Source organism: Actinokineospora sp. NPDC051303 (genome assembly GCF_055586285.1).
On the sequence record NZ_JBVJIN010000041.1, the window covers coordinates 1 to 52,717 of the forward strand.

Here is a 52,717-nt window from a genome sequence, read left to right on the forward strand (position 1 = left end):
CATCCGCGCCGTCCTCCGCAGCAGGGGCTGCGACCTGGTCCACCTCACCGGCAACCCGCGAGCCCAGTTCGTCTGCCTCACCCACGAGACCACCGCCCACAGCACCGGCGACCACCCGCCCACCACCGGCGGCCTGCTCCGCTGGCACACCCACACCTGCCGAACCCCCTAAAACGTTCCCCCACAACCAATTCCCTCCGACTTCGTCGCATCCCCGGAAAGGACCACGCCCACAAATTCGCGCAAGCACACACCTGTCTCGGGTGCGGGCACCACCTCCCACGACCCACACGCGCACGCGCGGGAGATCGCCGACACCGCCGCCGCCGCATGGAACCGCGGCCACGGCAGCGACGAGGACATCGACGTCGCCCTGTCGGTGGTCGCGCTGCTCGCGTGCTGCCACACCGACGACGACACCACACTCGCGCTCCTCGAACAGACCATCCTCGGATACGACAACGCCCAATGGGCCCAATTCGCCCGTGGCGTGTGTGCGCTGTTCCTGGTGAACCGACCCGACATCAGCCGCGCCGCCGCGCCACTGATAATCCCCTGGCTCGGAGACGACCCCATCCACGGCGACCTGCTCACCACCAAGAACCTCGCTCACACCGCCATCCGGGCCGGGCAACTACGCCTCACCGCCACCCGGCGACGCTACGAGGTCGACCTGCTCGGCATCACCCTCACCGCCCTACGCACCACCACCGAGACGACCACGCCTGCGGGAACCGGCCCCACCACGCACCCGGTCGACCCGCCCCAGGAAGGCAACACGATCCGCGATCCCGCCGCCGGAACCGGCGAATCCCTCCGCAAGGTCGCCCAAGCCATGCGCGCCACCGGCCGCGACCCCGCCACCCTGACCTGGCTCGCCGCCGACACCGACCCCATCGCCATCGCCGCGCTCGCCGTCAACGCCCAGAACTGGGCACTCGGCCCCACCGTGATCCTCACCGCCGAAAACCCCCTCACCCACGACTGGGCCGACCACGCCACCACCCAACACGACCAGGACAACGCCCTCGCCGGAAACGAAGAACACTTCTGGGACGTCATGGAACACCTCGCCTACATCGAGATCACAGGCACCGACGACCCTGACGACACCCCCACCGCCCCCAGCCCGACCTGACACCACCCCGGCCCTGTCGCCGAACCAGGAAGCGGCGCCTGGCTGTCGCTGGCCGTTCGGTCCATTGGAAGACGCTCGCTGATTTACATGGCGTCGCCGTCACCACAGCCAGCACCCGACATCGAAAAAACGGCGGCGACCGCACCAGCTGCGTCGCCAGCCGCGTTCGCCATGGACAGCGCAGCCCGTCACCGCTGTCGAGCAGGAAACAGCTCCTATTCCGTAGTGACATGTCCATGTCCGACCTCATCACCCCCGGGCTGACGGCAATTGGACTAGATAAGACCGCGTCGAGTATATCGATTCCGCGACGGGCCGTTCTCCCACAATTCGTGCGCAGGGGTCGGTGTTGGCCGGATCGGTTTCACCCCGCCCGGCGGAAGCCGGGCGGGAATCTTCTTTTACTACACCGCAAGGAGGAACACCATGCGCTTGACATGCACACCTGTTCCGGACGGCACCGGGTGGCAGGTCCTGGCGACCAAGCAGACCACAACCTTCTACCGCCTCACCGTCGACCACGCCGACGTCGAGCACGGTCCGCAGGACCTCACCGCGTTGGCCGCCGCAACGCGCCCCCTCGATGCGGAGTTCGAGCGTCGGGGCGGCTGGACCCGCGCCTGGCTGGTCCTCAACACCGGCGGCCACGTGCACCGCACCACCGCCTGCCGCACCTGCTTCCCGTCCACCCGGTTCGCCTGGCTCACCCAGCTCTCCGGGCACGACGAGACCGAGATCGTCGAGCAGGCCGGCAAGACCGCGTGCACCGAGTGCTACCCCAGCGCGCCGATCGAGGTCCGCAACCGGCCCAGCCGGATCAAGACCCCCGAGCAACTCGCACGGGAAGCGGAGAAAGCCGAACACGCGAAGGCCAAAGCCGCCAAAGCGATCACCGCACCGGAAGGAACACCCCTGCGCACCAAGGCGTATGGGCAGATCGACACCGAGTTCACCGCCCGTCGCTCCTACGCGGACGCCTTGGCCTACGCCCGGCATCTGACCAGGGCAAGCATCGCCCACCACCGAGACACCATCGCCGAGTACCAAGAGGACGCCCGGCTCATCCTCGCCGCGCTGGCCGCGAAGCACAGCCGCACCGAGGACGACCTGCGCGCCGAACTCGCGCCCAAAGTCGAAGCCAGGTGGAAGCACGAATACAAGTAGCCGCACCAACTATCGCCTGTGTCTGGCTGGAACGCGTCCCCTGCCCACGCACCTACCGCTTCCCACGAAAGGACCCACCGATGATTCTGGTCGAAACACTGGAAGACCTGGTTCACCACTACCTCAAAGATCCCGCCCGGCCCGGCTCGGCCGTCGGCAAGGTCAACGCGCAAGACCTCGTCAGCCACGTCGTACAGCACCTCGCCGAACGCGGGGTCGACGTGGGATTTCAGGATGGCTCGCACCTCACCACATCAGGCAGCACGCGCCAGCGGCCGGAGCCCGAGCGGCACCGCCTTCCCCTAGTACTCCAGGAAAACGACGACGGGCACGTCCGCATCTACTGCGACGGCCGCGACTGCGTCTGGTCTTGGCCGCTCTACCAACAAGCGAGCGCGCAGACCAACAGCGACACGATCACCAACGCCGTCAATCACGCCATCCGGCGACACCGCCACACCTGACCACTCCGGCAACCAGCTACGCACATCGGCGCGATGTCCTCCCCAGCGCCAACTCGCCACGGGGAGGGCATCGCGCAGCATGTGCTGACACACATCCGAAGGACTCGATCGCCATGACTACCAAGGACATTCACGCGCCCGGCAACTGATCGCCGAGATCAACATCCCCACGGAACGCCCGCGCTGGACTTGGCGGGCTCCCGGTGACGCCACCCGATACCACGCCACGCTGATCAGCACAGCACCCAGCGCCACCATGGTCGGCGCCGTGCCCGGCGGCACCTTCCGCGCGCTGATGATCACGATCGGCCAACCGTGCAGCCACCTTCGAGCCGATGACGAACGAGGACCAACGGCCGACGATCCGAAAGCCAAGTGTGGCAACGGATCCGGGCCTCCTGCGTGCCGTACCACCTGGCCTACGACCAGGACATGACCCGACATGTTGACCGGACTACCAAGCGACACACCTGCGTTGGCGTCGGTGAGCGGGCAGCCCTCGGTAGGGGTTAGGCAGTCGAGTTGGAGGTGGTTCCTCTGCCGGTCCTTGTTCTCGGGTCAACCGCGAGCGGGACGGTCCTCCCGCGCTGTCGCGGATGATCGGGGTGGGATCAGCATCTGTGGCCGGGCGGGCGCAGGGTCCTTGGGCCGGGGCGCAGCACGCGCACCCGTCCTCGTCGGACTCCGCAGCGACGGGGATCTGTTGCACCGTGACCGTGGTGCGGTCTCGCCGAGGCGGAGCACAGCCCCTGCCCGCGGCTTGATGCGCCGTCCTGCATAAGTGCCTTACTCGACGAGCTGAGACACGAAGGGGGATCCGACCTTCCGCTGGGTGGTCGGGATTGCCTGCCCAACCAGCGCTGAGCACGAGCTTTCGCCGCGCCAGTCATTCTCGGTGGACGTCCTCACCGCGAGCGAAGTCAATGATTTCGTCGCGCACTCGTTTGAGGATTCCTGCGTTCTGACCCATGACAAGTGAGTCGTAGGTATGGGTCGCCTTCAGCATCGAGAATCTGCTGAGCAGCTCCTCGTCGGTCAGCTGAGCCAGCCATGCCGACACCTGTTCGCCGCTTGGGGAGCCGTCAGCCTGGCTGAGGACATCGACCAGGTCGAGCCGAACCGACGCGGCGCTGACCCGCTGTTTGTGGCGATCGGCAGCCGAGAACGTCGATCCCGCCGCGATCGCGCGGCGTTCGTCCTGATGACCGACTCCGGTGTCGTAGCGCGCCGGAAGCGCCGGCTCGGGCGGCTCCGCGCCCGTGATCAGGCGCGGCACCGCCTGGAGACGAACCCACTGAGAGATCTCATCGAGCTCCTGCATCAGCACCGGCCACCGGTCCGTGCCAGGCCGGTTGATCCCCACCGTCGGGAACAGAGTGATGGGGATCTTGGTGCCCATCGGAGTCTCCGCAATAATGTCACCGACACGCAGCGGTTTCTCTGGCTGCGGCGGCAGGTCATGAATCGAGCGAGGTCTCTGATCGTCGTGGTACATGGCGGCCAGTCGGACCGCCGTGATCGCGGGTGTTCGGTGCTTGGCATGGTTGGTATGGAGCACCAGCCGGGCCAGCGGGTGCATCTGCGGTTCTGCCGTCCGCTGGAAGGGCTGCAGACCGGCGACGCGCCGAAGTAGTTCGCTGCCCGCTTGGAGCGACTCGGGACCGTTGCGGACTCGCTTCTTCGTCCACTCCTCAAATTTCTCGTAGGTGTCCGACGCGGGCATCTCCACGAGCCTGGCCGCCTTCTCGTCGAGTGGCGCACCGTCCAAGAACTCGACCTCGGCGAACAACGCGTGCTCAAGCGCAGCTCGCAACGCCACCAGCGCGTCAGCCACGAGCAGCGGCACCTTGCGCGGGATCGGAGCCACGCGGTCCACCACGGTCCGACTGACCGGCCCAGCCGGAACCTCACACATGCCGAACACGCCCTCGGCGTGTGTCTGGTAGACGACGAGCAGATCGCTGATCTGCCCGATCAGCTCGTCAGCATGGGACAGTGTCGCGGCGACACCGAGATGACGCTGGGGAAGCCAGTCATGCGTCGAGTCCACCATTCAGCGATCGTACGTGGGCGCAGGTGATTCCAGAGCGCCCGCGTCGCGCAGACACAGCGTGTCGGCACCTCGACCTGTCGGCCATCGACGAGCCGCAGCGTCCGACGAGTCAATAAGGTGATCGGCTGCTGAGGAGCCAGCGAAGTTCGCCTCATCAAAGGGGCGTGTGGCCCGCGTTAAACAGCTGCGCGTAGGGGCGGCTCCGGGGGCCGGAGCCACCCGGACCACCCGGACCACCCGGACCACCCGGACCACCCGGACCACCCGGACCACCCGGACCACCCGGACCACCCGGACCACCCGGACCGACGATACGCGGATGATCGCGGATGTTGATCGACCGCGAGCTCTATCTGCCCGCGTCCTTGGACCGACGACCGTGAACGCGGCGCGGAGACCGGGATCGGCGAGGATATGGAGTTCGCGACCAACCCGCGCTGGCCCAACACATGCTGGCTCGGCTGCTGGAGGCGGGCAGGGATATCGGCTGGTTCACCGCAGACGAGGCCTACGGCGACAACCCCGGCCTGCGAACCTGGCTGAAAGACAACGACATCAACTGCGTGATGGCCGTCTCCTGCGATCACCGCTTCGTCACTTTGCAAGGTGCTGCGCGGGCGGACGAGTTGGCCCGCGCAGCACCGCGCAAGAGCTGGCAACGGCTGTCTGCCGGGGAGGACAGCAAGGGCGACCGGCTGTATGACTGGCTGCTGCTGGACCCCGGTGCGACGAGCACCTCACTCTCCGTCCCGTGCCGCTGGTCGAGCTTGTCCGGGTCGCCGAAAGTCGTTGGGTGTCGAGGAAACCTTCCAGTTCGCTAAGAACGAGGCCGGCATGGATCACTACCAGGTCCGCAAGTATCAGGCGTGGTACCGGCAGATCACGTTGTCGATGCTCGCCGCCGCGTTCCTGGGCGGCGTTCCCACCGCCGTCGGCCTCGCGCCAGCCGACCATCGGGCCACCGACTGGCTCGACCCGCGCGCCTTGTACCGCTGCCACAACCAAACCGTGCGACTCGAACTCCGCACCGGCAGCCACACAAACAGGCACCCACGCGACACCAGGCCACGCACAGCCTCAGCCTGACAGCCCGAAGTCGGACCCGACGCGGGCATCCGCCTCGCCGTCATTCCCACCTTCAGCGTCGCGTACGGGCCTTCGCGTGCGTGCGCGACGCGACAAACCCCTTGAAGACAGTAGTAAGGATCATGTCCGACGTCACCGTGCCCCCGATTCCCTTGTCACTACAGCACCTCGCGACCGTGGGCGAATTGGTCGTGCCCTGGATCACGCCCCGCACCGCCGACGGCCGATACCTCTTCGGCTCCGTCGACCGCGATCTAATGGGCCGCGCCTTGGTCAACCGGTGGTGCGGCGTGTGCGGCCGTCCGTTGGAGCACCGCGCCGTGCTGATGATGCGACTGTCCGACCTCCCGCGCCAATGCACAAGCGAGCCCGCGCTACACCCGTGGTGCGCCAATTACACCAGCGAGTCCTGCCCCATGATCGGCGGACGACTGGAGCACTACCGCTCATCCCTGCCGCGCCTGGACACCACCATGCTGCCGGCACCCGATGCGACAGCCCGCCAAGGCGCCGCTGCCGAACCGTGGGTTCGCCGTGTGGCTTGTCGGCTACCGCGTCATCACCGACCACGGCAACCTCGCCGCCTCCTACGCCGGTATGCGGCCCCTGCGTATTCGGCCCATCACCTGGCGCCTACCGAACATCTCCTGACCACCGCAGCCGACCCGCGCGGATCGACCGCAGCCCGATCTCCGCGACCGCGGGCACCCACAGCGGACCTTCGGAGCGCTGACCGGCAGTTTTGATGTCGCTCCGCAGACGCTGCGACGGGATCTATCCGACCCAGGAGGAGTTCTACACGGTCGCTCCCGCTCAGGCACAGGACAAGGAGCCCGACAGCTTCACCGACGCCTGGGCCGCCCACGCCGACGAGACGCTGGTCCGGCTGGAACGCCGCGTCGACATGGCCATCACCGTCGTGCCGGCGAGCCCTCGTCGACGGCCGAGGCCCACAGCAACGCGGCCTGAACCACTCACAGAAGTTTCTGATCTCTTGAAGGGATACCGCCATGTCTCGGTTCGACCTACACCCTGCGCACATCGACGGACTCGTCAACGCCGGACTGCAATTCGGCCTCATCGGCGTCTTCGACGATCCCACCCAAATCGGCCGGATGCTGCTTCGGCAGCACCGCCCCCACCGCGACGCCGAGCAGGAGAACAAAGAGCGGCCGGACTACGTCGCGACGGTGACCAACCGCGCGCTGCACCCGATCGCCGTGCTGTGCCTGCTGGACTGCTACGCCTACCAGACCAGCGGCACGATCGGCTGGCACACCAGCGAAGCGCACACCTGGACACAGCGCCTGCGCGAGACGGTGCTGACCCGGTTGCCCGCCGAAGCCAAAGCCACTGTGCGCCATGGCGCCGACTACGTCCCGGCCTACCGGCTTCTCGCGGCGTACACCGAGACACCGTGGGGCGTCACGGATCTCGACCAGATCCCTGAATTCGAGGACGGCGTCATCGAGGTCCCGGTCGTCCGGAAAGGGCTGCGCGCGGAGATCCTGACCGGCCCGATCCACTGCCCCAACCAGGGCCTGTCCTCCCGCGTCCGCTACGTCACGATCCTCGGCGTCGGGGAAGACCGGACGCTGCCCGCTTTCGCCCGGATCTCCGAACCCACCGACGACGCACCGGGTGTCTACCTGCTGTTCCAGCACGGCCGCTACGTCGCACGCCCAGCCGACGCTGCCCCCGGCAAGCGGTTCATGGCCTCCGGCGCCCACCTGCACACCAGCGACTCCCGCTGGCGCGAGCTGATCGGACACAGCCTGCCCATCCCGCTGCACGACCACACCGAGCCCTAGCCGGGCCCGTGAACCGCACCTGCCAAGCCCACTGCCCGAGCAAGCCTTACCACCATCGAGGAGTTGAACCGTGCCTTCACACGACGAACTGCGCGCCCGGCTGTTTCTCCTGCGCGCGGCCGAACCACCCGCACCCGCGGTTCACCACTACGTCGCCGTCCACGGCTCGGTTGACGCCGTCGCGCGGATCCGGCACGGCACCGCCCCCGCCGCCGTGCTCAACGAGGCCACCCGCCCTGACGCCCGGATCGACGACGACCTGCGGGCCCTCGACAGCGGCACGGCGCGGCTGCTCACGCCCGAAGACTACGACTGGCCGGACGGACGGCTGATCGGCCTGGCCGGCCTCGGCGTCCCGCTCGCGCTGTGGGTGCGCGGCAGCGGCTCCTTGGCCGAACTCACCGGCACCGCCGTCACCGTCACGGGCGCACGCGCCTCCTCTGCGTACGGAAACACGGTCGCCGCTGACCTCGGCTACGACCTCGCCCGCGCTGGGGTGACCATCGTCAGCGGCGGCGGCCTCGGCGTGGACGAACAAGCGCACCGCGGCGCACTGGCCGCCGACGGCCGGACGATCGTCGTGCTCGCCAACGGCATCGACCGGACCCATCCGCACCAGCACGCCCAGCTCTACCAGACCATCATCGAGCAGGACGGATCGCTGGTCAGCCAATACCCCATCGGCACGGTGCCAACCCGCATCCGGCTCCACGCGCGGTGCAGGCTGCTAGCCGCTCTCGCCGCGGCGACCGTCATCGTCGAAGCCGGGCCGCGCAGCGGTGCCCTCGCCGTCGCCCGAGCCGCTGGCGAACTCGGCCGCCGGGTCTACGGCGTACCGGGACCGATCCACTCCGTGACCTCGAACGGCGTCAACGAACTGCTGCGCACCGGCGCCGCCACCGTGGCCAGCTCAGTCGAGCACATCAACTACCAGGAAGGAGTGCGATGACCAGCCCCGACGCCTTCCAAACCGCCATAGCCGCCCTCGACCTGCCACCCGAGTGGCAGGTCGAGGTAACCATCCGTCCACGACGACGCAAGACCGGCATCCAGATCAACCCGGGAGGCAGTGTCACCGTGCTAATCCCGCCGACAACCGCCCCGGAACAGGTGGCGCGGTTTGTCGACAGTAAACGCGGCTGGATCACCGAGAAGGTCGACACCGCCACACGGCTGGCCCCGGATCACCCTGTCAAGGAATTCGTTGACGGCGAGGAGTTCGATCTGCTCGGCAGGCGCTACTGGCTCCACCTCATCGACGCCGCGCCCGCGGGCATCGAGCAGCTACCTGTGATCACGTCCGACGGCGTCCTGTCCGCGCGGAGACAGCGACCTGAGCTGGTCCGCCGGGCAGTGATCGGGCTGTACCAGCAGGTCGGGCTCGCCTGGCTGCGCCGCGAGGGACGCCAGTACGAACTGGATGACGCCATCACCGGCCTGAACTACGCAGTTCGCGATCTCGGACGGCGCCGCTGGGGCATCTACGAGGGACCACCGAAGCACACGACGACGCTGCACTGGGCCGTGTTCGGCCTGCCGATGCGGCTCATCGAGTACGCGCTCGTCCACGAACAGGCCCACGCCACCCAACCCGGTGGACGCCCACACGGCCGCGCATGGCAACAGCGGATGTACCTCTGGATGCCGGACTGGCAGCGGCGACAAACCGAACTCGCCGAAATCGGCCGCCACGCCTGGCTTGGCGACTGAAAACCGAGGTCATCACCGATACGCTGCCCGCAGTTGGCTGGGTCCTCGCGTTCGGGACGGCCGACTTCGGTCGTGCCCGACGTGAGGCCCCCTAAGATGTAGAGCTGAACTGTTGCCGTCTACAGTGTGATACAACATGTCGCTACCTCAGCTTGGCAACACGACCCGGGAAGAGGCAAGGAAGTGGACAAGGAACAGCACTTCGAGCTCCTCCGGGAGAGTGCGGCCAAGGTCAAGGAACTCCAGGAGCGACTCCAGCGCATCCGTGATCAAGAGGCGGCGCTACAAGCCCAGCGAGTCACAACGCTCGAAGAGCTCCGGAAGGCCCGTGACGCCCGGTTCGAACGCATGACTGCGGCGATCGACGACAAGATCCCGAAGGCGCAGGTCGCCCGCGCACTGGGCATGGACCGCACCAACTTGTACAAGCTGCTCGAAGGCAAGGACGCCGACGCGTGACCGCGTCGAGTGATCGTCCGCGCAATGCCAGCTCGCCCATGTCAGGATCGAGACATCCGCCCTCGTGCGAAGCCATGCCAACTTGCTCGGTCTGAACCGCCGCCGCACCGGAGTGCTAGAGCTGTACGTTCCGCACGAACATGAACAAACTTGATTCGCATGACCTGGCGTTTCCGTGCGGTGTGAGCGGCCTGGCCTCGGCTGGTCTCCGCACTACTTGAGCACTCGCTGCCCTGAATAGTGTGATCGGTCAGCGGCATGAGCGGATATTCGGGATCTGGCGAACGAGGTTGCTGTTGTGGGCGGTTCAGGGTGTGGGTCGATCCCGGTAACGTGATCAATGCGATGAGGGAGGCCGTGTGGCAGAGCCGCTAGCTGTGATTGTTGCGCAGTCCGCCGCGAAAGCTGTTGGCGGGCTTGTCGTACGAGCTTCGGCGCCGGTGTGGCGGGAGGCCTTGGCCCGGCTTCGGCCCGCGCCGCGAATTGTGCGTAGGTCGGCCGGGTGGGCCGAAACGAAGCAGGTGCGGGTTGCTCACAACGCCATCGCGAAGTATCTACAAAGCCGGGTATGTGGTGGCTTGTTGGAGATCCTGGCGGTGGTGGAGTCGGCTCCGGACGGAGCAGCCCGCGAGGCGGAGAAGGCGGAGTTGGCGGCGACATTCCGTCGTGAACTGGTGCGCAAGGTGGACTTGCCCAGCGAGCAGGTGGAGCGGCTCGCCGACGCGTTGTGGGCGGACCTCGGGGACTGCGTGCGCCTGCACGTGGCGGAGCTTCGGGCGGCCGACGCGTTCGACGTGCAGGATCTGGCGTACATCTCGCGGTTGGTCACGCCCACCGCGCCGCGAACGTCGTCGGCCCCGATGGCGCGGGTGGTTGTGGAGCGGGCCGTCGTATCGGCCGAAGACGAGCGGGTGCGACGGGCGCACGGCGCGGTGTCTGTGATAGGTCACGCCCAGCAGCAGCGGTACGGGAAGCTCGTCATGCCGCACTCGAGAGAGGACTACCTGGTCCCTCTTGAGCGGCTGTATGTGACCCGGTCACTGAGCACCACCGATAACGCAGAAGTCAGCGAGAGCGAGATCCCCGAACGCCGATACGTGGTCATCGGCAACCCCGGCGCGGGGAAGAGCACCCTCATCCGGCACCTGCTCTACCGTACGGCGGTCGACGAGGATGAGCCTTGTGCTCCGTTGGTGGTCGAACTCAAGGATCACCAGGTACCGAACGACTCGTTCGTCCGCGCGCTCACAACTCGGCTGCGGCTGCTTACGCAAGCTGAGTTGGACGACGAGATCGTCCGAGACATCCTTCTGCTCGGGTTGGCCGTTGTAGTGTTCGATGGCCTTGACGAGATCGTCGACATTGAGCACCGCAGATCGGTGGCCGAGGCGGTGCAGGCGTTCACTCACAGATACCCGCTGGTCAGGGTCGTCGTGACAGCGCGGGAAGAGGGATTTTTCACGGCTCGTTTGGATCCTGACCTCTTTCCGACATACCGGCTGCCGGACTTCTCCGAGAAACAGGTACGGCTCTACGTCGCCCGCTGGTTCGAGATCGCCGACCTGGCGATGGCGGGCGTTGATCACAACGTACTCGCCGAGCGTTTCCTAGCCGACAGCGCGCATGTCGCCGATCTGCGGACTAACCCGTTGATACTGTCACTGCTGTGCCTTATCTACCGACACGAGGGCTACATACCCGAGAACCGGCCTGAGGTATACGAAGAATGTGCCCACCTGCTGTTCGAGCGTTGGGACAAAGTACGGCGCGTCCCGACGCCGGTCAGCCGTGGCACCCAGACACGATACCTGGTCCAGGAGTTGGGTTACTACTTCTTCAACCGGGAAGCCAACCTCGGCGGCGAGACGGAGACTCGCCTACGGCAGATCATCACCGACTACTTCGAGCGCAACATCGTCGGCAACGTCGAATCGTCACGGCAGCAGGCCCAGGATTTCCTCGACTACTGCGCGGGCCGGGCGTGGCTGCTGACCCGACTGGGCACCTCCGAGCGCGGGGAGCGCCTGTTCGGGTTCACCCACCGCACGTTCATGGAATATTATGCCGCGCGTTACATCGTCCGCTACTGTCGGGACGCCAAGGCATTGGTCACGATGGTCACCCCACTGGTGCTGCGGGGAATCAGCGATGTCGTGCCGCAAATCGCGCTGCAGCAGTTCGAGGATAAGTCCGCGGGCGGTGCGGACGAGGCATTCAGCCTCCTGGTGTTCAACTCGACCGTGGGCGGTGCCGATCGGCGAAAGCTGCTGGAATTCGGGCTAAGGACGCTACGGTACCTGCGACCCTCCGCCCGGACGACGACCCGGATGTTCCGGGCCGCACTGACCGAGTTCGGTCGCACAGTCGACGACAGCCTCGCCGCGGTCCTGCTATCAACCCCACTCGACCTACACGACCTGATCATCGCAACCTGCAGACAAGTGCCGCGGGCCGAGGTGCCAGGCATCGAGCACGACGACGAGCTGCGCGTCGTCGACCCAGAGGCCTACACCAGAGCATCCCCGCAGGCCGACGAACTGGCACTCCGAGTTGGTGCCATCCTCATCGAGTCGTTGTTCCGGCACCCCGACGTCAAAGATAGCCCGCGGGACGTATCCCTGCGGCTCACAGAATCCAGGTTCCCGTTCGCTGATCTCGTGACCAGACACTATTCCGAGCTGATCCACCAGATCGAGCCGCCGGTGCTAGCCACCCTCAGCGAGCGCGGGCTCATCTCGATTCAAAAGTACACCCAGGTGGCAGGAGCGCGCATGTTGATCGAGACCGGGCAACTGAGTCGAGCACTCACCGCGTTCTTCCACCGTGAAACCGAACCGCCGACACTGCGGCCGATGCTGGCGACGCTGTACAGGGAAACCCACGCGCTAGCACAGCTGACCCCACAACTCACCGAGGACCTCATCGCATCGACCAGGCTCATATCGCCCGCCGGTGGACTACTGGGAGACAGCAACTTCACCCCCAGGGTGCTGAATCTGCACTTCCCCACGAGCGGTGACGCCGAGGACGGTCGAGGGCTGCGAATAATCTACCTCGCTACCCTGTGTGCCGCGTTCGACTTCGAGAATAGGAAGTTGTGGTACGCCGAGCGGTCGTGGCGGAATCTGATCACACTCATTCCGGGGATCGAGCCGCTGCTGTCCTCCGTCTCCCGCACAGCGTTCGCGAGCAATCAGCTCAGGGTCACCCGCGACCAGTTGGCGCCGCTCGTCATCGCCCAGGTCATTCAGTGGGACACGTATCAGCAGTGGCATCCACTATTTGCGCGGTGGGCGAAAGGAGACCCCGTCTTTAGCAGTATTGGCCGGTAGCTTGCGCATGTTCACGGGCTCAGACAGCCACACGCGCCTCCCACTCGGCCGAACTCGTCGATTCAAGGACCTCCTCGAACGTGCGCTCGTCGGCACGAGTGGGCGTTGGCTGGACGGTGGGCTGCGGCGGTCGAGGCACACGGAATTGTGTGCGGCTGAGGGGTTACGGGGTCGGCGGTATCTGGTCGATGAGGCGCCGCTGTGCGCTGTCGACATTGACGCCGAGCAGGCGAAGTTTCCGTTCGGCTTGGTCGCGGACCGCGGTGTCGAACAGGGGTTCGTACCAGGGCAGCAGAACCCACATCTCCACGCTCGCGTCGAGCCGGTTGAGTTGCTGCAGGCGCCACAGGCCGTAGGTGGGCTTCGGGTCCAGGCAGAGGCGTCGCGCGGCGTCGATCGGCCCGTGGTCGGCGAGCATTCGCCGGAACAGGGTGGCGTCGTATCCCAGTCGCGCGAGCTCCTCGACACCGCGCTGCATGTCCCCACTGAACTGTCGGGTCAACGCGGTCAGATCGCTTGAGTCACCCACGGGTGCTCCATCGCGTTCGGCGGCTACGTCGTAACAGTGCCTGCCGATCCCGATCACCCGGATGCAACCGGCAGCGAACAGCAGGCGAAACCAGGCTAGGAAGGTGGGTTAGGTGCCGGAGGCCATGTAGGCGGCGAGGATGTAGTTGGGGTGTCGGTCGAAGTTGGTGCGGGCTCGGTCGTAGCGCATGGTGGTTCTGGGGTCGGCGTGGCGGGCGGCGATGGACGTCGCGGAGGTCGACGCCAGCGTCGAGCATGGTGGTGACGAAGGTGTGGCGGAGCATGTGGGGGTGCATGCGGGGCAGCCGCACGACCGCAACCGCGGCAAGGCGGCAGAGCCGTCGGGTGGCGCAGTGGCGGTCCATGCGGTGTGCTCGCCGGTTGAGCAGGATCGCCCCGGTGGTGCGGTCGCCGACAGTCCTGTCGAGGGCCCGGCCGACGGCGGGCGGAAGCGGCACAAGAGCGACCTTGGTGCTTTTGCCGACCACGCGCAGGACTCGGTGGCCGTGTTCCTCACCGATGTCGGTCACATTGGAGCCGCAGGCTTCGCGAAGATCCGCAGCCCGAGCAGGCCGAGCATCGCGACGAGGGCGAAATCGAACGGGTTGGTGGAGTCGCGGGCGGCGGTCAGCAATGCCTCGAACTGCAGGTGCGACAAACCCAGTGTCGGTGACTCGTTCGCGACCACCGGTCGGCGAACGTAGTCCGCCGGTGAGTGCTCCAGCACGGAGTCGATGACACAGGTGCGGTAGAAACCGGTGACCACGGCCATCCGCCGCGACACCGTGGACGGCTTGAATCCGCGGATCTCCTGCATCCACCGCACATACCGCTCCACATCCGCACGTGCCATGCCCAGCGGGGCGAGCTGGTGCTCGCCGCACCAGGTCAGGTAGATCCGCAGGTCGGACTCGGTATGCGACCGCGAGGTGCCGGTGAACCGGGCCAGGTACGCCGAGCAGGCCAACCGCAACACGACGTCACCGTCGGGAAGTACTTCTGAAGTAGTCATGCCGATGACGGTGAACCCGACCCGCTTGCCCAGCGACCCTGCCGCGGCATGAGCGGTCGTTGACGGTGTGACGTGGTGTGGATCGGTTCGCCGCTTGTGGTCGGGTGTGCGGCCGTTGGGTTGATGTGTCGTGTTGTATGGGTCGAATCCGGGTTGGTGGGGGCTCGGGTAGTCAACGATGTCGTGCATGGAATCGTTGCAGGTGAGTAGTGCGGTGGTGGGGTTTCCGCGGGCGTCGCGTGTGCGGCGGGGGTCGGCGGTGGTTCTGTTGGTCGGCGCCGGGGTGAGTGTGGCGCCGGGGTGGTGGGCGCAGGTGGCGGTGTCGGCGGCGCGGTATGCCGGTCGGTTCTGGCCGGCGGTGGTCCTGACGCTGGTGGCCGTGGCGCTGCTGGTGGGTGGTCGGCGTCGGACGGCGACGATGACGCTCGGGCGTCGACCGCGTGCACCCCGGATCCCGCTGTCGTTCCACGTGGTGCTGCTGCTGGGTGCGGCCGTGGTGGTGACCGGTGTGGTGGGTCTGCTGCTGTGGGGTGTGGTGGGAGGGCCGGTCGTCGGTGTGCCCGGCCGGTCGCTGCCGCCTGGTGCGTCGACGGGGTGGGGTGTCGGGGACCGGCTCGACGCTGTGAAGGTGGTGCTGGCGGTCGTGGGCGGTGTCGGGGCGGTGGTGGCGTTGGCCGTCGCCTACCGGCGACAACGCCTCAACGAGGTGGAGGTCTACCGCGAGGATGCCAAGGTGCTGCTCGATCGCTTCGGCAAGGCCGCCGAGTTGCTGGGAGCGCCCGACGCCGCGGTCCGCACCGCCGGTGTCTACGCGCTCGCGGCCCTGGCCAATGACGCGCCCGAGGCACGCCAGGGCTGCATCGATGTGCTGTGCGCCTACCTGCGACAGCCCTACTCACCCGCGGGCGGCGTCGGGGTCGATCCCCTGCCCACCACGCACGACAGGGGCGACCTGGCGACCGTGGGCCGGGACCCGGTCCAAGAGCGGCAGGTCCGGCTCGTCGTCGTCCGGCTCATCCGGGACAACCTCCACCTGCCCGACGACGATCCGCGGACCTGGCGCGGCCACGACTTCGACTTCACCGGCGCCGTGTTCGACGGCGGCGACTTCGCCGGTGCGACGTTCACCGGCACCGTCACCTTCACCGATGCCACGATCATCGGGCAGTTGTCGTTCGACCGTGCGACATTCGCCGCTGGGACCGTCTCGTTCGACGGCGCCAGGTTCGCCGAAGGTGGTGTATCCCTCACCGGTGCCAGGTTCAGCGGGGGTGTCGTCGACCTGTCGAGGACCGATCCAGCACGACCACCCACGATCACCGAACCATGGCCGTCGGGAACCCCGACCCCCACCGGTCTGCAACTACCGCCGCCGCGGGACATGACACCACAGCAAGGATGAACCACGTCCGAACACGAGCACGCCCACGACAGAGCACACCGTCCGGTGGCCACCGCGCCCATCCTGCTGGGCAGGTCCACTCAAGCCCGACGAGCGAATCGCTCGGCGGCCCCGTCCGCACCACGCACGAGCATCCGCACATCGGCATGAGGGTGCGCCGAGGCCTCGATCGCTCAGCGGCATGAGCGGATGTTCGTGATTCTGTGACGTGGGCTTGGTCATCGGAGATCTGCTCGCCGCTGGCGGACTGAGACCCGTCGTTACTCGAGCATTCTCGGCCTGATCGACTGCGTATGGCGGCGAGGGATGTCGGGCACGCTGTCTGCGACGCGCGTGGGCGGCATCGTCACCCGAATCGGAGAATGTTCGGTTTTGACTATGGGGATGAGGGAAGAAGGTCAACGGCCGCAAACGTCAGGTCGCCGTCGATACCCTGAGCCTGTTACTGGCGGTCCTGGTGACACCCAGCTCACCCCCAGGGCGGGGCCGTCGCTGCGCCACGCCTGCTCTGACTTCCACGCGCGTCCGACACGCCCACCCGGACCCGTTCACGACATCTGACCAGGTGAGCCGGCATAATCGAACACACGTTTCCGGCCTGGCGACGGCAGAGCGAGCAAGATCGACCTGCACGACGTGCGTTGCTCAGGAGCGACGAACGCACGTACGTCACGGGCGAACGCCCACCGAGTTGAGGTGATAGCCATGGTTCGTCGGATCTCGCCAAGCCAAGCCGCGAGCCAGCTTCGTCAGGCCCAGCAGAAACTGCGTCAGGCCGAGCAGAAGCTTCGGCAGCATTCCAGCAAGCTCAAGACCGCGGCGCGGAACCTTGAGCAGGCAAACAGCAGGTACAACCGAGAGGTACGTGCTTACAACTCCCGGGTTCGTGCCAATCAGCAGAGGTTGCGCTCCGAGCTGTCAAGGCTCCAATCCCGGCCTGCGGTGACCACTCGTTACGTCACGTACCGCACGTCTGTGGCATCGGTGCAGCGCACGTTCGCACAGGTCGAGCAGGTCGCGGAGAGCGGACAGTGGGTCGATGAGCACGATCTCTTCGACTTGGTCGAAGGCGAGGCGGCGAACAGCGTTGGCACGCTCAACGCTCTTCTGGACATCGTCGACCAGGAAGCCCCTGCCGAGGCAGACCTCCAAGCCAGCGTAATCGCCGCCGAACTCAGCGATATCGACCCGGAACTCGATGAGCGGTGGCACGGCGCGCTCTACTCGCTCAGCCCGAGGAACCCGGACGCCGCACGCCACTTCTGCACCAGCGCGCGAGAGATCATCTCCATGATCCTCGAGCGTGAGGCACCCGACGTCGCGGTCAAGAGGGCCATCCCCGACTATCCGAAGACGCCCCGGGGGTCCGTTTCCCGCCGAGCCCGCATCCAGTACTTCCTCAAGCGACAGGGCTACGACGAACTGACCGACTTCGTCGACAAAGACATCGACAGCGTCATCGCGCTGTTCGACGATTTCAACCGCGGGACGCACGGTTCGGCGGGAGCCTTCGATCTCAGCGAGCTCCGCGTGATCAAGGAGCGGGTCGAGAGCGCGATCAGGTTCCTCCACCGGCTCGTTCGGCCCCGGAACTAACCGAGACCGTGTCGACCAGCCGCATACATGGCGGGCTGGTCGACACGGTTCTCCCCGGGGCTAGTTGCGGTCCAGGTTCTGCCGTGCCCGGTCGCAGCGCGTGGTGGTTTCTGGGTCGGCGTGTCTGGCGTCGATCAAGCTGCGTGCCCGACAGCGACCTGACGCGCCGGATGGTCAGCCCGCTCAGCCAGCCAACCACCTCGTGCAGGTCGGTGGCATGGCTTGAGATGATCTTGGCATGGTCGTGTCGAATCGTCAGGCTCCGCACATCTGCAAGTCGACCCCCGTGACAGATGGTGGTTGTGCGGATCTCCTGCGCATGTGCGCCAGTACTCTTTCCGTTGCCGATGGACCAGGTTGGCAGGCAACTCCGTCCACGGTGTGTCGGGTCGACGGTCGCTGTCTCGCCGCCGTACTCTCCCTGCGTCGGGGACATGATCTTGCTCAATGTGGGAGGCTGCGGACCCGGTGCGATTGTCAAGTTTCAATGTTCGAGGGTTTCGGTCGTTGGCGGATGTGAGTGGTATCCCCATCAGCAATCCGACGATTCTCGCGGGTCACAACGACGGCGGTAAGACGGCGGTCATCGACGGGTTGCGGTACCTCCTGAACCACTACCAGGTCGTGGAAGAGGACCGAACTCTGTGCGGGGACTCGTCACCAGGTGATGCGGACCAGCCCTCGACGGCCACCGTCGAGGTCGAGGGGATCTTCGTTCTCGACGACTGGGAGAAGGCGAGTTGGGCTCTGCCGGACACGGTGACTGCCCGGCGCCGATGGGCGGACGGGCGACACGTCTACGAGGTCAGCACGATGGCCCCGGTCGACGAGCGATTTCGACGTCTCGACGCCATGTCGGCCCGGGATCTGAAGGCGATGGTCGACGAGTTCGAACTGAAGCCGGAGAGACTGCTGAAGGCGCAGTGCATCGCCGTGCTGAAGGAACACATCGCCACCCTGGCCATGGAGCAGGCGTGGGTCCCTCCTCCGACGGGGTTCGAGCAGCGGTTGCCTATTCCGCTCGTGTTCGATGACGGCCCCCAAGCACCGAGCAACGCCGTGCGGACGGCGCTGATGAGCCGGTTCAACGAATACATGAAAGAGTCGGAGTTCGTCTCCCGGGTGGAGCAGCTCGAGTTCGAGTTCGCCGACCGCATCCGCCGTGATGCCAAGGGCCTGTGTGATCACATCCAGACACAGTGCGACGACCTGGGTGCGGTACGGATCGAGCCCAAGGTGTCCATCAAGCAGGCGTTCACCGAGGCGACCCTCAGTGTCACGCGACCGTCCGGCGCCGTGGGCATCGAACGGCTCGGCAGGGGAAGCTCGCGCAGGGTGCTGCTGGCGGTGTGGCAATGGACCAGCAACCTTCTGCGCGAGGACGAGAACACCGCGAGCAACCTCACCGCTCCCTCGATCGCGGGTGAGTTCCCGCCTCGTCAGACCATCGTCGTCTACGACGAGCCCGACACCCACCTCGACTACACTCACCAGCGGCGGATGATGCGGCTGGTACACGAGCAGTGCGCGCTGGAGCACGTCAACGTTGTGGTGGCGACCCACTCGATGAACCTCATCGACGGGGTGGACATCTCCGACATCGTGCACCTGAAGCTCGACGGGGGGCGCACGGCGGTGGAACGGCTACTCGAGGACACGCACACCTCCGTCGATGAGCACCTCGGCGCGATCGCCACCTCGGTCGGCCTGCGGAACTCCGTGCTCCTGCACGAGCGGTGTTTCCTCGTGGTGGAAGGCGAATCTGAGTATAGAGCGTTCCCGGTTCTGTTCCGGCTATCCCAGGGCATTCCACTGCAATCCGCGGGTATCGCCCTATGGGCCTGCGGCGGAAACATCGGAGCGCTAGAGCTGGCGAAATACCTCCACGAACGCGACCGCACGATCATGCTGGCGATCGACCACGATAGCCTGACTCAGAAACCGTTCAAGGACAAGCAGCTAACAAAGGCGTTCGGTGCGACGTGGCGAGAGCGCGTAGAGTTCATCGGCGACGATACGACACCCGAATTTGAGGCTGTCTTTCCTGACGAGACCTGGGCGCTGGCCGCCAACCGGGCATGGCCACGCCGAAATGGCGACTGGACCGAGGAGCACTTCGCCGCTTTGCGCGGCACCGGGAAGTTCAGCGAAAAGGTCTTCTCGCTTCTTGTCGAGGACAGCAACTCACCGCCCAGCGGGAAGCCCGCAATCATGTTCGACCTTGCGAACGCGCTCACCGACCGAGGTCAGATCCCCGAGGAAGTGACCAGCGTCTTCGACAGAGCCCGGGACCTCGCCGAACCGTGACCTCAGCTCGCCCGCCGCGCGCCCACGGCCGCCCGCGCGGCGCGACGGGCCCGCATGCGGTCTAGTCGCTGCTCGGAGGTGGGGCCGACCCAGCCATGCCTGCCCGTGTCCCGGTGCCAGCGCTGCCCGTGCCTGAGCTCAGCGATGCCGCACCACCGACACCCGTCCGGGTCCACCGTCCGCCCACCGGAGTCGTCCATCTCGCACCTCCCAGGTTCTTTGTACCCCGACCCACCGACAGTTCTCGCAGTTCAGTCCATGGTTACCTCGTCTGGCCCAGTCACGCGGACAACGACCGGACGACTTCCCCGCCCCCGCGACGGAGTGACGCCTGATGACTCACGTCCTGCCGGACCTCGACGATCGCAGAACCAGAGCAGCGATGCTCCGCGAACTGGACACCGACGAACAAGGCCCGGGCATCTACCGCTCTACCCGTCTCACCAGCGCAGGCCACGCGGCTTGGACCCGACTACTACGCACCGCGCTGGGCGAGCACGATCCGGGATGGTTGCACGAGAGGATCATGCTGCCGACCTACTGGCTGTCTCACGAGCAGTACGTCCAGGACGGAATGACGAGGACCAGGAAGGTCCCGGGCAACGCGCCACAAGTGCACGCCGAATCCGAGTTCATCAAGTACTACTGCCGCGGACTCGCCGTCCGCTCCCTCGATGAACGCCGAGGCCTGCGATTCGCCCGCCTCAAGCAGGTCCGCACACCACGCCAGACATCGGAAGCACTCATCGGCACCACAGTCGACCCCGCCGAGTTGCTTGCCGATCTCCGATCCGGCGACGGACCATCTGTTCGTGGCCTTCTCCCAGGTCCAGGCTCAGGCATCGGAGTCGTCCTGCACTGATCAACTGCATCGGCGCGCCAGCTTCGCCAGCTCCAAGCGTCGTAGCGAGCATCCGAAGCGCAGGGTCCTTCCCTTGAGATCATGCGCTCATCTGCGCATCGCGGCATGTCAAAAGTCACCGACATCGATCATGGTTTGACCGACGAAGGGACGTCGGAATTGACCAGCAAGTGACGTCGCTTCACACCGTCACAGCCACCACGCCGTCTCGTAGCGGACCTAGATACATTCGGCCAGGGCGACGGCGATCGAGGCCCGTCGAGTGCGGCGTGCTGGGCCGGGTGACCGGCAGCTCTTCGGCGACCTCGCCGAAGAGCCTGGACAAGGCGGCGGCGCCGGCGCCGTTGTAGATGCGGAGCGGATCTGGACCAGGCTTCTTCCCAGACTTGGCGGCGGGGTCTGAAGAATCAGGAGGGAGCGGCGTCTGGGGGTGTGGTCAGTTCGCGGAGGAGGTGAGCGGCCTGCTCCGCGCCGTGGGGGTCGTTGGTGTCGGTGTACGCGGCGTGGGCGTGCATCCAGCAGTGAGCAGACTCCTCGAACCGCCCCACCTCCCGCAGGGCCAACCCCAAGTTGTGCCACGCCCTACCCTCGCCGTGCCGGTCGTCGGTCTCCTGGCAGATGACCAGATCCTGCTTGTGGGCGGTGATCGCCTCCTCGAACCGCCGCACCTGTCGCAGGGCCAACCCCAGGTTGTTCCACGCTTTGCCCTCGCTATTGCTGTCACCGGTTTCCTGGAAGACGGAGCGGGCTTGTTCGTGGGCGGTGATTGCCTCGTCGAACCGTCGCAGGTGCTGCAGGGCCAACCCCAGATTGTTCCACGCCGTGCCTTCGCGGTGCCGGTCACCGGTTTCCTGGAAGACGGAGCGGGCTTGTTCGTAGGCGGTGATTGCCTCGTCGAACCGTCGCACCGCCTGCAAGGCCAACCCCAGATTGTTCCACTCCGCGCTCTCGCTGTAGCGGTCTCCGACCTCGTGGAGGAGGGTGCGGGCCCGTTCGTGGGCGGTGATTGCCTCCTCAAACCGCCGCACCGCCTGCAAAGCCGACCCCAAGTTGCCCCATTCCATGCCTTCACCGCGACGATCACCGACCTCGTGGAGGAGGGTGCGGGCCCGTTCGTGGGCGGTAATCGCCTCCTCAAACCGCCGCACCGCCTGCAAGGCCAACCCCAGAAGGTTTGCGGTGGTGGCTTGGCGGCGCGGGGTGAGATGGGTGGCGCTGGTGTGGGCGTAGGTGGCGACGGTGACCCCGTCGATGAGGTGACGTCGCCAGGACAGGTAGATGACGAAGGCGGTGCCGAGACGGACGGTGTAGGGGTGGCGGCCGGTGGTGGCGGCCTGGACGACGACGGCCAGAAGGTTGGCGCGCTCGGTATCGAACCAGGCCAAAGCGTCCTCACGGCCACTGAACCGGTCGGGTACCGCCTCGCCTGGCAAGGCCCGCAGGTGATCGTCGGCGTACTCGGTGGTGGTGGTGTAGTGGTCGAGGAGGCGGGTCTCGGCGGCGGTGAGGGTGGCAGGGTCGAGGCCGGGTGGAGTGTGGGTGCTGGTGTGGGCGCGGATGAGGTCGTGCAGGCTCCACCGGTCGGGGCCGTGGGGGCGTAGGAGGTGGGCGTCGCGCAGCCCGCGAAGCCAGGTGCGGACGGTGGATTCGGGGTGGCCGGTGAGGGCGGCGGCGGCCTGGGTGGAGATGTCCGCGCCGGGGGCCAGGCACAGCAGCCGCAGCGTGCGTGCCCGTTCGAGGTGCAGGTTGCACAGGCGCTGCCAGGACAGGTCGAGCACGGCGGCCACGGCCTGTTCCCCGTAGCTGTAGCCCTGCACTCCGGGCGCGGCACGCAGCTGCGCGGCGAGCTCGGCGGGCCTCAGGTCGGGCTCGGCACCCAGCAAGGCCGCGGCGACGCGCAGCGCCAGCGGCAACCCCCCGCATGCCCGGGCCAACTCCTGCGCCCCGTCGGGCTCCTCGACCAGGCGCGGATCGTGCGGGTCGACGACGCGTACGGCGGCCTTGAGCAGGCCGATGGACTCGGTGTCGTCGAGGACGTCCAGCAGCAGACGGCGGGCGGGCAGGTCGAGGGTGTCGCGGGTGGTCACCACCACCACGTGCCCACTGCCGGGCGCGGGCAGCAGCGCCCGGGCCTGGACGCTGGTGGAGACGTTGTCCACCACCAGCAGCACCCGCCGTCCCGCCGCAGCGAGATGGGCCAGCACCTGCTGGTAGACGGCATGGGCGTCGGCGGGCTCGGCGGGAATCTGCTCGGCCGCCAGCCCGAGACGGCGCAGCAGCGGGGAGAACACCGCCTCCGCGTCCACCGGGGTGCTCGAGTAGCCGAGCATGTCCACCTCGAACACCCCGCCTGCGAACCACCCCGACCCCGCCGCGCGGGCGGCGCAGTGCCGGGCCAGGGCGGTCTTGCCGACCCCGCCCATCCCCGCCGACACCACCCCCATCCCCTCCGCAGCCGTGTCCGGGTCCAGGGCGGCCAGCAACGCCTCGACCTGCTCACTGCGGCCGGTGAACACCTCCTCCACCCCCGCGGCGGCCAGAACCTGCACCATCGCCGCCGCCCGCGACCCCACAGCAGGCGGATAGTGATGGTGGTGTGCGTCGCCTACATGGACGTCCCGGACGTCCCTGCCAGCGACGAAGGCGGGCCCGTCCACGGTGTTGTCCGACACCGTCGAACCACCACCGGCCCCGGTCTCGGGCACAGGATCGGAGCCGTCGCGGCGTAGGCGCCAAGACCGGGGGCTCACCGCAGATCCTCGCCCGGCTGTGACCGCGTCGTATCTCCGATCTTGATCTGGCTGATATCCCCACCAGCCAAGAATGCTGGACCCGTGATCGTGTTGTCCGTCATCGACGCCGACACCCCAGCATCGCCCCCCTCGACTGCTCCCGACCGCGGCGCGCCAGCCCCCAGCAGTGGCCCCCGCACATGCGGCGCAGGCGGTACCGGCGGCTCACCGCTCAGCGTGACCCCGCTGATGTCGCCGCCGGCCAGGAACGCGGGCCCGCCGATGCGGTTGCCGGTCATCGACACCCGCCGCTGGGCCACCGCCTGCCTGGTCTTCACCAAGCCGACCACCGCTACAACCACACCGCACACCCCGGCCAGCGCCCCCACCACACTGGCCACCCGGTCCGCGCCCTCCCACCCCGCCTTGGCCACCAGCACCCCAGCAGCGGCCACCACCACACCTACCACGACCACCCCAACCCATACCGCCATCCGAGACGCCATCCCGTCACCCCTCCCAAGATCGGCTGACATCACCAGTATCGGCTCCCGACACCCAGCGTTGCCAACACAACCCCGCCGATGACCGGTGTCGGGAAACAATCGGTTCTCAACATGGTCGACTTCCACAGGTTGATGGGCCTCCGACCAGTACCGAAGGGTGTGTCAAACGAGCCCGCTTTCACTGCACGAGCACCCGAGGGTTCGAACGCTCGCTCCGCGGCATGAGAGTGCGTTGCGAGATGACGCCTCACGTGAATTTCCTTCGTAGCCCGCGTGTTCAGGTGGCCCTCGCTCAACAGCCGTAGCCGGTTGGTGACCAGCCGGTCCAGGTTGGTGATCGTCTCGTTCGTGCGACCAGCCTGTCGATACGAGATGGCCAGGATGGTCCGTACGGACATCGGCGCTGGTCGAGCAAGTCCGGCCACCGAGGTGAAACGATTGTTTCCCTTCGTACGACATTCCACGTTGTCAGCGGTGGGGATGCCGAACGGGGTGCCGCGGTTGTGGAAGAAGGCGTTGCTGGCCCTGCTCGTTCCACTGTTACTGGGCGGCGCATCTGTCGGCGTCTACCTGATTGCGGCCGCGTTCGACCGAGGCCAGGTGGACGATGAGTTTCCCTGCGCGCCAGAGGATCTAAGAGCCGTGGAGGTGTCGGCCCGGTTTACCATCAGCGCTCCGAGCGGTGATTACGTCCGGCACACCACGAGGGTCGAGCTGAGTCTGCCGGTCGAGCATAGGCTGAGCTGGGCGTTGCTCGACCACCGCGACGACCCCGACTTCCGCGCCGTCGTGCGATGTCTGCTCGGTGCCAACCACGACGACCTGCGTGCGAAGGAGCCAGAGATCAAGCTCGCCGACGGGCGGATCCGGCTAATCGACACGATCTATCGCAAAACGACGAACCTTTCAACGACGACAGTAGGCGTCGTCGCGCTCGATGCCCTGGGCACCACGCGGTGGAAGCTCAGCCTGCGGATGCCAGCGGCTCTCACCCAGGCGAAGTGGTCCGGTTTCACAGTGGTGACCCCCAAAGGGTGGCAGGCGCAATGGCTCGGCGTGACCCCGACCAGCCGCACCGACACCGAGATCGTCTGGGACGTGCCCGTCGACGGGATCGGCCTGCTCGTGGTGCCCGATTTCGGCGTGATGTTGGCGTATTCGGACAACCGTCTTCCCTACTCCGCTGTCTCACTGGCGATGTACTGGGCACCGCAGGTGGTCGCGGTGCTGCTGCTGCTCGTCGCGATGCGCAGGGCTCCGGCCACCGCTGGTCCCTCGGCACGCCGGGCCGGTGTGCGAATGAGTGTTCTCGCACTGGCCGTGCTCGCGTACAACATCGCGGACGACGTGGCGACGGCCGTGTTCAGCGAGCAGGCCACCGTGTCGTGGAGCATCCTGACACTTACGAGTGCTGTCGTCGGCGTGTGCGTCGCGGCCGCTTTCGCACTGTTCTCACGAGCGGGTGTGGTGGTCGCAGCCTTCGCCGTGTTGGCATTGGGACTGATCGGATGGCTCGCAGTGGGAACGGCAGTCGGCGTCGGTGGGTTGACGATGGACGCACCCCCGAGGCTGGCGGTGAAGACCGCTGTCGCGTTGCTGCTGGCCACTCTCGTCGGCGCCGCTGCAGTGCAGGCGGTTCGGTGGGTGTACCGGCCGGACTCCACACGCTGGCCTGGGCCGTTTCCCTGGCTGCTGGGCGCGGTGTTCGCGGTGGTGCTTACGTACGACAAGCTTCTGGGCGACGTCATCAGCCAGATCCGCGGGTCGTACCTCACCGCAGAACCCGTCACGAGCGTGAACCTGTGTTGCACCTACGACTACTTCCCGGACGCCCTCCTCACCGAAGTCGGTTGGCTCGCGCCGCTCCTGCCTGCCATAGCGTTGGCGGGGTTGCTCCTCCGTTCCCTCGATCAGGCAACCCCGGATCGGCGCTGGGCCGGATGGGCTTGCGGTGCGCTGCTGTTTGCAGTCGTGCTGCCGTGGGGCGCGTACCTCTGGGGGTGGAGGGTTCCGGTGTGGGTGCTGTGGGCGGTGGTGTGCCTGGTGGTGCTGCCCCGGATCAGGTCACCTCTCGACCGGAAGGCCGGCACCCAGACGGTGCGAGAGTTCGCGGCAGGCCTCAGCGACGACGAATTGCGCGAATGCGCGCTGGCATGGCCCCTGGACGTCCAGCGGGCGAGGGCCGAGGAAGACGCATATGCCAAGGGGGGACCGGAACTCGGCGCTGTGGACCGGGAGGGTGTGCTCAAACGGGTCACCGACCGGTTGCTGCGTAGGAAGGCCCCACCCGCACGCCAGGACTTCCCCGTCGCCGGGCTGACTCCGGTCGACGTCCTGCTCGCGCTCGGACCCGGCGGCACCACCAGGGGTAACGTGCGCGTCGCGGTGAGAACAGTGCTGTGGACCGGGCTTCCGGTAGGACTCGCCATCGCCGTGTGGTGGTGGCTGGAGTTCGATGTCAGCCAGCTCAGGCCGACCTGGTACCTCGAGCCCTTGGTGTACGCGGCCCTGTACGAGGTGGCGAAGTGGCTGTTTACCGGACTGGTCGTGGGCGCGTTGTGGCAGCAGCTGCCAGGGCGGCGCGGACCGCTGCGCATCGCGCCCGTGGCAGGGGTCTTCGTGCTGGCACAGCTCGGCATCGTCGGACTCACCAGGGTGACCGGCCACCCCGGCTCATGGAGCGCACTGATCGACGTGACGACGTACATCGCGGTGCTGACCGGCATCGGTCTCGCGATGGACGTGACCGTGCTCAGAGGGCTACGCACCACTTGGGCGCGCCCGTGGCAGGCGTTCCGCCAGGCATATGGGATGCAGAACATCGGCGGACAGTTGACGTTCCTGCTCGCACAGATCGCGGCTGTACTGGCGATCGTGGCGTACCTGCTCGGCAGCCCGGAGCCGCCCTCTTACCCGAGCGTCGATCCGTTCCAGTTCAACCGGCCAACAGCTCCGTAGACACGTTGACTCAACCGAACGCCAGCACCCTATACATCCGTACTGTGCCCGACACAGCTCGACGGCTTCGGCATAAGCTGTGGACGAGTGACGTCCGAGCAACTTGAGCGCGTGCCTTGTCTCCTCCAGCGTGATCGCCTCGCCGAACGGGCTTTCCGCCGCCGCTTCAATCTGCGAGCCACAGCAGAGCGAAATCGTCTCGCCTTCCTCGCCTTGCAGCGCCTTGAGGTAGCCGAGGTTGGTGACGTTCGCCGTAACGACGACCCGACCACACGCCCATTGTTGATCGATTGCAGCTGAAGCGTGTCCGTGGTCATACTGAAGGTGATAGCCCGCTCCAGGTCTTTCAACCGTTAGCGTCCTCGGCCGTCAACCCGTCCAACTGGTTATGCCACCGGTAGTAGGTGGCCTCGGCGACCTGCAACGTTCGACACACACGTCCACGTCCTAGCCTTGGGATAAGAGCTGATCGGGCTGGGTCAGCTTCCGAACCTCCTCAGGGGTATGCCGCCTGGTGCTCATCGTGATCGAGCCCCTCCGTCCACGAACTGGGATTGCAAGATCTCACTGGCGCTGGACCAACCCAACTGGGTCGCGGCACAACCGCTGATCCGTCACACTCGTCCGACCATTACCCGCAACGGGATTGCTCAACATCCGCTCATCGGCATGAGCGTGCGTCAGCAGATGCCTCGGCCACGATCACGCAGACAGGCCGACAGCGTCAACCCCCGACGGTCACCCCGCACCCGGTCGGAGCCTGCCTCACGGCGTCGATCACACCGGAATACAACATGTTGGAATACCTGCACTCCACCGGCTGGTTCCGTTTCGCCGGTCCAGCGGTCTCGAGCGACAAGGGCGGTGTTGCTGGTGTACTTGAGGTACCGGTCAAATACTCCGCTGCCTCATTTCCTTGTCCACACCAAGTGTTCGAACACCGTCCAACCGACACCATATGTAGTAAGGTCAGGAAGGACGCTGCGGCCGTCGTCGCGCGAACGCATAGCTGGAACCTTCATGGTCCACTATGGATCAGAGGTGCCCAGAGGTCGGCTCGGTCGGGGTATTCGGCACGCAGTTCGTGCGCGACCCGGTGCAGAGCCACCGCGGCCTGATCGACTGTGCCGCCCAGATGACCATAGAAGGAGCGCGCGGCAGTGGCGGCGACGTCGTCGTCCAAGGGCCACAGGCTCGCGACCACGTGCCGGAACCCGGCCAGTTGGAACGCCGACGCGAGGTGGATCGCCTCGTCGGCGAGTCGGGTTCCGCGGTGCGCCGTGGAGCAGGCGGACAGGTAGGCGAGTTCGGCGTGGTCGAGGCGGAGCTTGCTGATCTCGGGAATGGCGAGGGTTCCGTCGTGCAACCGTAAACCGCCTTGCGACGGTTTGGTGAGGTCGGCATTGGCGTGACAGGCGAAGTGCACCCATGTCGAGTCGGCCAGGGCAGCCCGCACGAGTTCGGTCGTCGCGTTCCTGTCCGTCAGCGGTGGTGCGTCCGGGTGGTCGCGGTGCAGCGCGGCGGCTTCGGTGACGCAGCCGGGCAGGTCGGGCAGGCCAGGTGTCTGTTTGAGTGCGATGGTCAACTGGCGGCGTTTGGCCGCGGCGGGGCGGGTTCGCGCGTACGCCAGCGCGCGCAGAGTCGGAGTGTAGGACGAGACCACGTAGTCCAGTGCGCCCGGCTCGCCTGGTTTTCCCGCGGCGTGCAAGGGGAATAGGCCCAGCGGGCCCGTGGGCAGCCAGCACACCTGGGGCATGCCGCTCGGCCCGATGGCGGAAAGGACGCGTTCGACCGCCGATGTCCACAGCCAGCCGAGGATCTCGCGGACCACCCGCTGCCGCTTGAGCGGTCCGGCTAGGCGGCTGCGGCCACCGGAGGCGTCCAGGAGTTCCTGGGCCTTGGCCCGGACATCGGCGACTTTCAGCTGTGGCAGCGGGACCGGCAGCGGGTCGGAGCCAGCCCTGATGATGACGGCGTCGCTGCGCAGGATGCCCGCGTTGATCAATACCACGGTTCGGTCGATGCGTAGGTCAGAGAACTGGGGCGGCAGCAGGAAGCGCGCGAAGCGCGGCTGCTGGCGGATCTCGGCGAGCAGGGTGTCCTGCTCTGCCCACAAGCGTTTGCGGTTCTCGACGTGCTGGATCGTGTCCGCCGAGGTGTGTTCGACCTCGAGTTGGTCGCGCAGACGTCGGAAGTGTTCGGCCAGTTCAGGATGCGCGCGTTTGAGTTCAGTGAGGTCTGTGCGGCTGTCGAGGTCGGCTCCGAGCAGGATGCCACGGCCCAGTTCCGCCACCTCCACGGCGCGGACCGGGTCACGTCGCGCGCAGTGGGCAGCGATCGCGTCGGAGACCACGCCGGTGTGCTTGCCGAGGCCACGTTCCTGGTCTGCTCGAACACCTTCGCGTGGTGCGGTGGATGGTAGCAAACCCACCGCAGTGTCGAGTAAGTCCACCGCAGCGGCATGGTCCCGCATCGCCCCTGCTAGCACTCCCGCGTAATGGCTTGCGAGTATGCGATCGGTCGGCGAGGATGCCGTGGCCGCGCGAACTTCCACACCGAGCTGTTCAATCGATTCCAGGAGGAGGCCGCGTCTGTCGACGTTCAACCGGTACCAATACGCTTCAGCCAAGTAGCCCAGGTACCTCGCGCGGTAAGGATGATCTTCGGCAGTGCACGCGGCCGCCTGCTCCCCTGCGTGGAGAGCCAGATCGAGATCGGCCAAGTCCTCGGTGCACATGAACCGCTGGAAGTAGGCGAGCCCGAGATCCGACCAAACTGCGCCGCGTTCAGGGTGACTCACCGGAACACCGGCAGCCGCCTGCTTGCCCAAGCTGACAGCCCGATCGAGATCAGCGGCCTCGCCGCTGTGAAAGTAGCGCCGTTGGTAGACGAGCCCGGCGGAAGAGACCACGACGAACCGCTGGGGATGATCTGCGGGAAACGCTGCCAGGGCCAACTCCGCAAACTCCACGGCCCGATCAAGGTCGGCGACCGCCCTGTCGCGCATGTACCGCTCTTGGCAGAGGACTCCGAGATTGGACAGAAAGCCCGCGTATCCGGCAGTGTCGACGCTGGTACGGATGGCTACTGATCGCTCGAGCAACTCGATCGCATGATCCAGATCCGCCGCCACACCGTTGCGGCGGAATCGCTCCCTATGAGCGATAGCGAGCGACGCCAGGTCGTCCGCCCGGGAGGGATGATCCGCTGGCGTCGCAGTGATGACCTGTTCGGCGAGTGCGATGGCGTGGTCGAGATCGGCCAGGGATCCGCCGCTGCGGTACCGCTCCTGATATACGTCGCTGAGGTTGGACAGGAACTTCGTCCGGTTCGCACCGCCGTCCGGGGTCACCACGAGCGCCTCTTCGGCGAGTTCGAAGGCGCGACGCAGGTCAGCCGGTACGCCGCTGGCCCTGTGTCGCTGCTTGTACGCGAGCCCGCACGCGGACAGCACTGCCCCACGGTTGGGATTGCTGTGCGACATGAAGCGCAGCGCCTGCTCGGCGAGTTCGATTGCCCGGTCCAGGTCACGAGGCGTGCCGCGGCGGGAATGCCGTTCCTGGTAGGCGTTGCTGAGGTTGGATAGCCATCCCGGCTGATTGGGATGGCCTTCGGGGGTGCCGGCGATGGCCTCTTCCCCTGACTTGATTGCCTGGTCGAGATCGGTGAGCGAGCCGGTTTCGTCATACCGTTGCCTATAGGCGGCGCAGAGATTGGCCAATTGGCCCGACCGCTCGAAGCCTGCGTCCGGGGTGAGCACCAGTGACTGCTCGATGAGCTCGATCGCCCGGTCCAGATCGGTCAGGCGACCGGTGAGGTCGTAGCGTTGCATATAGCAATTGCCGAGGTTGCTCATCGCCGCGTCTAGGTTCGGGTGGTGGTCCGCCATGCCGATAGCCTGCTCTCCCGCCTCGATTGCCCGTTCGAGGTCGGCAGGGTCGCCGTCCCGCGCGAACCTTTCGCGTAGGGCGTTACCCAGGTTCGTCAGCCGTCCGATCCGGGTCCGGGTGACCGGCCTGGGTGAGCGGCAAGGCACGCTCGTTGTGCTCGACAGAGAGGTCTAGGTCGCCCGGCGGGCCGCCACGTTCGTATCGCACCAGGTGCGCGACGGCGAGGCTTGACACGACCTGTGGGTCGGGTTTCAGCCGCGCGGCGTTGGCCAGCAGGAACACGCATGCTTCAAGCACGTCCGGCTCAGGTGATGCAAGGGCGGCAGTGAGCAGCCCTCCGCCTACGCTGCCCATGGTCTGCGGATCAGCGGCCGGGCCCATGACAGCCTGCAATGGTTCGGGGATCGCGCGGCTGTCGTGCGCCACGGGCATGAGCACGACGATCGCGTGGGCGAGTTCGGCGCTTGACTCCAAGCTGGGAGGAATCATGTTGTGCCGGTAGAGGTAGACCCAGCCGAGGGCATACGCGGCGGCGGACTGCCGTTGCGCGTCAACGGATTGCGCGGCGTTCCACAATCCCGTCGCCTCGGCCAGTGCCGAATCGCCGAGCACCAACTCGGGATCTTGTGTTTGTTCCAGCGTGTCGAGCCGTCGGTGCATCAAGGCAAGCAGCATGTCGAACGCCATCGTCCGATGCTATCCGTAACAGGATCGTCGAGAAGGAAGGGAGATGCGGTGGACGCGTCGGAACGGCTGGCCCTGACCGCGTTGTGTGAGGAGTTGCCCGAGCTCCGAGCGGAATGCGCCCGCCAGCCTGTGGCACGCCAGCAACTGCTGGCTCACATTGAGGCCGAGGCACAGGCCCGGCGTCCAATCCTCGACCTGCTCACCGAACTGCTGGGCACCGAATCGGACAGCGCCGTCCGGGCCTTGGGCGCCGGCCTACCAGGCTCGAACCCCGGCCAGGCGGATGACGAACAGTTCGTTTGTCCGGACAATGCATGTGCGCGCGTCGCGTTTACCCTGCCCGCCGGACCTGCTCCGCGCTGCCGCGTGACCGGCAAGCCGATGGTCCGCCCGTGAATAACTTCTTTCAAGAGCTTGCCAAGAAGCTGGCCGAACGATGGATCACCCTCCTGCTTGTGCCAGGAGCACTGCTCGTCGCGACGACGTGGGCCGGGATACAACTCGGGCACACGCTCGACATCGCGCGCCTCACTGAGGCATCTTCTGCCGTCACCACTAACGCCGCGCGTCAGCCCGCAAGTGTACAGGCGATGCTGATTGCCGCGCTGCTGCTACTGACGACCGGCGCGGGCCTGGCAGTGCAGGCGCTCGCCCCGGTGACGCGCCTGATCTGGCTTGGCCAGTGGCCACTCCTGGGCCGCTGGCGGATCAGACGCAGGCGAACCCGCTGGCTACGCCACGTCGACCGTCGCCGCCAACTCACCCGTGATCACCCCAGCGGATCCCGCACTCCTAAGCAACAGCACTTGATCGACACCGCCGCCGACCGGGCCAACCGCATCGCGCTAGCCCAGCCCGGCAGGCCCACTCGGATGGGCGACCGGATCCACGCCGTCGAGCGGATCGCACAGGACCGCTATGGCCTGGATCTGACGTTCGCGTGGCCACGCCTATGGCTCGTACTCCCGGACGTCACGCGCACCGAACTCAACGCCGCGCACGCGGCATTCGCCGCTGCCGTAGCTACAGGTACCTGGGCATGGCCCTACCTGTTGCTCGGTGTCATCTGGTGGCCGGCGGCGCTCGTCGGGGTCGGCATCGGCATCACGGGGTGGGTGCGCGCACGCAGCGCGGTCACGGACCTGACCGCGTTGTCCGAGGCTGCGCTCGACCTGCACACCCGCACGCTGGCTGTCGCGCTCGGAGTCGGCAACCCGGACACGGCCAGCCCGATCACCATCGCCGAGGGCGAGAAGCTCACTTCCCTCGTGCGCAAAGGTCGTTGAGGGGGAGCAATCCCCACCCCGTGGTCGCCCAGGGCCGCAAGCACGCCGGCGAATTCGCTCCACGCCAACCAACGACGAACTCGCTCTCATGCCGCCGGGAGCGTGTTCTTTTGACGGCAGGCTGCGGTCGATGTCAGCCCACCCCATGGCTCTAGTTCAGAGAAGAAGAAGACGGCGGATTCGACTGCTCCGGACTCACCACCGCCGCCTACGCCGCCGCAGGAATCACCCTCCCCCGCACCGCCCACACCCAGTACCACGCCGGGCCGCACGTGCCTCCCGGGCAACCCTTGCTGCCCGGCGACCTCGTCTTCTACGGCGACCCGAACACCAGGATCCACCACGTCGGCCTCTACCTTGGTCGAGGTCTGATGATCAACGCCCCGACCTTCGGACAACCGGTGCAAATAGACAACCACCGATATCCCGGAGACGACTACGCCGGTGCCACCCGCCCGACAAATCAACCATTATCGTGAATGCATCACAGGGCGAGGTTTCTGCAACTTTGGTTCATAATTCCCATGCGCGGCTTGCCGTAAGAATTGAGCGGTAGGTCTGCACGGCGTGTATGTCCAGGCGAGCCCGGCGCCCGCAGAACGCTCTGGCCCTGTTGACGCCGCCGGGACGCAGAACCGCCGCGACGTCGGGTCGGCTCCGCTCGCTCAGCGGCATGAGCGTACGTCTCGCCGTTAAGAACCCTCCGGTGCTGCTCACTGCACGGCGCTAATCCGCCCCAAGTATTCGGATGTGCCGCCATACGTGGGCGTAACTGAGGCGCACTGCGCGTATCCAGGAAGGAACGGAGTGCCAGTCGGCGGCAACCTCTCGCTCGCCCCAGGTCACTTGCATGATCCGGCGATCACCGGTGAAGCCGTCGACGAGATCGCGGCGCAGGTAGAGCAGGTGGCCGCGCCAGGGCTTGTCCGCGCGGAAGACTGCGGAGGCGCGTCGGCCGTCCAGGCCCACGAGGTCCACGGTGCCGGGCAATTGGCGCAGGTCGAACCGGGCGGCGAACTCGAACGACGGCACGTCGTAGCCCCCGCCGAGCCCGACCTCTGAAGTACTGTCGGGCGAGAAGTCCACGGCGACTTGGCCGAACCCGATGCCGTCGTCCTGCCAGTCGCCACGCAGCGCTGGGTGCGGGAAAGCGCCCGGGGCATCGTCGTCGAACTTCGGTTCGAACCGGGGGCTCCAAGGCATCTCAGCGGCCAGCACGTCGCGGACCGTCGGCAGCGGGGGAAAGAAATGGTTTCCCGGATACTGGCGTTCGCTGGCGAGTTGCCGAGCGGGTTCCACGTCCTCCGGCTTCAGCAGGAGGGTGCGGAAGAACCCGAACACCTTCCGCCCGTCGTGGCGGTGGTCCAGGTATCCCTCGACCAGAAGCCAGCCGCCGTCCACTCCGTGGATCTCCTCGGGCGACCACAGATGGTCCGGAACAGCCACCGTCCCCGTGGTAAGCCAGGTCTGGTCGTCGGTCGGCTCCATGGGCGCCCACAGCGGAAGGGACATGGGTGCTACCGGGGGCCTCGTAGGGAAGGTCGGGTCGATGTCGGGCATCAAGCGTTCTGCGTCCCCGAGGGGGGCTGGTGCACGGCCGACGTCCACGAGGCGGCCGACCATTTCGTGGTAGGCGATCCAGCCGTACTTCTTGCCGTACCGCTCTACCCTCCTTTTGGTGCCGTAAGGCCGCTCAGCGTCCGCGGCAATGGATTGGTCGACACCGCCGAATTCCTTCTCGCGCCAGCCCAGTTCCCAGACGCGAGCCATGACCTCGGCGCGGGCTCTGCGGTAGTCGGCGTGGTCGTAGTCGTGGTTGGCTCTGCCGTTGATGGCGGCCCCGATGATGTAGTTCTCGAAGTCGAAGCCGAAGGTGCGGTCGCATTCGTCGGCGTTGGGGTCGTCGTCCTCCATCACCTCAGCGGGTGCCACGGCGGCGAACCTCGGCGCGAAGGCATCGACACCGTCGGGGACGGCGGCGGGGTGGAGAGCGCCGGCGAACTCATAGGTGGCCCGTACGTAGCCGCGCAGTTGCTCGTGCGAGCTGGGCGTGGTCCCGCCGTCGAGGAAGCGGTCGCGCAGCTGCACCAGCCAGTCCCGCAGGGCGCGTTCGAGCGGTCCGCCAGGATCGGGCATCTGATGGGTGCTAGCGGCCCCGAACGCTGCGGCGACGATGCGTTCAACGACGTAGGGGTCGTTGACGTCGAGCATCCGGGCGGCGAGGTCGAACAGCCGCTTGGGTTGTGGCTGGCCGTAGCGCTGGAGAGCTTTCGTCGCCAGGTCCCGCAGGCTCGAGTCCGTGGAAGTCAACAGCCAAGCGATGGCCAATGCGTCCAGGTTATCGCTCTCGGCGCGATCGCTGCTTCCGGACCACCTGTGGATCGCTCGTTCCAGGTCTGCTGTCAGCCGACCTGGAGCCTGGCCTCGGGCCCATTCGGTCCAGCGCAGGTCACGTTCGGGAAGGGACAGTTGGCGCAGGACGCGGTCGAGGAAGACGGCATTCAGGCGGTGCGGGGTGGACCTGCGGATCTCCCACAGACGGCCGAATGCTGGTCGGCCCGTCCTCTTGCTGGGATGCGCGGTAACGAGCGCGGTTGCGAGCGCGTCGACGGTCTCGTTGTCGAGGAAGTCCGACTCGGTGTCGAGTTCCTGGGCGAGCACCCACGACCGGTGCTCTTCCGGGGCGACGCGCCACAGGTGGTGCCGGGTGAAGCGTCGTGGCAGCAGTGAGATGAGACCGATGAGGATGTCCTCGCCGAGGGGGTGCGCCTGGTCGCCCAGGAGGGACTGCCAGAGAGTCGCCTCCACGAGCTGCTCGTTGACCTCCGCAAGGGGAATGCGCACCACAATCGCGTCGGCGATCAAGTATCCAGCAAGACGGTCAAAAACAAAGCCGCACTCAGTGCCGTCGGAACCCCTGATCTCCTCGCGGAAGATCACTCCTTCCTCTACGAGCCGCCGGAGCAGGCTTTCGTCCCAGTTCGCCTGGTCGGTGTCGAGGATTCTCCGTGCTTCGTCGAAGTGAAGCCGACGAACGTTGTGAGTCCACAGGTGCCTCGCCAGAGCCGCGAGGCGGCGCTGGATCTGGTCGGCCGGCACCGGGATGCGGGCCGGGTCCTGGGCCAGCCGTTCGACCACGCCCTCGCGGTACAGCTCGAAGACGCCGACGAGGGAATGAGGTAGCGCTTCCACGCCCACCGGCGCTCGGCGGTCATGGTTCGCGGCCTCGCAGTACATACGCACGAACAGCGGGTTGTGGAACTCTCCGATCGGTAGCCAAGCGTCGGCCGGGTTGATCAGGTAGTGGTGGAAGTAGACGCGGAGGATGTCGTCGACTTCCGCGCGCTGCCACTCCAGTTCCAGGGACACCGTGTCCTTCGGGAGGGCCTGGTCGGCGAGTGGTTGGCGAAGAGTGACGATCACGGCCACGTGAGGGTAGCCGCCCAGGGCCGGGGCCAACCCCGTGAGCAGTGTCCTCCATTCCGAGGGCCGCTCGGCTTCGTTCAGGCCGTCGATGATCAACGGGATCCGGCAGCCAGCGCGGTTGCCAGCCGAGTTGAGCGCTTCCAGGAGGTCCTCGAAGTATTCGACCTTGAGTCCCGGGATCCGTCGCGCGAGGTCGTCGAGGGTCATACCGGCACGCAAGTGCCCGCCCTGGATGAAAACCCCTGCCGTGGGCTGGTCGCTAGGTGAGGTCATTTGCGCGGCGAGGTGCGTCTTGCCCTGTCCCGCGGCGGCGATGACGGCGAGCAGGGGGGCTTCGGTGTCCGCCCGCGTGTCGTGCAGCCACTGGACGATGTCGCGGATCTCCGCGCCGAGGCCGGTGACGAGAAGCGCTTCGGGCAGGCGACGCTGCCTCAACTTGAGCACCAGGCGTCGCAGCGCGCTGGGAGAGGTTGCGGGTGGCCGCCGTGCGGCGAGGCGCTCGCGGACTTCCCAGGACCGGAGGCTCCTCCCGGCGTCGAGGATCTCCCGCAGGTCGTCGACGAACCGATCCAGGTCGTCGGCAATCTCGACGGCGCCTTGGCGGACATTGGTGTCGAGGCCGTCGAGGGCTGCGCGCAGTGCCTGGATCCGGGCTGCGATGTCGTCTGCGCGCTGCTCCAGCCACTCGAACGACGCCGGACGTAGCAAGGCCCGGTCGATGCGGTGCTCCACGTGGTGGGAGGTGTGCAGCCGCGGCGTCCACCGGGCCTCGACGGGCGCAACAGATCGCTTGTGGGCTTGCGCCAGTACGTCTGTGGTGAGGGCGAGTTCGCCGAAGAAGGTGGAGCGGAGCTCATCGTGTCCGGCGAGTTGTTCGTCGTAGTTCTCGGTGGACCAGAGTTTGACGCTGACGCCCTGCTCGCCGAGTCCGTCGATCCACTCCTCGTCGTCCTTCGCGGGCCGCTGGGGAAGGCAGAGCACGAAGTCGGTCAGGCCGGCGACGTGCTCGACCGCCTTGGAGAGCGAGTCCTCGATCAGATCACGCTGGCGCCCTGTCAGGCGGTTCTTGCTGGTGAGGATGAACCACTTGCATGACCAACCCCATACCCGGCCTGAATCACCCAGGAGACCGGCGTGGTCTACACGGAGGTAGAACTCGACGCCGGGCTGGTTTCGGCGCTCGCGCATCGTGCCCAGCGCGCCGTAGCGGCGGGACACGATGGCCCGCGTGAGCGCTTCGAAATTCTGGTCGGGGGCGCCGGGCAGGCGTGCCAGATCAGTCAGATCCACCGTCGCTCCGGTCGCTCGCATCCGACCGCGTGATCGCGTCCTCGTCCCATTCGTGGAGGGAGAAGACCTCGACCTTCGCACCGTAGTGGAGAAGCACCTTCAGAAATCCCTGAACGTCGGACTCGTCGGTCCAGATCCGGACCGTCTCCGCTGTGCGGGCGACGCGGTGATCGAGTGCGAAGACGTCGACGTCGTACCGCCCCATCTCGTACAACTTCATCTCGGCCAGTGCTTGGCCGAGTTCGCGAGGCATGCGCTCGTCGGGGCTCCGCCAGTCGTCGTCGGACCACTTGTCCTCGGCGAGGGCCTCCATGCGCTCTTCGGCTGCCGTCGCGCCGGTGACAGTCTGGAATCGGCCGATCAGAACCAGGTCCATCGAGTGCTCCGAGCCGTAGCCGTTCCAGATCCTCATGGCGCCTCCCTCAATGCCTGCACGGCCTCCATGATGAGGCTTCCGACTGACAATCCCGTGGGCGCGTAAGCGTGAGGGCGCAGGACGCCGGCCGCGTCGATGTGCATATGCGCGTCGAGAGGGTGCTCGCCTGGGATGGCCTCCGCTGTCGGCAGCGCGGCTTCGAGGCCGGTACGGGAGATCGCGAGCCGAACCCCTGTCCTGGCGATCGCGGCCCATTCGACGAGGCGCTGCGCGTCAGCGTCGCTGATACCCGGAGTTGCCGCGGTCGACTGCTCCGGCAAAAGCAGAAGTTCGGACGCACCGACCTTGTCGGCGAACTCGGCGAGGTCATCTAGTTCGCTGACCGTGTCGGCATTGACGACGGCGTTGATGCCGAAAGGGGCGAGGGTGCCGAGCAACCCGGCCGCCTGGACCACGGCCGCGAACGGTCGGCCGCGGAGCCGCTCGTAGGTGGCTCCGACCCCATCGACTGAAAGGCGGACAAAGTGCACGGACCCGCACAGGGATTCGACGAGTTTGGGTGTGAGCCGGTGCCCATGGGTCGTGAAGGTCACCGCCATAGACGTGGACCGAGCTATGTCCGAACACAGCTGAGCAAACCCTCGGTATGCGGTCGGTTCCCCTCCTCCGAAGCCGACACCGAGGCACCCGGCGGCATCAAGATCGACCACCCATGCCAACACACGCTCCCTGTCGAGCGCGGCAGCGTGCTTGGGCGCGTAGCAGTAGGCGCAGTGGAGCTCGCAGGCATTGGTCAGCGCAACGGACAGGTACCGGGGAGCACGGGAGAACTGCTCAGCGGGAACAGGTACCTCATCGAGCAGTACGTTCATCCCGGAGACACGGTCAAACAGATGAACACCAGCTGCGGACAGGCGAACCTTGCACGTCACCGACAGCATGATGCCACCCCGTCAGCCGCTTGTCCGCGGCACCTATCGAGCTGAGCCTATGCCGAGGCAAGACGACCTCGAGGAGGTACCGTTTCGTGATGAATGTGCACGTCGCACCAACATCGTCGGTCTCTGGCCCGATGCCGCACGTCGGTGACAACATCGCGAAGAAGGGGTGAGGCATGGCACGGCGTAATCCCGCGGCCCGGTTTCTGGGCAACCTCGATGCGGCACATCTCGGTGACCCATTGACCGAGATCGGCCTGTTCCGTGGCTGCAGGACCGTCGCCGATGTCCGTGGGGTACTTCACGGTGAGGTGGTCGCTGAGATCGATGAGATGCTCAAGCTCATCGAGGACGCCGACGCGTTCGACGTCATCGAGCTGATGCGCATGCGGGAGTTCCCGCCGGTCCCGGACCCGAACCTTCAATGGGAAGGGTCGGCGCTCAACGTTGAGATCGTCGCTGCGATGCTGCTCGGCCGCGGGTCCCGCAAGCCCACAGACACGCCCAGGATGGACACCCGTCCGCACGAAGCCATCAGCGAGCTACACAGCCGCGCCCAACGCCTCGGGCGGCTGTCCATCTACCGGCAGCAGCTCGAGGCGCAAATCAGCGACGACCCGCTCGCGCCGCTGGCCGCGGAGTACCAGGGGGCGGTTCTGCACATTCTCAACCTTCAGTACGACACCATCCGCGAGACCCACGAGAGACAGCTGTTCGACAACACCATCGTCGCCCCACTCATGGCCGAGCACGTCGGCTACACCTACCCCGACGTAATCACGGTTCGCAACTCCATGGGCCAGCTCGGTAGCGCCAGGATGACCCGGCTGCGTGACGACACCGGCGCGATCGTGATGCAGCACCACGGAACGCCACCAGACCAGATCCCCGACGAGGCAAAGCAAGAGTTCATGGCAGCGATGGTCTCCTTCATGTTCCTGCCCGCCGACCGGGCCATCATCACCGCGGAGGACATAGCCGCTGACTCTGGCGCCGACGTGGAAGTGGTCCGAGCAGTCCTGGAGTCCTACGCCCAGACGTTCGACGACAGCATCCTGCCCGCCCGCCGGGTCTACGACCTCCTCACGAGTGGCAATCCTTTTCAGACCACGCCTCTGGTTTCAGATGACGTCGGCAACTACGTGGAAACTACGACCGGTGTAGGACTTGACTCGCTCCGGCGGATCGTGGAAACAGCTCTGGCCGGTACGAAGCAGTTCCACCGCTACGACCAGAAAGTCCGTCAGGTCGTCAGCGAACGACTCGCAATCTCCTCGCTCGAGAAGGTGCTGCGCACCCCGCCGAGGCTCACTGGGTTCACGTACTACGCACCCAACGATAACGAAACCCACACCCTCCTCAGCCACGATTGCGCAAGCCCGAAGACCGTCGGGAAGCCGGTCGAAGGAGACGGCCTGTTCATCGTCGGCGACGTCGCCATCTGCGTCGAAGTCAAAGGCAAGTCCATGGCATCGGCCGCACGCCGAGGCGACGTCAGGCGACTCTGGAGCGACCTTAAGGCCACCATCGGCGACGGGTGCAAGCAAGCCGCACGCCTCCAAGCACTCATCGAGACCAACGCCGGCCTCTGGCTCAAAGATGACACTTGGCTCGACTTGTCCGAAATTCGCGAAGTGCGGTCCGTCGTCACACTCCTCGACGACATCGGCCCCCTCGGCACCAGCCTCGGCGACCATCGCAAAACTGGCCTCCTTCCGGCCGAACGCACACCCTGGGTCACGTCCCTGCACGACCTCGAAACCATCGCCCAGGTCTGCGACCGCCCTTCCGAGTTCCTCCTGTACCTACGCCGCCGCACTGACTCCGACGTCGCCACCTACTACAAGGCATCCGACGAACTAGATCTCTTCATGCTATTCATGAATGCCGATCTTTACGTCGACCCCGACCCCGACAAACTCCGTGAAGAACACCCGACAACCGGCCGGGTCACGAACCGAGATCGAAAACAGCGCGCCCGAAGCGCCATCCCCACAAGGGTCGGCGAACAGTGCCGCCGCCTCAACGCCTGGATGGCCCGCGAACAAACACGCGACCCCGCCGCCGACGTTCAATCCACGAAACCCACCTATCGCGCGCTGCCGCGCATCATCGAGCTCATTGACGTGGTCGACGCTCACAGCAACGACATGGTGCGCTTCGGCGCTGACGTCCTTGCCCTATCTGGCGGTGGCCAGCGACATCTGCTCAGCATCATCGACAAGTGCGTCTGCCGCGCCCGTCAAGACGGCCGACCGCACGACGGCATGTTCTCCCTGGCTGGAGTCTGGGGCCACCCAACGGTGTTCATCGGCTCCCGCCCACGTGGAATCCCTCTGGAACCAGCCCGGCAGCGCTTCCAAGCGTACATACACGTCAAGCGCCACCAGATGAAGTCGGACCGCTCCTACGGCCTGCTATTCAACGAAGCCGGTAACCTCGAGCTCGTCATCTACAACAACCGTCCGGTCGGCGAGGACGCCGACCTCGATGCACTCGTCAACGAGCTTGGTTTGAGGCCCGTGATTGAAACCTCGTCACCAGGGTCGGGGTCTGCGCGGAGCACCACGCATCGCCGACGGGGCAAGAAGAAGCGCCGGAAGTGGTTCGGAACTGGAGAACGCTAGAAAGCATCTCCGGTCCGCATGGGCGCATCCACTCGACGGGGCTAGATGTGAATAACGTGACCACTCATCGGTACGTGAATGCGTTCGGTGCTCGCGCCTCGCGGTGGATGCAGTCCTGACTATGGTGGAACGCGGTGGGCGTGTTGGACGACGGGGATGACATGAGCATGGGGAGCCGGGAGGTTCTGGTCCTGCAGGCACGTGCTGCGCTAATCATGGCGGCGTTGCGTGGGTCGATCGTCACCTACAAGGAACTCGGTCACGCGATCGGACTGAAGGGCATCGAGTTGCGCAACGTGATGCCCCACGTTCTGGAACGCGTAGCCAACCACTGTGCCGCCCCGGGCGAGCCACCCCTGACCGCCGTCGTGGTGAACTCCCAGACCGGAGCACCCGGCTCCGGGTGGCACGGCAACAGCGAACCCTGGCACACCGACGTCCAACGAGTGTTCCGACACTGGCCCCCACCCACCTGAGCCCAAACCGACCTGGCACCCCGTCCGCCACGGCCAGGAGAAACCCGCCCGGTGCTCGGCATGAGAGTGCTGTCGTGGAATGTTGGTGTTTCGGGTAGCGGTTGACCAGCGATGGGCGATAGATCGGTGCAGGCTTGGCCGGTTCCGACCCGGCATCGCGTGGCCTGGGTTTTCGGTGGAGGTGGCGGGTTGTCCGAGGTGCTCAGGGTCGGCGGTGCGGAGTCGGCGGTGTTGGACGTGGTGTTCCTGCACGGGTTGGACGGTGATGTGCGCCGGTCGTGGACTGCTGAAGGCGGGGTGTTCTGGCCGGGGTGGTTAGTGGAGGATTGTCCCGGTGTCGCGGTGTGGTCGGTGGGGTACGAGGCGTGGTCGAGCGGGTGGCGAGGCCGGGCGATGCCGATGCAGGACCGCGCGGTCAACCTGATGGCCTCGTTGCAGAACCACGGGATCGGGCAGCGCCCGCTGTGCTTCGTGACGCACAGCATGGGCGGGCTGTTGGTCAAGGAGATTCTGTTGCACGCGGCCGAGTCCCGCACCGACCTGGCGGTGTTCACAACAAATGTGCGTGGTGTGGTGTTCCTGGGGACCCCGCACACCGGGTCGGGCCTGACTGCGGTGGTGAAGGCGTTGGGTGTGGTCTACCGGGGCACGGCGGCGGTGAAGGACCTCGAGCGCAACAGTGCGCATCTGCGGCAACTGGGCGACCGATACCGGGACTGGGTGGCCGGGTCCGGTGTGCGAAACCTGGTGTTCTTCGAGGCGTACCCCACCAAAGGTGTGCAGGTGGTGGATGCGGGGTCGGCGAATCCGGGGTTGGCCGGGGTTCGGCCGATCCCGGTCGACGCCGACCACATCGGAATCTGCAAGCCTGCCGGTCGGAATGCGGTGGTGTACGGGCAGGTCCGGCGGTTCGTCGGCGACATCCTGGCCACGCTGCCCGACCCGGGCTCCGTAGCTTCCGCCTCCGGTCAGGGCCCGGAGACCGCCGGGCAGGCGACGGCGGTGCCCGATGGTGGTGTGTGGAGGGTGCCGGTGGACGAGGGTGTGTTTGTGGGGCGTGGGGACGAGTTGACGCGGTTGGAGCAGGAGGCGGGGGCCTCGGGTCGGGTTGTGGTGGTGGCGGTGCACGGGTTGGGCGGGGTGGGCAAGTCCACCCTGGCCGCGCGGTTCGCCGGGATGCACGGCGATCGGTTCTCGGCGGTGTGGTGGATCACAGCGGACTCCGAGGACGCGCTCGACACCGGACTGGCCGACCTGGCCTCGGCCGCGGGCGCGGCTGCGGAGGACCTGCCGTCGGAGCAGCGTGCGGAGCGGGCGCTGCGGTGGCTGGCCTCGCACGACGGGTGGCTGCTGGTCCTGGACAACCTCACCGCCCCCGCACACGCCGCACGCCTGCTGGAGCGGGTCCGCACCGGCACCATCCTGATCACCAGCCGGCAGGCGGTCGGCTGGCGCGGGGTCACCACCCTGCCCCTGGACGTCCTGTCACCCGACGAGGCGGAAGAACTGCTGGCCCGGATCGTCCGGGCCGACTGGCCGGAGGCGGACCTGTTCGGAGCCGCCCGGCTGTGCCGGGAGGTGGGATGGCTGCCGTTGGCGGTGGAGCAGGCGGGCGCTTACATCGCCCAGAACCGCATCACCCCGATCGACTACCTCTCCTTGCTGGAACGCCACCCGGCCCACATGTTCACCGCGACCGCGGAAGGCGGCGACGCACAGCGCACCATGGCCCGCGTCTGGCGGGTCACTCTCGACCGGCTCGCGGACACCCCGCTGGCAGGCCAGGTCCTACGGCAGCTCTCCTGGTACGCGTCCGAGGCTGTTCCTCGCTGGCTCCTCCACGGTGCTGCGGACGACAGGGCCGCCGTGTTGCACGCATTGGGGAGACTGGCCGCCTACAGCATGATCACGCTCGGGTCGGGGACGGTCAGTGTCCACCGTCTGGTCCAAGCTGTCACCCGCACACCTGACCACGACGATCCGCATCGTCAGCCCGGTGACATCGCAACGGCCCTCCGGACCGCCACGGCCAGCCTCGCTCAGGTCACCCGCGACCACGACCCCCGCCTACCCGCCTCCTGGCCCCGCTACCGCGTTGTCCTGCCCCATGCCCGAGCCCTTCTCGCGCACGCGGCAGCGGGAACAGACATCGACGAAACCTGCCTGCTCCTCCATTCAATCGGCACCTATCTGCACGACCAAGGAGACGATTCCACCGCACTCGAATACCTCACACGAGACTTCGACAGCACCCGAAGGCTGCACGGTCCCGACCATGCCGACGCGCTCGTTGCCCGCGATACCCTTGCCGGAGTCCACATGTCCGCACGTCATCGCACCCAGGCGATCGAGCTGTTCAAGGCCAACCTCGCCGACCGCCAGAGAATCCTGGGGTTCGACCACCCGCACACGTTCACAACTCGCGACAACCTTGCCCAGGCATACCGGCTAATCGGCGACCTCGATCATGCGTTGCCGCTGTTCGAAACGAACCTGGCCGACCGGGAGCGCATTCTCGGCGCCGATCACCGGGACACTTTGATCTCACGGAACAACGTCGCGGTGGCGTACGAGTCCCTCGGTAGACTTGACGAGGCTGTCGCCATTCTCGAGAAAGTCCTCGCCGACAGTCGACGCCTCCTCGGACCCGACCACCCGGACACTCTCAGCTCCTGCATCAACCTCGCCCACGTGTACCGCTCCACCGGGGATCTCACGCGATCGGTCCGACTGGCCGAATCCACCATCATCAAGTGCGAGCAGATCATGGGGCACGACCATCCGCACACCCTGGCCGCCCGGCACAATCTCGCCGACACGTACGCCACGGCAGGTGACCTGGACAGAGCGATCTCACTACGGGAGGCGAACGTGGCCAGCAGTGCTCGCACCCTGGGAGTCGATCATGAACACACCGTTGAAACTCGCATCGACCTCGCCGTCGACTACCGAGATAAAGGAGACCCCGAGGCGCTCCTGTTGTTCAAGGAGATTCTCAACGACTGTGAGAAACTATTCGGCATCGACCACCCATTTACTGAAGGAGTCCGTGCGAACTTGAACGCACCGACGGAAGGTCTGCAACCATAATGCGGTCTCCATTCGGGTGGACCGGCTCTTTGTGCGGGTAGTGGCGCAGGATTGCGATCCTGGTGTGCCTACCAAAGAGGGAAACAACCAGGCAAAGCAGCCCGGCACCGAAGCGAAGTTCGTGGTGAATCCAGGATGCCCGCCCGCTGGATTCAGCCTGCTGGTGTCTCGACGAACCGTCACTCGTCCGCGTCCCAGGACAACCGGGTGCTGTCGAACCATGCCCGCCACCGCGCGCGGGCGTTCTTCCCCACGGTGTCCCACCAGTCTGATCGCCCTTCGACAAAGTCACCCTCGCCAACGGCGAACGAGTGCTGGGCCCCGACCACCCACGACCAAGAGCATCCGCCGGAACATGGATGCAGCCAGAGGCGATTGAACCCACCTCGCCCGCACACCAGATATGCGAAGTCAACTGAAGCGGCACCTGGTCAACGTCCTGTCATCTGCATGAGAGTGCGTGCCGGTTGGTGTGGGTCGACGCCGCCGCTCCAGCAGCGGGCGGGGTTGGCCCTCATTTTCGGCAACGGGGTCACCGCAGCGACCGACGCCGCGGCGGGCCCGAGGGCTGAATGGCCGCTCTACTTGAGCAAATGCTCACGCAGTGCTCAAGTACACGCGGATGTGTTCATCTGCGCGCGGAACCTACAGCCCAGGATCAACCACGGGACGGCTAGCAGCGAGGTAGTCGTCGCCGTTCCACCGATACTGGCTGACCTGGATGGGTTGTCCGAAGTCTGGTGCGTGGACCATCGTGCCCGCGCCGATGTACAGGCCGACGTGGTGGACGTTGCCTGGCGTGCCGTAGAAGACCAGGTCTCCGGGCAGTAGCGGCTGCCCAGCGGGCACCAACAGGCCGGCGTTGTACTGGGTCTGAGCTGTTCTCGGCAGCGAGATGCCAACTGCGTTGTATGCCGCCATGGTCAAGCCGGAGCAGTCGAAACCCTTGTCACCCCGGGCTGGTCCATTGCCTCCCCATTGGTAGGGCAGCCCGAGTTGGCCGCAGGCGTAGTTGATCGCCATGATGGCCGTGGGTGTCGGCGCCTGGATGTTCGTGCAGTCGCCGGTGCCGACCGTGGCGTCGCCGTATTTCTTGGCCTGTGCGAGAACGTTGTTGACGTACCAGTCGGCGTGGTTGTAGGCGAAGATCGCCTTTTGAAGGTCGTTGGGTGCTCCCGAGTCGCAGAGGTAGTACGCGGCGGCGTGGATCGCGTCATGCGGGTTGTACCGGGACGGCGGCGTGGCACCACCGGGTGGTAGCGGATGCCTGGCGACGACACCGTCGAATGTGGACTGCAGAAACTGCATGGGTCCGGCGGCGCCGGCATAGTTTTCCCCGCTGGCTACGCCCGGCAACGTTGAGCGTCCGTGGTTGGTTTCGATCTTGCCGATGGCGGCGAGGATCGTCCAGTCCAGGCCGGGGCACACGCTGGTGGCTTGCCGGTAGAGGGCGAGGTAGTCAGCGGGGATGTCGGCGAGTGCTTCCTGGCTGGGCTGGGTGCTGCTGCTGCTGCCGAAGAGGGCATTGACGACGGCTTGGCCGATGCCGCCGATGAGCATCAGGATGGTGATGACAGCCGCAACGGCGGCGGCGGTGATCTTCACGGGTCACCTCCGGAAGCGGCTGGCTGGTGCGGCTGGAGGAAGCGGGTCCGGCGCAGTGAGTTCCGTAGGTGCCTGCTGGGCCGGGACCGCGGGCGAGGGCGCCGCCGCGTTGGCCGGGTCGGTCTGCGGCCAGAGTTGGGCGAGCTCGACGAGGCGGAGCCTGCCGGGGCTGCGTATTGCCGGGCCGGAGATCGGCAGCCACCGCGCGACGGCGGGGTTGTTCTCGCTGGCCGTGCCCGCGACGTCCGCGGCGCTGGTAGCCACTGGCACGAGTGCCGGGCGGTCGAGCTGGGACAGCGCGTCGGCGAGCGCCCGGCGCGCGGTCGTTTCGCGGCGGTTGGTGGGTAGCCACACCAAGACCGGGGTGGTAATTCCCGTCGCAGTGGCAAGCTTTTCGTAGCCGTAGAGCTTGCGGCCGAGTGTGGCCAGGTCTTCGGTGCCGAAGTCGAATTCGAGGAAGAACTCGATCTGCTGGCCGTCCTCGTGCCACCGGCCATAGGCGTCGGGGCGGACCATGTCGCCGAACAGGCGCCCGCAGCGCAGCTCGGACCACCACGCGGTCAGCCGCCCGCGGGCACCGGGTCGCCGGCTGAGCGCGATCAGGGTGGTGAAGAAGCCGTTGACCCCGACGGTGTGGGCCAGGCGCAGGGAGTGCGCGATCCCGATGGTGTCTTCGTGCCGGTAGCCGATCTTCTTCGGATCGAGGCCGTCCTCGTAGGCCAGGGCGACCGCACCGGCGATGTCGAGCACGTAGTGCATCGGCGCGGTGCCGGAACTGACGAACGGCTGAAACCGGTCGATGACCCGCCACTTGAACAAGTCGAGCAGCCGGTGATTGGCCGCGCGCATGCTCGGGTAGCACAGCTCGACGATCTGCTGCGTGGTGAACACCTTGTGCTCATGCAGCATCCGTGCGAGCCACCGGTCCCGCAGGGTGAGGCGGCCAGCGAGCTGGGCGTGGTGCTCTCCGGTGGTGGCGGCTCGCGGGGTGGGGCGTTGCGGCATGTGTCCGCGCAACGCCCGCTGAGGAGTGGGATTCGAAATCATGGGTACGCACCTCCCGAAGAAAATAGGCGGAAATCTGACGCAACATTGGGTTGATTGCTGAAATGGCTGTCGCTGGAGTGATTGGCCGCGCTAGGCCGCGCGGCGTGGGTCCACAGTGGTCTGCGCGGGGTGGCCCGCGACTGTGTTGATGTCTGTGACGGGCGGACGCGTGTTGACCCTGGCGGCCCTGCGGATTGCTTTTGCGCGTCCGGGTATCGCGGGTGGGAGTTTTTCGGTGACCGCGGTGAATGGTGGTGCTTCTTCTCCGCCGAGGACGAGGCGGGCGGCGACGTGGTAGACGCCGAGGTTGGACAGGTCGTGATCGCTCAGGCGCGGCATGGTGTGCCGGGCCAGCCGCCTGGCGTCCTCGGGGGAGGCGTTGAAGAAGATTTTGGTGCGGGCGTTGGTGCTGATGCCTTCTTCGAGTTCCTTGGGTAGCTGTCCGAGGTATTGGTGGGCCAAGGTCATGGAGAGCCGGTAGCCGCGGGCTTCGGCGAGCATGTCCTCCAGTGGGTAGGCCAAGTTCAGGAAGTTGTGGCATTCGTCCACGTAGAGGCCGCAGTCGCGGCGTTGTCGTTGGGGGATGCGGGCGCGTCGGGTGGCGGCTTGCCAGGTGCGGGCGACGATGGAGCCGACGAGTCTCGCGGTTTCCATGCCGAGTGCGTCGCGGGCGATGCGCACGAGGCAGATTCCGCCGGTGTTGAGGACGTTGTCCATGTCCACTGTGGAGGTTCCGCCTGCGATGGCGTCGCGGACGAAGGGGCGGAGCAGGAATCCGCGGATTTTGTTCATCAGCGGTGCGATCACTTGTGCGCGGTTGGCGTCGGACAGGTCGTCGTACCAGGACCAGAATCCGCGTAGCACGTCGTCGTGGATGTGGTCGCGGGCGCGTTGGCGGTATGCGGGCACGGTGAGCAGTTTGGGCAGGTCGATGAGGGTGGGGGTGCCGGGCATCGCGGTGAGGGTGAGCAGTCCGGCGCGGAGGATGTCGTCGGTGCGTGGTCCCCAGGAGGAGGCGTAGATCCGGGAGAAGATGCTGACGAGGTTGTCGACGGCGCGGGCTTTGTCCGATCCCTCCAGGGGGTTGAGCACTGGTGGGCGGGCGCGGGAGTCGGCGTCGAAGAGGACGACTTTCTCGCCGAGTTCCTCGGGCAGGCGCATGAGGATGTCGGAGACGAGGTCGCCCTTGGGGTCGATCACGACGACGCCGCGGCCTGCTTCGGCGTCGGCGAGGATCATCCGGGCCATCAGCTCGGATTTGCCGCTACCGGTGGCGCCGAGGATGTGCAGGTGGTGGCGGGCGTCGGCGACGTGCAGTCCGACCGGGCGGGAGTGCCCGGAGTCCGACAGCCCGAGCGGTTTGATCTGCTCGCCGGTCGTGGGGATGCCCGGCGGGGGTGGCACGGCTTTCGCGCCGGCCCGTTGCAGGCCGGGGGCGGACTCGTCGACGGGCAGGTGCGCGACCGCGGCCAGTTCCGGGATCGAGAGCAGGTCGCCTGTGCCGAGGCGGCGTTCGGCCAGCGTCTTGACCGGATTGCGGCGCAGTCGGACGCGGCGGTAGTAGTTGTGTTCGGAGTAGGCGGCGAACGCGCTGGCGACCGCGTGCCCGCGTCCCCGCAGGACCTCCCGCACCGCCTGGATCTCGCCCTTGGTGGCGTCCTCGGGGACGGTGGTGGCCACGGCGTAGCGGATGCGGGTCTCGAACTGGTTCGCCCGTAGCTTCTCGACCACGGCGCGGTCTTGGGCGGTGTGCTCCAGGCTGGTCTGCCGATCCACCCCAGGGGTTCGTGTGTTGGTCGATGGCTTGGGTGTCTTGCCTGGTGTGATGGCGTCGAGCAGTCGGCCGACCAGGTGGACTGACCGGTCCGCGTGCACGCGCCGGGCGGCGCGGCGGGCTTTGGTGACGCGGTGGCCTGCGACGGGGCGGGCGAGGATCTGCACGCAGGCCCGTTCGTGTGGGCCGAGCCCGACCGGTGCGCCGAGCATGGCGCGGATCGGGTCGGCTGGGTGCTCGGTGCGGATCGGGAGTGCTTCCGAGCGGGCCAGCCGCAGCTCGCCGCCGACCGCTTCGACTCGCCGACCCGCCACCGCTGTGGTGGTCGGGATCGGGGGTGTGGCGGGGGTGGTGCGGGTGTGCGCGCCGGGCCAGGCGGCCTCGATCGCGCGCTCGACCATGCCGGGCGGCACGAGGCCGGGCACCCACAGGCGGATCTGCACGCCGTGGTCGGTGAAGGTCAGCTCGAAGGCCAGGTGCGGCTGCCCACTGAGGCGGCGCTTCCAGCCTGGCCGTAGCAGGCCGACCAGGTTGGACCACAGGGTGATCGCGCCGGACGGGTCGACTGTCGGTGGCGCGAGCACGGTGACTAGGCGGGCATCGGTGGCCAGGCGCTGGTGGTAGCGGCGCCGCCACCGGCGGCGCGCGAGGACCGCGGCGGTGACGGCGACCACGAGCACCGGTCCGACGATCGTGCCCCACGTCAGGGCGAGGTCGCGCAGGTAAGCGAGCACGTTCTGGAACGCGCCGAGCGGGTCACGCAAGTAGTCCCCGACCGGCGAGGCAAGCACACCCGCGGTCTGCTCGACACGCGGGGGAACGAGGGCGGGCAGGGGTGTGGCGGTGATTAGCCAGGGCATCCGGAACTCCTCACGAAAGCATCGGCAGGACGGGCGCGAGCTGCGGTCACGCAGCCCGCGGCTGGTCGCCCCGCGCCGGGGTGGGCTCGGCTGTGGGCTGCCGGCTGTGGTCGGGGCGGGTGTTGTCGACGACGAGCCTCAGGTGCCTGCGGGCTCGGCGGGCTGTGCGTTCGGCGGTGGCTTCGGCTTGCCACTCGGAGAACCGGCGCCCGGCTAGCCGCTTCAGGTACGCCGGGATGCGGTTGGCAGGTACACCGACCAGTCGCGGGCCCAGGACCGCGAGCAGATCGCTGGCCTCTTGCGAGGCCCAGCCCGCCTCGGCGATCGCGGACTCGTCCGGAAACACATCCGCGACCCGATCGACGGCCGGATTCAGCGCTGCATCCTGTGTCCCGCCATACGAGTAGACCCACAGGAAATTCGGCGGCGGGTCAGGCTCGACAAGCGCCCGGAACCGGGACACCTCTTTGGTGTAGGCGTAGAAATTCGTGTCGGGTCGAGCCCGGCAGATGGCCAGCCATGCCTGAAGATATGCGTCGGTGAAGAAATCGCCGCTGTCGTGAATTCTGATCCAGGCGCCGCGGAACTTGATCGCGCCGAGTTCGACGGCCATCGCATCCTGCCAGCCGGCCAGGTCGTCGAGGACGTACATGAGGTTCGCCTGGTGTTTGGCGCGGACGACCGGCCAGGTGTAGGTGCCGTGTCGGGCGTAGCACGCCTGGGCGCAGATTCCGGCGCTGGGGCAGGTGTTGTAGGTGCGGCCGTCGGCCAAGCGGCCTGCCCAGGCGGGCAGCGACCAGTTCCATACGCCGATCTGGGGCATTTCGCTGTTTTGCGTGAGCAACCGAGCGGGCCGGTCAACGGTGGCGGAAATGGGCGGTGATGTAGACATGGGTATCCCCTGAATGCGATTCGGCGTGGACGGATTGACGCCTGTGGCGAAGTGGTCAGGCGGCGTCGAGTTCGATCTGCGACGCGTCGCCGTCGTCGAACGAGTCCGTGATTCTGGCGTCGTCTACGCCGAGTTCGACGAAGGAGTTCTCGATTCCCGACGTGGAGTCGGAATATGCGGCGAGTTCTGCGGGGTTGGACGTGACCAACTCGTGCTCGGCTGGTGAGGCGATGGACTGGAACGCCACTCGCTGCGTGCCGGTGCTGAGCAGACCTTGGCCGCGGTCGGCGGAGAGCAGGAATTGGCGTTCGCCCATGGACAGGTCGAAGGTGCGGGTGATCTCGTCGATCGCCTGGGATGCCTGGCGTAGCAGGATCTGCGTCGCGGCGTTGGCTACGACGGCCTTGCCGAGGTCCGAGCCCAGGACGTCCGCGGTGTCCTGGGTGGCGACCGTGAGACCGGCCCACTGCTTCCGGGATGCTTTGGCCATGCGGAACAGGAACTCGGCACCGGCGGGTTCCTTCATCAGCAGCCATGCCTCGTCGACCACGACCAGGCGGGGTTTGCGGATGGCGGGGTTGGAGACCTGCCGCCAGACCGCGTCGAGCGTCAGCAGCGTGCCGATCGGCTTGAGCTCGTCGGCGAGGTCCCGCAGCGAGAACACCACCAGGTGCCCTTCCGGGCGGGTCGAGGTGGGTCCGGAGAACAGCCCAGAGAATGCGCCGGTGACGTACGGGTGCAGCCGGGCCGAGAGTTCGACCCCGGCGGGGCCACCGGTTCCGGCGAGGACCTGGGCGAGGTCGGCCAGCAGTGGCGCCGGGCGGGTCCAGGTCCGCGGATCTGCGGTGATTCCCACGCGTTGGTAGGTGGCGGTGATCGCCCGGTCCAGAGCCGCCCGTTCGGTCGCGGCCAATTCCGTGCCGAGCAGTACCGAGATGACGGTGTGCAGGAACAGCGACCGCCGAATCAGCGCGTCGCGCGGCGCGGTGCGACGCCCGTCCGGGCGAGTGTGGATCGGCAAATCGAGGGGGTTGAGGCGGACCTGTTCGGCGCCGAGGTGGACGTAGGTCCCGCCGACCGCGGCGGCCAGCCGGGCGTATTCGTCTTCGGGGTCGATGACGTGGATCTCGATCCCGCGATACAAGCTGCGGAGGAGTTCGAGCTTGACCAGGTAGCTCTTGCCGGCGCCGGAGCGGCCGAGGATCACGCTGTTGTGGTTGTCGAGTGCGAACCGGTCATGGTGGACGAGCCCCTGGGAGCCGACGTTGAAGCCGTAGAGCACGCCGCTCGGGGCGCCGACCGAGGTCGGGTCGGGTGGTGGCAGGTCCGGTGA

General features: G+C 66.6%; 37 protein-coding genes and 2 pseudogenes. 22 read left to right on the forward strand and 17 right to left on the reverse strand.

Annotated features, from left to right (window positions below; translation table 11 throughout):
- Window positions 1–379: 379 nt before the first annotated feature.
- The 3 genes from ACZ6SD_RS25325 to ACZ6SD_RS25335 all read left to right on the forward strand — a co-directional run bounded on the left by ACZ6SD_RS25325 (window position 380) and on the right by ACZ6SD_RS25335 (window position 2,766).
- On the forward strand, window positions 380–1,138 hold the full coding sequence (locus ACZ6SD_RS25325; RefSeq protein WP_465319479.1) for a hypothetical protein: 759 nt from the start codon (window positions 380–382) through the stop codon (window positions 1,136–1,138).
- A 426-nt stretch (window positions 1,139–1,564) separates the two neighbouring features.
- The gene (locus ACZ6SD_RS25330) at window positions 1,565–2,302 is read left to right on the forward strand and encodes a hypothetical protein (RefSeq protein WP_465319480.1); all 738 of its coding nucleotides are present in this window, start codon (window positions 1,565–1,567) and stop codon (window positions 2,300–2,302) included.
- A gap of 80 nt (window positions 2,303–2,382) precedes the next feature.
- The gene (locus ACZ6SD_RS25335; protein ID WP_465319481.1) at window positions 2,383–2,766 is read left to right on the forward strand and encodes a hypothetical protein; all 384 of its coding nucleotides are present in this window, start codon (window positions 2,383–2,385) and stop codon (window positions 2,764–2,766) included.
- Between the two features lie 886 nt (window positions 2,767–3,652).
- On the opposite strand, the gene ACZ6SD_RS25340 is transcribed toward ACZ6SD_RS25335, so the two are convergent.
- Window positions 3,653–4,819, reverse strand: a complete 1,167-nt coding sequence (locus ACZ6SD_RS25340) for a hypothetical protein (protein ID WP_465319482.1) — start codon at window positions 4,817–4,819, stop codon at window positions 3,653–3,655.
- A gap of 398 nt (window positions 4,820–5,217) precedes the next feature.
- Here ACZ6SD_RS25340 and ACZ6SD_RS25345 point away from each other — a divergent pair.
- From ACZ6SD_RS25345 to ACZ6SD_RS25380, 8 genes and pseudogenes are all read left to right on the forward strand, one after another.
- Window positions 5,218–5,640 (forward strand): annotated as a pseudogene (locus tag ACZ6SD_RS25345) (transposase); the annotation flags it as partial.
- Window positions 5,641–5,653: 13 nt separating this feature from the next.
- Window positions 5,654–5,905 (forward strand): hypothetical protein, encoded by a 252-nt coding sequence (locus ACZ6SD_RS25350; RefSeq protein ID WP_465319483.1) that lies wholly within the window; start codon window positions 5,654–5,656, stop codon window positions 5,903–5,905.
- 489 nt (window positions 5,906–6,394) lie between these two features.
- A complete protein-coding gene (locus ACZ6SD_RS25355; RefSeq protein WP_465319484.1) occupies window positions 6,395–6,556 on the forward strand; it encodes a hypothetical protein in 162 nt (53 codons plus the stop codon).
- 359 nt (window positions 6,557–6,915) lie between these two features.
- On the forward strand, window positions 6,916–7,716 hold the full coding sequence (locus tag ACZ6SD_RS25360) for a hypothetical protein (protein ID WP_465319485.1): 801 nt from the start codon (window positions 6,916–6,918) through the stop codon (window positions 7,714–7,716).
- Window positions 7,717–7,786: 70 nt separating this feature from the next.
- Window positions 7,787–8,665, forward strand: coding sequence for a DNA-processing protein DprA (locus tag ACZ6SD_RS25365; RefSeq protein WP_465319486.1), 879 nt, complete (start codon window positions 7,787–7,789; stop codon window positions 8,663–8,665).
- Window positions 8,662–9,426: a M48 family metallopeptidase gene (locus ACZ6SD_RS25370; RefSeq protein WP_465319487.1), complete on the forward strand. Its 765-nt coding sequence runs from the start codon at window positions 8,662–8,664 to the stop codon at window positions 9,424–9,426. The genes ACZ6SD_RS25365 and ACZ6SD_RS25370 overlap by 4 nt, the downstream gene beginning before the upstream one ends.
- A 183-nt stretch (window positions 9,427–9,609) precedes the next feature.
- Window positions 9,610–9,885 (forward strand): hypothetical protein, encoded by a 276-nt coding sequence (locus ACZ6SD_RS25375; RefSeq protein WP_465319488.1) that lies wholly within the window; start codon window positions 9,610–9,612, stop codon window positions 9,883–9,885.
- Between the two features lie 581 nt (window positions 9,886–10,466).
- The gene (locus tag ACZ6SD_RS25380; protein WP_465319489.1) at window positions 10,467–13,217 is read left to right on the forward strand and encodes an NACHT domain-containing protein; all 2,751 of its coding nucleotides are present in this window, start codon (window positions 10,467–10,469) and stop codon (window positions 13,215–13,217) included.
- Between the two features lie 163 nt (window positions 13,218–13,380).
- On the opposite strand, the gene ACZ6SD_RS25385 is transcribed toward ACZ6SD_RS25380, so the two are convergent.
- From ACZ6SD_RS25385 to ACZ6SD_RS25395, 3 genes are read right to left on the reverse strand one after another with little or no spacing between them, the layout of a single operon-like run.
- Window positions 13,381–13,746, reverse strand: a complete 366-nt coding sequence (locus ACZ6SD_RS25385) for a hypothetical protein (protein ID WP_465319490.1) — start codon at window positions 13,744–13,746, stop codon at window positions 13,381–13,383.
- On the reverse strand, window positions 13,739–14,275 hold the full coding sequence (locus ACZ6SD_RS25390; protein ID WP_465319491.1) for a tyrosine-type recombinase/integrase: 537 nt from the start codon (window positions 14,273–14,275) through the stop codon (window positions 13,739–13,741). The genes ACZ6SD_RS25385 and ACZ6SD_RS25390 overlap by 8 nt, the downstream gene beginning before the upstream one ends.
- Window positions 14,272–14,757 (reverse strand): hypothetical protein, encoded by a 486-nt coding sequence (locus ACZ6SD_RS25395; protein ID WP_465319492.1) that lies wholly within the window; start codon window positions 14,755–14,757, stop codon window positions 14,272–14,274. The genes ACZ6SD_RS25390 and ACZ6SD_RS25395 overlap by 4 nt, the downstream gene beginning before the upstream one ends.
- A gap of 259 nt (window positions 14,758–15,016) precedes the next feature.
- On the opposite strand from ACZ6SD_RS25395, the gene ACZ6SD_RS25400 reads away from it, so the two are divergent.
- The 3 genes from ACZ6SD_RS25400 to ACZ6SD_RS25410 all read left to right on the forward strand — a co-directional run bounded on the left by ACZ6SD_RS25400 (window position 15,017) and on the right by ACZ6SD_RS25410 (window position 20,062).
- Window positions 15,017–16,159, forward strand: coding sequence for a pentapeptide repeat-containing protein (locus tag ACZ6SD_RS25400; protein ID WP_465319493.1), 1,143 nt, complete (start codon window positions 15,017–15,019; stop codon window positions 16,157–16,159).
- Between the two features lie 705 nt (window positions 16,160–16,864).
- Window positions 16,865–17,755 (forward strand): pPIWI-associating nuclease domain-containing protein, encoded by an 891-nt coding sequence (locus tag ACZ6SD_RS25405; protein WP_465319494.1) that lies wholly within the window; start codon window positions 16,865–16,867, stop codon window positions 17,753–17,755.
- A 516-nt stretch (window positions 17,756–18,271) separates the two neighbouring features.
- Window positions 18,272–20,062, forward strand: a complete 1,791-nt coding sequence (locus ACZ6SD_RS25410; protein ID WP_465319512.1) for an ATP-dependent nuclease — start codon at window positions 18,272–18,274, stop codon at window positions 20,060–20,062.
- A gap of 2 nt (window positions 20,063–20,064) precedes the next feature.
- On the opposite strand, the gene ACZ6SD_RS25415 is transcribed toward ACZ6SD_RS25410, so the two are convergent.
- Complete coding sequence (locus tag ACZ6SD_RS25415; RefSeq protein ID WP_465319495.1) at window positions 20,065–20,262, reverse strand: hypothetical protein; 198 nt, start codon at window positions 20,260–20,262, stop codon at window positions 20,065–20,067.
- A gap of 134 nt (window positions 20,263–20,396) precedes the next feature.
- Between ACZ6SD_RS25415 and ACZ6SD_RS25420 the strand changes: the two genes are divergently transcribed.
- On the forward strand, window positions 20,397–20,924 hold the full coding sequence (locus ACZ6SD_RS25420; protein WP_465319496.1) for a hypothetical protein: 528 nt from the start codon (window positions 20,397–20,399) through the stop codon (window positions 20,922–20,924).
- A gap of 407 nt (window positions 20,925–21,331) precedes the next feature.
- On the opposite strand, the gene ACZ6SD_RS25425 is transcribed toward ACZ6SD_RS25420, so the two are convergent.
- The gene (locus ACZ6SD_RS25425; protein WP_465319497.1) at window positions 21,332–23,674 is read right to left on the reverse strand and encodes a tetratricopeptide repeat protein; all 2,343 of its coding nucleotides are present in this window, start codon (window positions 23,672–23,674) and stop codon (window positions 21,332–21,334) included.
- The gene (locus tag ACZ6SD_RS25430) at window positions 23,671–24,111 is read right to left on the reverse strand and encodes a hypothetical protein (protein WP_465319498.1); all 441 of its coding nucleotides are present in this window, start codon (window positions 24,109–24,111) and stop codon (window positions 23,671–23,673) included. Before ACZ6SD_RS25430 ends, ACZ6SD_RS25425 begins: the two co-directional genes overlap by 4 nt.
- Before the next feature lie 531 nt (window positions 24,112–24,642).
- Between ACZ6SD_RS25430 and ACZ6SD_RS25435 the strand changes: the two genes are divergently transcribed.
- A complete protein-coding gene (locus tag ACZ6SD_RS25435) occupies window positions 24,643–27,120 on the forward strand; it encodes a DUF6185 family protein (protein ID WP_465319513.1) in 2,478 nt (825 codons plus the stop codon).
- 1,018 nt (window positions 27,121–28,138) lie between these two features.
- On the opposite strand, the gene ACZ6SD_RS25440 is transcribed toward ACZ6SD_RS25435, so the two are convergent.
- Window positions 28,139–31,009 (reverse strand): CHAT domain-containing protein, encoded by a 2,871-nt coding sequence (locus tag ACZ6SD_RS25440; RefSeq protein ID WP_465319499.1) that lies wholly within the window; start codon window positions 31,007–31,009, stop codon window positions 28,139–28,141.
- A gap of 82 nt (window positions 31,010–31,091) precedes the next feature.
- The gene (locus tag ACZ6SD_RS25445; RefSeq protein ID WP_465319500.1) at window positions 31,092–31,697 is read right to left on the reverse strand and encodes a hypothetical protein; all 606 of its coding nucleotides are present in this window, start codon (window positions 31,695–31,697) and stop codon (window positions 31,092–31,094) included.
- 48 nt (window positions 31,698–31,745) lie between these two features.
- On the opposite strand from ACZ6SD_RS25445, the gene ACZ6SD_RS25450 reads away from it, so the two are divergent.
- The 3 genes and pseudogenes from ACZ6SD_RS25450 to ACZ6SD_RS25460 all read left to right on the forward strand — a co-directional run.
- Window positions 31,746–32,093 carry a hypothetical protein gene (locus tag ACZ6SD_RS25450; protein ID WP_465319501.1) on the forward strand — a complete coding sequence of 116 codons (348 nt, stop codon included), beginning with the start codon at window positions 31,746–31,748 and terminating at the stop codon, window positions 32,091–32,093.
- Window positions 32,090–32,983 (forward strand): hypothetical protein, encoded by an 894-nt coding sequence (locus ACZ6SD_RS25455; RefSeq protein WP_465319502.1) that lies wholly within the window; start codon window positions 32,090–32,092, stop codon window positions 32,981–32,983. Before ACZ6SD_RS25450 ends, ACZ6SD_RS25455 begins: the two co-directional genes overlap by 4 nt.
- A gap of 170 nt (window positions 32,984–33,153) precedes the next feature.
- Window positions 33,154–33,462, forward strand: a pseudogene (locus ACZ6SD_RS25460) (C40 family peptidase); the annotation flags it as partial.
- A gap of 247 nt (window positions 33,463–33,709) precedes the next feature.
- Here the strand turns inward: ACZ6SD_RS25460 and ACZ6SD_RS25465 are convergent.
- Genes ACZ6SD_RS25465 through ACZ6SD_RS25475 form a run of 3 tightly spaced genes read right to left on the reverse strand, consistent with a single transcriptional unit; the run spans window position 33,710 to window position 39,016 of the window.
- Window positions 33,710–37,699, reverse strand: coding sequence for an NACHT domain-containing protein (locus tag ACZ6SD_RS25465; protein ID WP_465319503.1), 3,990 nt, complete (start codon window positions 37,697–37,699; stop codon window positions 33,710–33,712).
- Window positions 37,686–38,111 carry a DUF6375 family protein gene (locus ACZ6SD_RS25470; RefSeq protein ID WP_465319504.1) on the reverse strand — a complete coding sequence of 142 codons (426 nt, stop codon included), beginning with the start codon at window positions 38,109–38,111 and terminating at the stop codon, window positions 37,686–37,688. The genes ACZ6SD_RS25465 and ACZ6SD_RS25470 overlap by 14 nt, the downstream gene beginning before the upstream one ends.
- Window positions 38,108–39,016 (reverse strand): radical SAM protein, encoded by a 909-nt coding sequence (locus ACZ6SD_RS25475; protein ID WP_465319505.1) that lies wholly within the window; start codon window positions 39,014–39,016, stop codon window positions 38,108–38,110. The genes ACZ6SD_RS25470 and ACZ6SD_RS25475 overlap by 4 nt, the downstream gene beginning before the upstream one ends.
- A 173-nt stretch (window positions 39,017–39,189) precedes the next feature.
- On the opposite strand from ACZ6SD_RS25475, the gene ACZ6SD_RS25480 reads away from it, so the two are divergent.
- The 3 genes from ACZ6SD_RS25480 to fxsT all read left to right on the forward strand — a co-directional run bounded on the left by ACZ6SD_RS25480 (window position 39,190) and on the right by fxsT (window position 45,206).
- Window positions 39,190–41,640, forward strand: a complete 2,451-nt coding sequence (locus ACZ6SD_RS25480; RefSeq protein WP_465319506.1) for a hypothetical protein — start codon at window positions 39,190–39,192, stop codon at window positions 41,638–41,640.
- Between the two features lie 134 nt (window positions 41,641–41,774).
- Window positions 41,775–42,116, forward strand: coding sequence for a hypothetical protein (locus tag ACZ6SD_RS25485; protein ID WP_465319507.1), 342 nt, complete (start codon window positions 41,775–41,777; stop codon window positions 42,114–42,116).
- Window positions 42,117–42,314: 198 nt separating this feature from the next.
- Entirely contained in the window at window positions 42,315–45,206 is a 2,892-nt protein-coding gene (fxsT, locus tag ACZ6SD_RS25490) for an FxSxx-COOH system tetratricopeptide repeat protein (protein ID WP_465319514.1), read from the forward strand.
- Between the two features lie 645 nt (window positions 45,207–45,851).
- Here fxsT and ACZ6SD_RS25495 read toward each other — a convergent pair.
- From ACZ6SD_RS25495 to ACZ6SD_RS25515, 5 genes are all read right to left on the reverse strand, one after another.
- Window positions 45,852–46,766: a C40 family peptidase gene (locus ACZ6SD_RS25495; RefSeq protein WP_465319515.1), complete on the reverse strand. Its 915-nt coding sequence runs from the start codon at window positions 46,764–46,766 to the stop codon at window positions 45,852–45,854.
- 48 nt (window positions 46,767–46,814) lie between these two features.
- Entirely contained in the window at window positions 46,815–47,858 is a 1,044-nt protein-coding gene (locus ACZ6SD_RS25500; RefSeq protein WP_465319508.1) for a replication-relaxation family protein, read from the reverse strand.
- 90 nt (window positions 47,859–47,948) lie between these two features.
- Complete coding sequence (locus tag ACZ6SD_RS25505) at window positions 47,949–50,492, reverse strand: helicase HerA domain-containing protein (RefSeq protein WP_465319509.1); 2,544 nt, start codon at window positions 50,490–50,492, stop codon at window positions 47,949–47,951.
- A gap of 46 nt (window positions 50,493–50,538) precedes the next feature.
- A complete protein-coding gene (locus ACZ6SD_RS25510; protein ID WP_465319510.1) occupies window positions 50,539–51,384 on the reverse strand; it encodes a GP88 family protein in 846 nt (281 codons plus the stop codon).
- Window positions 51,385–51,439: 55 nt separating this feature from the next.
- Window positions 51,440–52,717, reverse strand: a 1,278-nt coding sequence (locus ACZ6SD_RS25515; RefSeq protein WP_465319511.1) for a VirB4 family type IV secretion system protein, incomplete at its 5' end; no start/stop codon positions are given.

Excerpts from the sequence above, each read along its gene's own strand:
- ACZ6SD_RS25330 (WP_465319480.1), top strand. The coding sequence starts at position 1,565 with ATGCGCTTGACATGCACACCTGTTCCGGACGGCACCGGGTGGCAGGTC.
- ACZ6SD_RS25335 (WP_465319481.1), top strand. The coding sequence starts at position 2,383 with ATGATTCTGGTCGAAACACTGGAAGACCTGGTTCACCACTACCTCAAA.
- ACZ6SD_RS25340 (WP_465319482.1), bottom strand. The coding sequence starts at position 4,819 with ATGGTGGACTCGACGCATGACTGGCTTCCCCAGCGTCATCTCGGTGTC.
- ACZ6SD_RS25350 (WP_465319483.1), top strand. The coding sequence starts at position 5,654 with ATGGATCACTACCAGGTCCGCAAGTATCAGGCGTGGTACCGGCAGATC.
- ACZ6SD_RS25355 (WP_465319484.1), top strand. The coding sequence starts at position 6,395 with ATGCGACAGCCCGCCAAGGCGCCGCTGCCGAACCGTGGGTTCGCCGTG.
- ACZ6SD_RS25360 (WP_465319485.1), top strand. The coding sequence starts at position 6,916 with ATGTCTCGGTTCGACCTACACCCTGCGCACATCGACGGACTCGTCAAC.
- ACZ6SD_RS25370 (WP_465319487.1), top strand. The coding sequence starts at position 8,662 with ATGACCAGCCCCGACGCCTTCCAAACCGCCATAGCCGCCCTCGACCTG.
- ACZ6SD_RS25395 (WP_465319492.1), bottom strand. The coding sequence starts at position 14,757 with ATGACTACTTCAGAAGTACTTCCCGACGGTGACGTCGTGTTGCGGTTG.
- ACZ6SD_RS25405 (WP_465319494.1), top strand. The coding sequence starts at position 16,865 with ATGGTTCGTCGGATCTCGCCAAGCCAAGCCGCGAGCCAGCTTCGTCAG.
- ACZ6SD_RS25415 (WP_465319495.1), bottom strand. The coding sequence starts at position 20,262 with ATGGACGACTCCGGTGGGCGGACGGTGGACCCGGACGGGTGTCGGTGG.
- ACZ6SD_RS25420 (WP_465319496.1), top strand. The coding sequence starts at position 20,397 with ATGACTCACGTCCTGCCGGACCTCGACGATCGCAGAACCAGAGCAGCG.
- ACZ6SD_RS25435 (WP_465319513.1), top strand. The coding sequence starts at position 24,643 with ATGCCGAACGGGGTGCCGCGGTTGTGGAAGAAGGCGTTGCTGGCCCTG.
- ACZ6SD_RS25440 (WP_465319499.1), bottom strand. The coding sequence starts at position 31,009 with ATGGCGGACCACCACCCGAACCTAGACGCGGCGATGAGCAACCTCGGC.
- ACZ6SD_RS25445 (WP_465319500.1), bottom strand. The coding sequence starts at position 31,697 with ATGGCGTTCGACATGCTGCTTGCCTTGATGCACCGACGGCTCGACACG.
- ACZ6SD_RS25470 (WP_465319504.1), bottom strand. The coding sequence starts at position 38,111 with ATGAGGATCTGGAACGGCTACGGCTCGGAGCACTCGATGGACCTGGTT.
- ACZ6SD_RS25475 (WP_465319505.1), bottom strand. The coding sequence starts at position 39,016 with ATGCTGTCGGTGACGTGCAAGGTTCGCCTGTCCGCAGCTGGTGTTCAT.
- ACZ6SD_RS25480 (WP_465319506.1), top strand. The coding sequence starts at position 39,190 with ATGGCACGGCGTAATCCCGCGGCCCGGTTTCTGGGCAACCTCGATGCG.
- ACZ6SD_RS25495 (WP_465319515.1), bottom strand. The coding sequence starts at position 46,766 with ATGCTCATCGGCGGCATCGGCCAAGCCGTCGTCAATGCCCTCTTCGGC.
- ACZ6SD_RS25500 (WP_465319508.1), bottom strand. The coding sequence starts at position 47,858 with ATGATTTCGAATCCCACTCCTCAGCGGGCGTTGCGCGGACACATGCCG.
- ACZ6SD_RS25505 (WP_465319509.1), bottom strand. The coding sequence starts at position 50,492 with ATGCCCTGGCTAATCACCGCCACACCCCTGCCCGCCCTCGTTCCCCCG.
- ACZ6SD_RS25510 (WP_465319510.1), bottom strand. The coding sequence starts at position 51,384 with ATGTCTACATCACCGCCCATTTCCGCCACCGTTGACCGGCCCGCTCGG.